The organism is Enterococcus thailandicus, assembly GCF_001886265.1.
Lineage (GTDB): Bacteria > Bacillota > Bacilli > Lactobacillales > Enterococcaceae > Enterococcus_B > Enterococcus_B thailandicus.
This window is the reverse complement of the sequence record NZ_JXLE01000013.1, coordinates 1-57,671: the sequence shown is the minus strand read 5'-3', so window position 1 is coordinate 57,671 and position 57,671 is coordinate 1. Positions and strand designations below refer to the sequence as shown.

58 protein-coding genes, 1 tRNA gene and 1 other annotated feature (1 of these 60 running past the window's edge) are annotated in these 57,671 nt (G+C 35.7%); of the genes, 38 read left to right on the top strand and 21 right to left on the bottom strand.

Translation table 11 applies throughout. The features are described 5' to 3' along the window. The 3 genes from RV17_RS09740 to RV17_RS09730 form a co-directional block, all read left to right on the top strand. Positions 1 to 81, top strand: partial view of an NAD(P)-dependent oxidoreductase gene (locus tag RV17_RS09740; protein ID WP_071869111.1) — the 3' end only. 1,077 nt of this gene lie to the left of the window's left edge; the window shows 81 of its 1,158 coding nt (coding positions 1,078-1,158); the start codon falls outside the window, past its left edge; its stop codon occupies positions 79 to 81. 133 nt (positions 82 to 214) lie between these two features. Next, positions 215 to 2,077 carry an LTA synthase family protein gene (locus tag RV17_RS09735; protein WP_071869110.1) on the top strand — a complete coding sequence of 621 codons (1,863 nt, stop codon included), beginning with the start codon at positions 215 to 217 and terminating at the stop codon, positions 2,075 to 2,077. 93 nt (positions 2,078 to 2,170) lie between these two features. Next, positions 2,171 to 2,605: a hypothetical protein gene (locus RV17_RS09730; protein WP_071869109.1), complete on the top strand. Its 435-nt coding sequence runs from the start codon at positions 2,171 to 2,173 to the stop codon at positions 2,603 to 2,605. Positions 2,606 to 3,282: 677 nt separating this feature from the next. On the opposite strand, the gene RV17_RS13470 is transcribed toward RV17_RS09730, so the two are convergent. The 3 genes from RV17_RS13470 to RV17_RS09720 are packed head-to-tail and all read right to left on the bottom strand — an operon-like array spanning position 3,283 to position 4,894. Continuing rightward, complete coding sequence (locus RV17_RS13470; protein WP_086270684.1) at positions 3,283 to 3,444, bottom strand: hypothetical protein; 162 nt, start codon at positions 3,442 to 3,444, stop codon at positions 3,283 to 3,285. A 50-nt stretch (positions 3,445 to 3,494) separates the two neighbouring features. Continuing rightward, positions 3,495 to 3,845, bottom strand: coding sequence for a hypothetical protein (locus RV17_RS09725; protein ID WP_067482853.1), 351 nt, complete (start codon positions 3,843 to 3,845; stop codon positions 3,495 to 3,497). Between the two features lie 32 nt (positions 3,846 to 3,877). Next, positions 3,878 to 4,894, bottom strand: coding sequence for a lactonase family protein (locus tag RV17_RS09720; protein WP_067482851.1), 1,017 nt, complete (start codon positions 4,892 to 4,894; stop codon positions 3,878 to 3,880). Between the two features lie 165 nt (positions 4,895 to 5,059). On the opposite strand from RV17_RS09720, the gene RV17_RS09715 reads away from it, so the two are divergent. Together RV17_RS09715 and RV17_RS09710 are read left to right on the top strand one after the other, a co-directional pair. After that, a complete protein-coding gene (locus RV17_RS09715) occupies positions 5,060 to 5,413 on the top strand; it encodes a PTS glucitol/sorbitol transporter subunit IIA (protein ID WP_067482850.1) in 354 nt (117 codons plus the stop codon). A gap of 9 nt (positions 5,414 to 5,422) precedes the next feature. Further along, complete coding sequence (locus tag RV17_RS09710; protein ID WP_067482849.1) at positions 5,423 to 6,592, top strand: AI-2E family transporter; 1,170 nt, start codon at positions 5,423 to 5,425, stop codon at positions 6,590 to 6,592. Between the two features lie 109 nt (positions 6,593 to 6,701). Here the strand turns inward: RV17_RS09710 and RV17_RS09705 are convergent, their stop codons facing one another. Then, positions 6,702 to 7,322 (bottom strand): FMN-dependent NADH-azoreductase, encoded by a 621-nt coding sequence (locus RV17_RS09705; protein WP_067482848.1) that lies wholly within the window; start codon positions 7,320 to 7,322, stop codon positions 6,702 to 6,704. Between the two features lie 721 nt (positions 7,323 to 8,043). Between RV17_RS09705 and RV17_RS09700 the strand changes: the two genes are divergently transcribed. The 6 genes from RV17_RS09700 (at position 8,044) to manA (ending at position 16,176) form a co-directional block, all read left to right on the top strand. After that, positions 8,044 to 8,697 (top strand): TetR/AcrR family transcriptional regulator, encoded by a 654-nt coding sequence (locus tag RV17_RS09700; RefSeq protein ID WP_071869108.1) that lies wholly within the window; start codon positions 8,044 to 8,046, stop codon positions 8,695 to 8,697. 15 nt (positions 8,698 to 8,712) lie between these two features. After that, positions 8,713 to 10,440, top strand: coding sequence for an ABC transporter ATP-binding protein (locus RV17_RS09695; protein ID WP_071869107.1), 1,728 nt, complete (start codon positions 8,713 to 8,715; stop codon positions 10,438 to 10,440). Continuing rightward, entirely contained in the window at positions 10,437 to 12,326 is a 1,890-nt protein-coding gene (locus tag RV17_RS09690; protein WP_071869106.1) for an ABC transporter ATP-binding protein, read from the top strand. Before RV17_RS09695 ends, RV17_RS09690 begins: the two co-directional genes overlap by 4 nt. 761 nt (positions 12,327 to 13,087) lie before the next feature. Next, complete coding sequence (locus RV17_RS09685; RefSeq protein ID WP_071869105.1) at positions 13,088 to 13,924, top strand: VOC family protein; 837 nt, start codon at positions 13,088 to 13,090, stop codon at positions 13,922 to 13,924. Positions 13,925 to 14,155: 231 nt separating this feature from the next. Then, positions 14,156 to 15,181 carry a serine hydrolase domain-containing protein gene (locus RV17_RS09680; RefSeq protein WP_071869104.1) on the top strand — a complete coding sequence of 342 codons (1,026 nt, stop codon included), beginning with the start codon at positions 14,156 to 14,158 and terminating at the stop codon, positions 15,179 to 15,181. 38 nt (positions 15,182 to 15,219) lie between these two features. After that, positions 15,220 to 16,176, top strand: coding sequence for a mannose-6-phosphate isomerase, class I (manA, locus tag RV17_RS09675; protein WP_067482833.1), 957 nt, complete (start codon positions 15,220 to 15,222; stop codon positions 16,174 to 16,176). Between the two features lie 92 nt (positions 16,177 to 16,268). Here the strand turns inward: manA and RV17_RS09670 are convergent, their stop codons facing one another. The 3 genes from RV17_RS09670 to RV17_RS09660 all read right to left on the bottom strand — a co-directional run bounded on the left by RV17_RS09670 (position 16,269) and on the right by RV17_RS09660 (position 19,898). Next, on the bottom strand, positions 16,269 to 16,964 hold the full coding sequence (locus RV17_RS09670) for a type 1 glutamine amidotransferase (RefSeq protein WP_067482831.1): 696 nt from the start codon (positions 16,962 to 16,964) through the stop codon (positions 16,269 to 16,271). Next, on the bottom strand, positions 16,957 to 18,309 hold the full coding sequence (locus tag RV17_RS09665; protein WP_067482829.1) for a Mur ligase family protein: 1,353 nt from the start codon (positions 18,307 to 18,309) through the stop codon (positions 16,957 to 16,959). Before RV17_RS09665 ends, RV17_RS09670 begins: the two co-directional genes overlap by 8 nt. A 188-nt stretch (positions 18,310 to 18,497) precedes the next feature. Further along, a complete protein-coding gene (locus RV17_RS09660; RefSeq protein WP_067482827.1) occupies positions 18,498 to 19,898 on the bottom strand; it encodes a TrkH family potassium uptake protein in 1,401 nt (466 codons plus the stop codon). Between the two features lie 195 nt (positions 19,899 to 20,093). Here RV17_RS09660 and RV17_RS09655 point away from each other — a divergent pair, with 195 nt between their 5' ends. From RV17_RS09655 to lepB, 4 genes are all read left to right on the top strand, one after another. Then, a complete protein-coding gene (locus RV17_RS09655) occupies positions 20,094 to 20,780 on the top strand; it encodes an epoxyqueuosine reductase QueH (protein WP_067483114.1) in 687 nt (228 codons plus the stop codon). Positions 20,781 to 20,875: 95 nt separating this feature from the next. Then, positions 20,876 to 21,337 (top strand): hypothetical protein, encoded by a 462-nt coding sequence (locus tag RV17_RS09650; protein WP_067482825.1) that lies wholly within the window; start codon positions 20,876 to 20,878, stop codon positions 21,335 to 21,337. Continuing rightward, a complete protein-coding gene (locus tag RV17_RS09645; protein ID WP_071869103.1) occupies positions 21,334 to 22,110 on the top strand; it encodes a DUF6681 family protein in 777 nt (258 codons plus the stop codon). The genes RV17_RS09650 and RV17_RS09645 overlap by 4 nt, the downstream gene beginning before the upstream one ends. 247 nt (positions 22,111 to 22,357) lie before the next feature. Then, positions 22,358 to 22,930, top strand: a complete 573-nt coding sequence (gene lepB, locus RV17_RS09640; RefSeq protein ID WP_067482821.1) for a signal peptidase I — start codon at positions 22,358 to 22,360, stop codon at positions 22,928 to 22,930. 618 nt (positions 22,931 to 23,548) lie between these two features. On the opposite strand, the gene RV17_RS09630 is transcribed toward lepB, so the two are convergent. Beyond that, positions 23,549 to 24,148 carry a class I SAM-dependent methyltransferase gene (locus tag RV17_RS09630; protein WP_067482817.1) on the bottom strand — a complete coding sequence of 200 codons (600 nt, stop codon included), beginning with the start codon at positions 24,146 to 24,148 and terminating at the stop codon, positions 23,549 to 23,551. Between the two features lie 247 nt (positions 24,149 to 24,395). On the opposite strand from RV17_RS09630, the gene RV17_RS09625 reads away from it, so the two are divergent. The 8 genes from RV17_RS09625 (at position 24,396) to RV17_RS09590 (ending at position 34,317) form a co-directional block, all read left to right on the top strand. After that, the gene (locus RV17_RS09625) at positions 24,396 to 24,986 is read left to right on the top strand and encodes a thymidine kinase (RefSeq protein WP_067482815.1); all 591 of its coding nucleotides are present in this window, start codon (positions 24,396 to 24,398) and stop codon (positions 24,984 to 24,986) included. Positions 24,987 to 24,988: 2 nt separating this feature from the next. Beyond that, positions 24,989 to 26,062, top strand: a complete 1,074-nt coding sequence (prfA, locus tag RV17_RS09620; RefSeq protein WP_067482813.1) for a peptide chain release factor 1 — start codon at positions 24,989 to 24,991, stop codon at positions 26,060 to 26,062. Continuing rightward, a complete protein-coding gene (gene prmC / locus RV17_RS09615; protein ID WP_071869102.1) occupies positions 26,055 to 26,891 on the top strand; it encodes a peptide chain release factor N(5)-glutamine methyltransferase in 837 nt (278 codons plus the stop codon). The genes prfA and prmC overlap by 8 nt, the downstream gene beginning before the upstream one ends. Before the next feature lie 196 nt (positions 26,892 to 27,087). After that, positions 27,088 to 28,110 (top strand): L-threonylcarbamoyladenylate synthase, encoded by a 1,023-nt coding sequence (locus tag RV17_RS09610; protein ID WP_071869101.1) that lies wholly within the window; start codon positions 27,088 to 27,090, stop codon positions 28,108 to 28,110. Positions 28,111 to 28,180: 70 nt separating this feature from the next. Beyond that, complete coding sequence (glyA, locus tag RV17_RS09605) at positions 28,181 to 29,425, top strand: serine hydroxymethyltransferase (RefSeq protein WP_071869100.1); 1,245 nt, start codon at positions 28,181 to 28,183, stop codon at positions 29,423 to 29,425. Between the two features lie 551 nt (positions 29,426 to 29,976). Then, a complete protein-coding gene (gene upp / locus RV17_RS09600; RefSeq protein ID WP_067482804.1) occupies positions 29,977 to 30,606 on the top strand; it encodes a uracil phosphoribosyltransferase in 630 nt (209 codons plus the stop codon). 243 nt (positions 30,607 to 30,849) lie between these two features. Beyond that, the gene (locus RV17_RS09595) at positions 30,850 to 32,754 is read left to right on the top strand and encodes a pectate lyase-like adhesive domain-containing protein (protein ID WP_249024361.1); all 1,905 of its coding nucleotides are present in this window, start codon (positions 30,850 to 30,852) and stop codon (positions 32,752 to 32,754) included. Between the two features lie 72 nt (positions 32,755 to 32,826). Beyond that, positions 32,827 to 34,317: a pectate lyase-like adhesive domain-containing protein gene (locus RV17_RS09590; RefSeq protein ID WP_071869098.1), complete on the top strand. Its 1,491-nt coding sequence runs from the start codon at positions 32,827 to 32,829 to the stop codon at positions 34,315 to 34,317. A gap of 89 nt (positions 34,318 to 34,406) precedes the next feature. Here the strand turns inward: RV17_RS09590 and RV17_RS09585 are convergent, their stop codons facing one another. Together RV17_RS09585 and RV17_RS09580 are read right to left on the bottom strand one after the other, a co-directional pair. Next, positions 34,407 to 34,688: a DUF1905 domain-containing protein gene (locus RV17_RS09585; protein WP_082294022.1), complete on the bottom strand. Its 282-nt coding sequence runs from the start codon at positions 34,686 to 34,688 to the stop codon at positions 34,407 to 34,409. 268 nt (positions 34,689 to 34,956) lie between these two features. Then, positions 34,957 to 35,029 (bottom strand) — tRNA-Thr (locus tag RV17_RS09580). A gap of 123 nt (positions 35,030 to 35,152) precedes the next feature. On the opposite strand from RV17_RS09580, the gene RV17_RS09575 reads away from it, so the two are divergent. Next, positions 35,153 to 35,389, top strand: a complete 237-nt coding sequence (locus RV17_RS09575; protein WP_067482796.1) for a hypothetical protein — start codon at positions 35,153 to 35,155, stop codon at positions 35,387 to 35,389. Positions 35,390 to 35,511: 122 nt separating this feature from the next. Here RV17_RS09575 and RV17_RS09570 read toward each other — a convergent pair whose 3' ends face one another. Next, complete coding sequence (locus RV17_RS09570) at positions 35,512 to 36,456, bottom strand: glycosyltransferase family 2 protein (protein WP_067482794.1); 945 nt, start codon at positions 36,454 to 36,456, stop codon at positions 35,512 to 35,514. Positions 36,457 to 36,742: 286 nt separating this feature from the next. Here RV17_RS09570 and RV17_RS09565 point away from each other — a divergent pair, with 286 nt between their 5' ends. Continuing rightward, complete coding sequence (locus tag RV17_RS09565; protein ID WP_071869097.1) at positions 36,743 to 37,207, top strand: methylated-DNA--[protein]-cysteine S-methyltransferase; 465 nt, start codon at positions 36,743 to 36,745, stop codon at positions 37,205 to 37,207. Positions 37,208 to 37,297: 90 nt separating this feature from the next. Here the strand turns inward: RV17_RS09565 and RV17_RS09560 are convergent, their stop codons facing one another. Beyond that, entirely contained in the window at positions 37,298 to 38,341 is a 1,044-nt protein-coding gene (locus tag RV17_RS09560) for a YeiH family protein (protein WP_071869096.1), read from the bottom strand. Positions 38,342 to 38,501: 160 nt separating this feature from the next. Between RV17_RS09560 and RV17_RS09555 the strand changes: the two genes are divergently transcribed. The 13 genes from RV17_RS09555 to sufB all read left to right on the top strand — a co-directional run bounded on the left by RV17_RS09555 (position 38,502) and on the right by sufB (position 50,558). After that, positions 38,502 to 39,377: a LysR family transcriptional regulator gene (locus tag RV17_RS09555; RefSeq protein WP_071869095.1), complete on the top strand. Its 876-nt coding sequence runs from the start codon at positions 38,502 to 38,504 to the stop codon at positions 39,375 to 39,377. After that, the gene (locus RV17_RS09550) at positions 39,361 to 39,888 is read left to right on the top strand and encodes a GNAT family N-acetyltransferase (RefSeq protein ID WP_071869094.1); all 528 of its coding nucleotides are present in this window, start codon (positions 39,361 to 39,363) and stop codon (positions 39,886 to 39,888) included. Before RV17_RS09555 ends, RV17_RS09550 begins: the two co-directional genes overlap by 17 nt. 106 nt (positions 39,889 to 39,994) lie before the next feature. Continuing rightward, positions 39,995 to 41,182 carry an FtsW/RodA/SpoVE family cell cycle protein gene (locus RV17_RS09545; protein WP_067482779.1) on the top strand — a complete coding sequence of 396 codons (1,188 nt, stop codon included), beginning with the start codon at positions 39,995 to 39,997 and terminating at the stop codon, positions 41,180 to 41,182. A 4-nt stretch (positions 41,183 to 41,186) separates the two neighbouring features. Next, positions 41,187 to 41,543 (top strand): arsenate reductase family protein, encoded by a 357-nt coding sequence (locus tag RV17_RS09540; protein WP_067482777.1) that lies wholly within the window; start codon positions 41,187 to 41,189, stop codon positions 41,541 to 41,543. Position 41,544: 1 nt separating this feature from the next. After that, positions 41,545 to 41,883: a glycine cleavage system protein H gene (locus RV17_RS09535; RefSeq protein ID WP_067482774.1), complete on the top strand. Its 339-nt coding sequence runs from the start codon at positions 41,545 to 41,547 to the stop codon at positions 41,881 to 41,883. Between the two features lie 78 nt (positions 41,884 to 41,961). Then, positions 41,962 to 42,214, top strand: a binding site (T-box leader). A gap of 71 nt (positions 42,215 to 42,285) precedes the next feature. Continuing rightward, a complete protein-coding gene (locus RV17_RS09530; protein WP_067482772.1) occupies positions 42,286 to 43,320 on the top strand; it encodes a methionine ABC transporter ATP-binding protein in 1,035 nt (344 codons plus the stop codon). Beyond that, complete coding sequence (locus tag RV17_RS09525) at positions 43,313 to 43,999, top strand: methionine ABC transporter permease (protein ID WP_067482770.1); 687 nt, start codon at positions 43,313 to 43,315, stop codon at positions 43,997 to 43,999. Before RV17_RS09530 ends, RV17_RS09525 begins: the two co-directional genes overlap by 8 nt. Before the next feature lie 24 nt (positions 44,000 to 44,023). After that, positions 44,024 to 44,869, top strand: coding sequence for a MetQ/NlpA family ABC transporter substrate-binding protein (locus tag RV17_RS09520; protein ID WP_067482768.1), 846 nt, complete (start codon positions 44,024 to 44,026; stop codon positions 44,867 to 44,869). 531 nt (positions 44,870 to 45,400) lie between these two features. After that, the gene (gene sufC / locus RV17_RS09515; protein WP_067482766.1) at positions 45,401 to 46,174 is read left to right on the top strand and encodes a Fe-S cluster assembly ATPase SufC; all 774 of its coding nucleotides are present in this window, start codon (positions 45,401 to 45,403) and stop codon (positions 46,172 to 46,174) included. 12 nt (positions 46,175 to 46,186) lie between these two features. Beyond that, positions 46,187 to 47,476 (top strand): Fe-S cluster assembly protein SufD, encoded by a 1,290-nt coding sequence (gene sufD / locus RV17_RS09510; protein WP_071869093.1) that lies wholly within the window; start codon positions 46,187 to 46,189, stop codon positions 47,474 to 47,476. Further along, on the top strand, positions 47,473 to 48,705 hold the full coding sequence (locus RV17_RS09505) for a cysteine desulfurase (protein WP_071869092.1): 1,233 nt from the start codon (positions 47,473 to 47,475) through the stop codon (positions 48,703 to 48,705). The genes sufD and RV17_RS09505 overlap by 4 nt, the downstream gene beginning before the upstream one ends. Beyond that, complete coding sequence (sufU, locus tag RV17_RS09500; protein WP_067482762.1) at positions 48,692 to 49,162, top strand: Fe-S cluster assembly sulfur transfer protein SufU; 471 nt, start codon at positions 48,692 to 48,694, stop codon at positions 49,160 to 49,162. The genes RV17_RS09505 and sufU overlap by 14 nt, the downstream gene beginning before the upstream one ends. Before the next feature lie 4 nt (positions 49,163 to 49,166). After that, positions 49,167 to 50,558 (top strand): Fe-S cluster assembly protein SufB, encoded by a 1,392-nt coding sequence (gene sufB, locus RV17_RS09495; protein ID WP_067482761.1) that lies wholly within the window; start codon positions 49,167 to 49,169, stop codon positions 50,556 to 50,558. A gap of 97 nt (positions 50,559 to 50,655) precedes the next feature. On the opposite strand, the gene RV17_RS09490 is transcribed toward sufB, so the two are convergent. The 9 genes from RV17_RS09490 to RV17_RS09455 form a co-directional block, all read right to left on the bottom strand. Beyond that, a complete protein-coding gene (locus tag RV17_RS09490; RefSeq protein WP_071869091.1) occupies positions 50,656 to 51,846 on the bottom strand; it encodes a site-specific integrase in 1,191 nt (396 codons plus the stop codon). A 73-nt stretch (positions 51,847 to 51,919) separates the two neighbouring features. Continuing rightward, positions 51,920 to 52,066, bottom strand: a complete 147-nt coding sequence (locus RV17_RS09485) for a hypothetical protein (protein ID WP_428839264.1) — start codon at positions 52,064 to 52,066, stop codon at positions 51,920 to 51,922. Between the two features lie 677 nt (positions 52,067 to 52,743). Beyond that, positions 52,744 to 52,932 carry a helix-turn-helix domain-containing protein gene (locus RV17_RS09480; RefSeq protein ID WP_071869089.1) on the bottom strand — a complete coding sequence of 63 codons (189 nt, stop codon included), beginning with the start codon at positions 52,930 to 52,932 and terminating at the stop codon, positions 52,744 to 52,746. Positions 52,933 to 53,002: 70 nt separating this feature from the next. After that, positions 53,003 to 53,404 (bottom strand): hypothetical protein, encoded by a 402-nt coding sequence (locus tag RV17_RS09475; RefSeq protein ID WP_071869088.1) that lies wholly within the window; start codon positions 53,402 to 53,404, stop codon positions 53,003 to 53,005. A gap of 18 nt (positions 53,405 to 53,422) precedes the next feature. Continuing rightward, positions 53,423 to 53,881 (bottom strand): hypothetical protein, encoded by a 459-nt coding sequence (locus tag RV17_RS09470; RefSeq protein ID WP_071869087.1) that lies wholly within the window; start codon positions 53,879 to 53,881, stop codon positions 53,423 to 53,425. 456 nt (positions 53,882 to 54,337) lie between these two features. Then, complete coding sequence (locus RV17_RS13825; protein WP_071869086.1) at positions 54,338 to 54,922, bottom strand: accessory gene regulator ArgB-like protein; 585 nt, start codon at positions 54,920 to 54,922, stop codon at positions 54,338 to 54,340. Between the two features lie 3 nt (positions 54,923 to 54,925). Continuing rightward, positions 54,926 to 55,060 carry an AgrD family cyclic lactone autoinducer peptide gene (locus RV17_RS13155; protein ID WP_083571978.1) on the bottom strand — a complete coding sequence of 45 codons (135 nt, stop codon included), beginning with the start codon at positions 55,058 to 55,060 and terminating at the stop codon, positions 54,926 to 54,928. A 101-nt stretch (positions 55,061 to 55,161) separates the two neighbouring features. Continuing rightward, positions 55,162 to 56,439 (bottom strand): sensor histidine kinase, encoded by a 1,278-nt coding sequence (locus tag RV17_RS09460; protein WP_071869085.1) that lies wholly within the window; start codon positions 56,437 to 56,439, stop codon positions 55,162 to 55,164. A 1-nt stretch (position 56,440) separates the two neighbouring features. Beyond that, the gene (locus RV17_RS09455) at positions 56,441 to 57,172 is read right to left on the bottom strand and encodes a LytR/AlgR family response regulator transcription factor (RefSeq protein ID WP_071869084.1); all 732 of its coding nucleotides are present in this window, start codon (positions 57,170 to 57,172) and stop codon (positions 56,441 to 56,443) included. Positions 57,173 to 57,671 lie beyond the last annotated feature (499 nt).

Below are 57,671 nucleotides of genomic sequence, written 5' to 3'. Positions count from 1 at the left end.
AATTTATTAGAAGCTAACCGTCAGTTAGAAACGATTGCGGATGTTAAACGTGTACGGTTATTAGTGCGTCCACAAGTTTAATCAAGTTATTTTTATTTCTTTAATTAGCCGATGACCGCTTTACTTTCAAATTTGATGCTACTAAAATAAGAGAGTGAGTCAAATTTAAAATAATCGTTTAAGTTCATAAAGTAGGCGATGAAGGAGCAATTAATTGAAGAAAAGAATAAATAATCTTTCACTTAAACAAAAGAGTATCATTCGAATTAGTTTGACTACGATTGGCGTGATCGCTTTAGTTGTATTGAGTAATTTATTTTTACAATGGTGCCAAAATGATTTGTCCTATGACTTAGCATTGAAATTTGCGTTTTCTTGGCATACAGAAAAGTTTATTTTAGCTTGCTTAGTTTTATTCGTTTTTCTGGCCTTCCTCAGCAGTGTTGCAGGATCGGTTCTGGTTGGATCTATTTTGTATACAACGATTATCGGCATTTTAGGTGTTGCTGACTATTTAAAAATGAGTTATCGACAAGAGCCTATTTATCCTGATGACATCAAAATGATTACGGAACTTAGTTTGTTGAAAGAGATGGCAGGGGGAACGACATTTTTTATTTTAATGGGAATTACTGGTTTAGTAATCATTTTATTTGCTTGGGGGCTATACCGGAGTTTCAAAAAAGGGCGTCGTTTTCAGGTCGTACGAGGAACTGTCTTCGTTTTATCTGCTATTCTATTGATGTACATTGGTAGTTTTAATAACCCGAATAATCTCTTACGAAAAGCGTACAACAAAACAGCTTTGTGGATTCCTTATAGTCAGAAAATGAACTACTATAATACAGGATTTATTGGCGGGTTTCTTTACAATCTACAAGTTGAAGCAATGGATGAACCAAAAGGCTATTCCAAAGCGAAAGTGGCAGAAATCACTAAGAATTATCAACAAATAGCTGATAAGAAAAATCAAACAGTTGAAGAAGAGCAACCAAACATCGTTTATGTGATGAGCGAAAGTTTTTCTGACCCTAGTCACTTAAACGGAATCGAAGTTTCAGGAAATCCACTGCAAGATTATTATGACATTGCGAATCAAACCTATAGTGGCAAAATGTTGTCCCAAAATTATGGGGGTGGAACTGCAAATATTGAGTTTGAAGCGTTAACTGGTTTTTCAATGGAACTATTTAATGCACAATTAACAACTCCGTACACGATGTTAGTTCCTAAAATGACAAAATTTCCATCATTGGTTTCCAATCTAGCAGCGCAAAATTATCAAACAACAGCGATTCATCCCTATAACACATCAATGTATAAGCGTGAAGATGTGTATGATGTTTTGGGATTTGATTCATTTATCAGTGAAAAAGAAATGAATTACACAGAAAAACTCCAAAACAATCCTTATATTTCAGATAAAGCCGCTTATCAAGAAGTTTTATCTATTTTAAAACAGCAAGATTCACCACAATTTGTTCATCTAGTAACGATGCAAACACATATGCCTTATGGTGGAAAGTATTCAGATATTGCTTACGATGCTCAGGCAAGTGACGGCAGTGACACCGATAATTTAACCAACTATTTGCAGGACGTTGCCTATAGCAGTGAGGCACTGAAGGAATTTGTTGATAGTTTACAAGATGTTTCGCGAAGAACCCTAGTTGTTTTCTGGGGAGATCATCTTCCTGGTATTTACTCAGAAGTAGTGCAAGGAGCAAACGATGAGCAGACTTTACATGAAACACAATTTTTAATGTTTGATAGCGAAGGAAAATTAACAAATCAAGCTACTCATGATGCAATCAGTAGTCCATTTTATTTTGCAGCTAACTTATTGGAACAAACGAATCAAGCAACAACAGGGTTCTATCAATTGCTATTGGAAATGGAGCAAGTTTTACCTGCGTTTGAAAGGGGCTTATATTATCAAAATGGGCAGTGGCGTAAAGAGGCACAACTGAATGAGCAACAAAAAAAATTATATGAAGACTATCAAATGATTCAATATGACATCGTTTCTGGTAAACAATATAGTTTACAGGCTAGTTTTTTTGAAAATAGTGATTGAAGTGAAAAGAAACAAGGCGAGAAATAAGCTTGTCATAAAATAGTAAAAACAGGTACAATAAAGGATAGATAAACGGAGAAAGTAGGGAATTTCATGTTACCAAATATTGGTTATTATGTTCAATCAGTCGATAACATTGTGAAACAAACGGAAGAAATTGGCGAGCAAATGCATCCCAAATACGAAATGATTCGTCAAGCAATTGATGAAAAGAAAGTGGCAGAATTAAATTCAGAACAATTAACAGAAGTTGTTCAATTGTTTGAAGCTGGAACTAAGCAATACCGAGCTATGCTGAAAAAAGTTAGTACGTTACGTCCTCCAGCAAAAGTGATGGGGATTCACAAAAAATTTGAACGTGCCTATCTTTCTTATGTAGCTGGTTGTGAAGAAATGATTCAAAGTATTAACGTAGAAAAGGGAATTGATACGGATTTATTTGAAGCTTCAGAAAAGAAACAAGACCAAGCAACAGATGATATTTCACTAGCAATCCAAAAAATGACCAATCTTTTGATGAAAAAATAATTTAAAGATAAAACTAGAGTTATTTAATCTAAATATAACGTTTTTTTTATGATAAGAGTTGTTCACTGCTATATGATAAAAGCATAACCAACAACAACCTTTATTTACTCTCATTGAGTAAGTAGCCTTTTCCACCGAGCCTAACCAACTCGGTGGTTTTTTGATGCTCAAAAATTCAATGTATAATAAAAAAGCTTGTGGTACAAAGCGTCCGACTCCGCCAGATAATTCACAACTAGCCCAAAATATGAAAAGCTATTTTGGGCAGTTGATTGTTATCTAGTCGGAGCTAGACGTTTTGTGCCACAAGCTCTACTCACGGTGTTCAAGAAGTAACTCCTGCTAAATAAGTCTAAATTTCGCAAAATTTGAAAAACAATTTCTGGAAATTTATTCTTATTTATTTAAGCTAGACACTTCTTTCACGACCTTTATTTACGGTGTTCCCCAAGCAACTCCTCCATATAACGTGCATTCACTTCAAAATATGAGAAGCTATTTTGAGTACCTGCTCATTATCTGTTTGGAGTTGAGTGCTTGGAACCACAACCTCTATTCACGGTGTTCTCAAAGTAGCTTCTTCGGTAATAAGTCCTCTTTTCTTAAAAATATGAGAAGCTATTTTTAGAAAAGATTCCTTATTACTTGAAGCTAACCACTTTGCGTCACAACCTTTTTCAGTTTTCAACATTCCTGACGTAGTTATCAAAATAATCTTCCAGATTTTTCTTTAGTTGTTGATAGTCTGCTTCAGTATACTCTTTATCTTCGATTTTCCCCTGAAAAAAAGGAATCTGCAAATCTTCTCGCAAACGATCTAACACTTCTTGTTGGTTCATGTTCTTCGCTTCTTTCTTCATCATTCATCTATAGTTATTACTAGGTTCATTTATAAGCTGTGAAAAATAGCAGTTAAATGTTCAAAGTTTTGTTTCATAATGGTCAATTTGCTATAAAGCAAAGCGGTATTAGAATCTTCATTGAAGAAGACTTGCTTGAGTTCAGCATAAAACTGATGAAAAGCATCAAAAAATTTGCTGACTTCTTTGATTTGCAATTCTGGATGTAGCTGAGTATATAATTTTGCTGTTTGAGCGAGGCTGTATAGCTCGTTCGTCACAACAATAACTCGATTTTTTTCATAGCGTGGGCTAGTAATCAATTCGTACAAGGGAAGACACTTATTATAAAGTTCAGAAAGGTTGTCTAATAGATACTCTTCAGCTGATTTTTGAATCATAAAAATTTCCTCCTTTGAAAAATAGGTTGATTTTAGTCGAAATAGACGCACACACACTCAGGTGCATAAATGTCTTTTTGTAGTAATGTTAACTTTCCGGTTTGAGCATCACGTGTGAATAAAGTTAAGTTATCACTATTTTGATTTGCACAAACTAAAAACTCATTTGTTGAATTTAAGGCAAAGTCACGAGGAAAATCACCTTCTGTTGAAATATTTTGAATAGCAGAAAGCTGTTCACCATTACTAGAAATCTCAAAGACTGCGATTGAGTTATGTCCACGATTAGAAGTATATAAGAAACGGCCGTCATTTGAAATTCGGATAGCAGCACCGCCATTTTCACCTGTGAAATCTTCTGGTAAAGTTGAAATTTTTTGTAACTTTTCAAATGAACCATTTTCTTGATAAGCGAGGACGCTTACGGTGCTGTCTAATTCACCAAATAAATAAGCAATTGGCTGTGTCGGATGGAAAACTAAATGACGGGGGCCAGTTCCAGGTTCAGCTACAAAAGTGGCTGCTAGAGTTAACTTTCCATTTTCTGCAACATCATAAGTGTACACTCGATCAGTTCCAAGATCACAAACAACTAAACGTTGGTCAGGTGTTAAATCAGTGTAGTGGACATGTGCGTGGTCTTGATTTTTATGTGGTCCAGTTTCCTCTTGATGATAAAGAGATTCGACAGCTTCAATACCACCATTATCTAAAATACGATAAACATTTACTTCACCTTTATGATAATTTGCACCATAAACCAGCTGACGAGTTTCATCTACTGCTACATAACAAAGAGGTGCTCCTTCTTCTGTTACCGCATTCAAAAATTGATACGTTGAATCGTATGCGCCTGCGCCACCTAATCCATCAACTGTTGTGACCGTGTATAGATTCTCTGCTTTACTCTTTGCTAAATAGGTGGGACTCACTTCTTTAGTTGCTAAAGTTAGTCCAGATAATTCTTTTTTTTCAGTATCAAGATCGATTGTATAAATTCCTTCACTTACTCGGCGTGTATAAGTACCCAAAATGATTTTTTCAATCATTTGATTCCCTCCTAAAAAAATGAAATTGTTTTCTTTTTTATTTTAGCATACAACTGTTCTTGGCGGATAATGAAAGAGAATATGCTATAATATTTTTGAGCGTAAAAATACGCTGTATGAAGAAAAACACTGTTCATTGTGATAGTAATCAAAGGAGAGATCAAGATGATTCAAGCCAATGTAGTAGAAATTGGACCAGAAGCAATTAATGAAAAAGAACCAATGCTGATTTTATTCAACAACACAGCAACAACTACTTTACGAAACTACTCGATTATCCAAGAATTTTTAAATAAAGAACCCTTTAAGCTAGAATCTGGAAAAACAATTCGATTTGATGAACAAGAATATACGATTGAACATGTCGGAACGACTGCTAATCAAAATCTGGAAACAGTTGGTCATGTAACGTTAGTGTTTGACGAGCATCAACCAGAAAATACGATTGTTAATGGTGTGTATTTGAATCCTTATCAACTTCCAGAAATTCATTTGGGAACACAAATTTATTATCAGTAGGAGGGACATATGGAGGAGAAAAATAAAAAAGGAAAACCAATTTCCTGGTTTTGGAAATGGTTTTTAAATAATCAAGTAGTAACGGCCTTATTAGTTGTTCTGCTTTTATTAGTAATCGTCTTTCTTTTTACGAAAGTGTCATACCTATTTGAACCTGTGTGGCAATTCTTAGCTATCGTTGGCCTACCAATTATTTTAGCGGGTATTTTATATTATTTGATGAATCCTGTGGTGGACTATTTAGAGAAGAAAAAGATTCCCAGAATTTACAGTATTATTGGTTTATTTGTCGTTGTGGTGGCGCTAATCGTTTGGGGAATCGTAGTGATTGTGCCAAAAATTCAAGAGCAATCAGTTAGCTTTGCTAGTAATTTCCCACAATATGTCGACACGATAGATGATAAATTAACAGAAATCTTACGCGATCCTTTGTTTAATCAATTTCGTGAACAACTTGAGACTGCGGGGGATAAAATTATTAATTCTGCCGGCGATTTGATTAAGAACCTTTCAAAAACGACCGTTCAAAGTGTTGGAAGTATCGTAGGAGCGGTAGCGACAGTCATTGTGGCAATTATGACGATGCCATTTATCTTGTTTTATTTATTGAAAGATGGACGTCAATTAGCACCTTACTTTGTTAAATTCTTACCAACACGTATGAGAAAACCAACTTTGAAAGTATTAAGTGAAATGAACGATCAAGTATCTTCTTATATAAGAGGTCAATTGACTGTGGCTTTTGCTGTGGCAATCATGTTTATCATTGGTTTTTCGATTATTGGATTGGAATATTCAGTGACGTTAGGTATTGTTGCAGGATTCTTGAATCTAATTCCGTACCTTGGCTCATTTTTAGCCATGATTCCAGCAGTCTTTCTTGGGATTGTAGCAGGGCCTTTGATGTTGGTGAAAGTGATTATCGTCTTTATTGCCGAGCAAACGATCGAAGGACGATTGATTTCACCATTAGTTTTAGGGAATCAATTAGCGATTCATCCAGTAACGATTTTATTGGTTTTATTGACTTCTGGAAAACTGTTTGGAATTGTGGGAGTTATTTTGGGAATACCTGTTTATGCGGCAGCCAAAGTAATCATCACGCATATTTTTGAATGGTACACAACGATTTCTTCCTTATATGAAGACGATCCAGTTGAAACGCCGAAAAAAGAATAGGCAACTATCTTAAAAATCAAAAAAAGAAACATAAATAAAAACAGCAAACGACAATCGAAAACTAGATTGTTGTTTGCTGTTTTTTTGTTGTAAAAGAGATCTGTTTTGCTTAGAAATCTTTTCCTAATTGAGTAGCTTTGTCTAGTGCTTCTTGCATCAATTCTTCTGCACGGTCAGGTGTGTAGTCGATTCCTTCGATAAATAATTGATCGATTTCGTCAATTCCAATAAAGTTCAAGATTCCTTTAACATATTGTGAAGCAAAATCTTGGCCTTGATAAATACCACCATTTGATTGGATGTGTAAAGCTTTCTTTCCTTGAACTAAACCTTGAGGACCATTTTCTGTATATTTGAATGTTTTACCAGCTACGTTGACCGTGTCAAACCAAGCTTTTAAACGTGTTGGAATATTTAGGTTCCAAAGTGCGTTGGCAATGACGATTTTATCAGCAGCTAGAAATTGTTCAGTTAATTCGTTAAACCGCGCGATTTTATGTTGTTGCTTTTCAGTTAATTCTGAGAAGTCGGCTCCAGTACGAAGAACTTCCCAACCAGATAATAATTCTTCGTCAATTTCAGGAATATCATCACGGTAAAGATCAAGAATAGTGATTTCATCTTCTGGATGACTTTCTTTATAGCTAGTTAGAAATGTAGAAAGAGCTTTAACTGAGCGTGATTCTTCAGCAGTTAAAGGATGACCTTTGACAATTAATACTGATGACATAATGATTCAATCTCCTTTTTTGTAAACATACTTGTTATGTTCAAGACTAACAAAGCTAGTTTAATCGAAAAAGAAAAGGCTATCAAGGTTTAAAAACAAAGAATAGTTCATTTAGCTGCTTTTCTTTTTTACTACTCATTCTTTTTTTACTGATCCATTTGGTGGAGCCAAAACAAAAGCATACTGAAATCAAGTGTAAAAAAATAAAAAAACTTCAACTAAAGGCCAGTTTGTTTAGATTTATTTACCTCGACATCGGTAAAAGTATATTGGAAATGATTGATTTGCATGGCTATAATTTAGTTATTCCACCATGTTGATTTGGGATGAACATCTCAAATAACCCCACAAGTGGAAGAGCTGATTTTTTTACATAGTCGTAGCAAATCATCACTCTTTCATTAGAGTTGCTGTTAGTTCATTGTTTTTACAAAAAGATAGCCGAAGAGACTTCTCATATTCTAAGTTCGTCTGGCTGGCAAACGGGTTTTCTTTTAGGCAAATAATGAACGAACTCAAACGTAAAAGGTGGGAAACCCTTACTCACTTATTTTTAAAAGAAGCAGTGCATTCGTTTAACGGATGTACTGTTTCTTTTTTGCAGTTGAAATAAAGGAAAAAAATAATGTAAAAAACTTGCAAAACAGTCTGCTGGTGTTATAATGACATAGCGTCATATGACAACGCGTCATTTGGGCGAAGAAACGAAAGGAGGAGGACTATGCCAACACAAACATTTTTTCATTTGCCAAAGGAAAAGCAACAACGATTATTAGCCGCTGCGAATGCTGAGTTTTCACGTGTGCCGTTAAAGGATGCGTCAATTGCTAATATCGTGAAACTAGCTGAGATACCACGTGGTAGTTTTTATCAATATTTTGAAAATAAAGAGGATCTGTACTTCTATTATTTTGAGACACTGCGACGTGATAGTTCGCGAGATATGCGAAACTTGATGAAAGAAGTTCATGGAGATCTTTTTGAAGGCTTCGAGCTTTATTTTGAAAAGATGATTCGCGAAATCTTAGCAGGAGAAAATTCTGCATTTTATCGACACTTATTCATGAACATGGATTATCGCGCTTCACGTAAAGTGACTCCTCATCTTTCTGAAGAGGAAAAGGCAAAAAAAATGCCACATAAAAGACATAAGCAGGATACTCAAGCTTTAATAGAAGTGATTGATCAAACAAAACTAAAAGTAAGAGATTCACACGAATTAGAGCTGCTGATATCACTGTTGATGAATGCTGTTTTTTCAACGATTACACATTCATACAAATCACTTTCAGTGACGAAAGACTACTCAGTTGAACAAGCAATCGAAGAATTTAAGTTAAAGCTTTCTTGGTTGAAAGAGGGAGCCTATAAGTAGAAAGAAGGGGAATAGATGCTGAAAATTATTAAACGAATTTCCATTACTTCTGCCATTGCCGCAGTTGGTTTTATGGTTGTTCAAGTTTTGGCAGACTTATATTTACCAACATTGACATCCAACATTATTGATAAAGGGGTAGCTAAAGGAGACATTGACTATATTTGGCAGACTGGCTTTGTCATGATTGGCTTTTCATTGATTAGTATTTTAGCTGCTATTGGAAATACTTTTTTTGCGACGCGTGAGTCACAAAAATTAGGGAAAAAATTACGCTCAGATGTTTATCAAAAGGCAGAAAATCTAACAAATGATGGCTTTGATAAATTTGGAACAGCCTCGTTGATTACGAGAACAACAAATGATGTGACACAAATTCAAATGGTTGTTCAAATGTTTTTACGGATGATGATCAACGCACCTATTACATTGATAGGGGCAAGTTTTCTTGCTTATCAAAAAGATCAAGAGTTAACAAAAATCTTTTTGGTAGTTATCCCAATCATGTTAGTTTTAGTTGGCGGTATTATGTATTTTGCGGTTCCGTTGTTTAAGAGTATGCAAAAGAAAACGGACCGCTTGAACTTAGTTTTCCGTGAAGGCTTAACGGGTGTCCGCGTGATTCGTGCGTTTGATAAAACAAAGTTTGAAGAGAACCGTTTTGATTTAGCAAATAAAGATTACACAAACACGGCGATTCGCGTGAACTCAATTGTTGCATTGATGATGCCGTTGATGACGCTAATCATGAGTGGAACAAACGTAGCAATTACTTGGTTTGGTGGACACTACATAGCTGAAATGAATTTAGAAGTTGGGAATTTAATTGCTTTTATGACTTATGCGATGCAAATCCTAATTAGTTTCATGATGCTATCAATGATCTTTATCATGGTTCCTCGTGCGCAAGCTTCTGCTGATCGGATCAATGAAGTATTAGACGAAGATATCGATATTACGGACCCAAAAAATCCAAAAGAAGTAACGCTTGCCGGAAAGTCTGCAACGTTGAATTTTGACCATGTGGATTATCGTTATCGTGGTGCAGAAAAATTAGCGCTTGAAGATATTGATTTTCGTGCAAAATCAGGGGAAATCGTTGCGATTATCGGTGGAACTGGTTCTGGTAAAACAACGTTAGTGAATTTGATTCCTCGACTATATGAAATTGAATCAGGCGAAATTCGTTTAAATCAAACGGATATTCGCGAAATGACTCAAGAAAACTTGCGTGATTTGATTGGTTTCGTTCCACAAAAAGCGATTTTATTTTCTGGAACGATTCGGGAAAACATGCAATATGGCTTACCTGACGCAACGGATGAAATGATCTGGAAAGCATTAGAAATTGCTCAAGCAAAAGAGTTTGTTTCTGAGTTGGAAGACGGGCTAGATAGTCATGTTGAACAAGGTGGAGGAAATTTTTCTGGTGGACAAAGACAGCGGTTAGCGATTGCTCGCGCATTAGTCAAACCAGCAGATGTTTATGTATTTGATGATTCATTTTCTGCGCTTGATTTCAAAACAGATGCAAAACTTCGTCAAGCATTGAAACAGGACATGACCGACAGTATAACTGTTTTAGTAGCGCAACGCGTAAGTACCGTCATGGATGCTGATACGATTTTAGTTTTAGATGAAGGCAAGTTAGTTGGTAAAGGAACACATAAAGAACTGCTAGAAACAAATGAAACTTATGCGGAAATTGTTCGTTCGCAATTAAGAGAGGAGGACTTAGCATGAGTAAAGAAAAAACACAATCCTCTCATGGATCAATGCGTGGCGGAGGTGGTCATGGACCTGGGCGTAACATTGGTGCAAAAGGAGAAAAAGCAAAAAACTTCTGGGGGACAGTTAGCCGCCTCTTTAGCTATATGTCAAAACGACTAATTGCGATTGTTTTAGTATTTGTCTTGGCAATTGCGGCAGTGATTTTCCAAATCCAAACGCCGAAAGTTCTAGGTCGTGCAACAACTGAAATTTTTAAAGGCGTCATGATTGGCGCGAAACAGATGCAGCAAGGTCAAAAAGTGACTGAATTTCCAATTGACTTTGATAAAATCGGCCAAATTATTGCGACCGTCATTGTCATGTATGTTATTGCTGCCGTGTTTAGTTTCTTACAACAATTTATTATGACGCGTGTCTCACAACGAACAGTTTATGATTTGCGTAAGGACTTAGAAGCTAAAATGAACCGAGTACCCATTTCTTATTATGATACACATACGAATGGGGATATTATGTCTCGGGCAATCAACGATATGGACAACATTGCAAGTACCCTTCAACAAAATTTGACGCAATTTGTAACGAGTACAGTTACACTGATTGGGGTCATCGTGATGATGTTATCAATTAGTTGGCAATTGACACTAGTCGCTTTACTAATGATTCCGTTAAGTTTAATCGTTGTGATGATCGTCGCACCAAAATCACAAGTATATTTTTCAGATCAACAAAAGAGTTTAGGTTTGTTGAATAACCAAGTAGAAGAAACCTATGCTGGTCACACGATTGTTAAAACCTTTAATCATACTGGAAAAGATCAGGAAGTTTTTGAAGTTGAAAATGAAAAACTTTATGCGTCTGGTTGGAAAGCCCAATTTATTTCGGCAATCATTATGCCATTGATGAACTTTGTTAAGAATTTAGGCTATGTGTTTGTCGCTGTCCTTGGTGGGATTAAAGTAGCAAATGGGAATGTTTCTTTAGGGGATGTTCAAGCATTCTTGCAATATACAAGCCAATTCTCACAACCAATTACTCAAATCGCTAGCTTAATGAATACCATTCAATCAACTGTCGCTTCTGCAGAACGTGTATTTGAAGTCTTAGACGAAGCTGAAATGACAGATGAACCTTCAGGACTCCCAGTAGAAGAAGATTCTCCCTATAAAGTTCGCTTTGAAAATGTACAGTTTGGTTATACTGAGGATAACTTATTGATGACCGATTTTAACTTAAATGTCAAACCGGGAGAAATGGTCGCAATCGTTGGCCCAACTGGTGCAGGTAAAACTACGTTGATCAATTTGTTGGAACGTTTTTATGATGTGTCTGGCGGAAGCATTCGCTATGAAGGTGTTGATACTCGAGACTTATCCCGTGATGAGTTGCGTGCCAAATTCTCGATGGTCTTACAAGATACGTGGTTATTCACAGGTACAATCTATGACAATATCCATTATGGAAATGAACAAGCCACAAAAGACCAAGTAATTGCCGCTGCCAAAGCTGCTCATGTGGATGATTTTGTTCGTAAATTACCAGAAGGATATGACACGATTTTAAATGAAGATGCAAGTAACATCTCTCAAGGACAACGCCAATTGATCACGATTGCTCGCGCATTCTTGGCTAATCCAGATGTCTTGATTCTGGATGAGGCAACTTCAAGTGTTGATACTCGAACAGAGATTTTGATCCAACGAGCAATGAACCGTCTCTTAGAAAATCGGACAAGTTTTGTGGTTGCGCATCGCTTGTCAACGATTCGCGATGCAGACAATATTATTGTGATGAATCATGGATCAATTGTAGAAACAGGTAACCATGAAGAACTAATGGCTAAAGATGGTTTTTATGCTGATCTTTATAATAGTCAATTTTCTGAAGAAGTTGCTTAATAACAAGAGGTTGTGGCGCCAAGCGATTAGCTTCAAGCAATAAGGATGCTTTTCTAAAAATAGTTTTCCATATTTTTATGAAAAGAGGACTTATTGCCGAAGAAGCTGCTTGGAGAACACCGTGAATAGAGGTTGTGGTGTCAAGCGATTAGCTTCAAGCAATAAGGATGCTTTTCTAAAAATAGTTTTCCATATTTTTATGAAAAGAGGACTTATTGCCGAAGAAGCTGCTTGGAGAACACCGTGAATAGAGGTTGTGGTGTCAAGCGATTAGCTTCAAGCAATAAGGATGCTTTTCCAAAAATAGTTTTCCATATTTTTATGAAAAGAGGACTTATTGCCGAAGAAGCTGCTTGGAGAACACCATGAATAGAGGTTGTGGTACCAAGCGATTAGCTTCGAAAAAATAATGAGCAACTGACAAAAATAGCTTTTCATATCTTTGTACAGTTGTGAATTATTTCGAGGAGTTGCTTTGGGAACACCGTTTATTCTAAAAAGGGATGTGACAGAAGGATTGTCACATCCCTTTTTCATATTTATTTGAAATAACCAACTGATTGGCAACGAAAAATAATTAAAAAAGCTGTATTCAGGAAAAGTTATTTGTTAGATTCCGCCAATTTTTTTGATTTTCTTGAAGAAAATGGAGATTGATGTTACTCTCGGACTAAATAAATTTCACAAATTCTTAGTTATTGCTTGAAAGAAGTGACATCCATCGTTAAAATATAATTTGACGCAGAAGGGGAGTAGAATAAATGAAAGATTTTAAATTGGGGGCTACTACCTATTTAAAAAGTGTGGCTATCCGAGTCAAAGATCGCGATAAAATGATTGCTTTTTATAAGGATACAGTTGGTTTTGATTTGAAGCGTGAAGAAAATGAGTTGGCTATTTTTGGTACACAAGATAGTGACAGTGAAATGCTTTTACTAGAAGAAAGCCCACGTGCGAACAATCACACAGGTGAAATCAAAAAGTTGAGTCGCTTTTCTTTGGTCATTCCAAGTGTGGAAGAAATGGCAGATATGTTATGCCGTATCCGTAAAACAAATTATCCAATTAAAGATGCACTGGAAGATCAAGCACGTATGGGAATCTTATTAGTTGACCCAGAAAGTAACGAACTTGAAATTTATTACGAAGAAAAAAATGCTGAAAAAGCAGAACCTGAAGTAATGGATCAAGAAGCTTTACTGCGAAAATCTGAAGAAAAATTCACAAAGTTAACATCAGGTGCCTATTTTGAAAAAATTCATTTGAATGTTAGCGACCTAGCGAAAGAGCGCCAATTTTTGAGTCATGTACTCGGACTAAAAGTACATAACGAAGAAAATGGTCTGCATGTACTGAACGAAGGCGATTTTCATGTTGGTTTGAACCAAGCAGTAGGTGGAACAATCGACTTACCAACAGATGAGGTTTTAGGATTAGACTTCTTGAAATTTGTCGTGACACCAGAAAACATGGAAACATTGATTGAACATTTACAAGCTGAAAATCTTGATTTCTTCGTAGATAAGAAAAAATCAGTCATCACTGTGTATGATGCAATTGGTATCGAGTGGTGGTTTGTCAGCAATCCTAAAAAATAGCTAAATAGATTGGAGTCAGCCAAAAAATAATTTCTTAACGATAGTGCTGACTGCAATCATTTTGATAAAGGACAAGAGTAGCTGGATGGCTTCTCTTATTTTTTTTAAACAAAGTAATCGAAAGAAATCAACTGAAACAGCTTGCTTCACTACCCAGAAAAATATATGCTTGTGCTGTATGAATGATCAAATCCTTCAAAGAGATTCTTTGAGTAGAAATGAGGAAAGAACATGTATCCAGAAACAAAACAAATGATTTTGACTAAACTTGCGGAAGGTTTTTACCCCGGTGTTGTAGCTGCTTTTATCAAACAAGAAAAAGTCGAATCATTTGCAGCAGGACAAGCCCAAATTGTTCCTGATACACAACCGATGTCAGAAGACTTACTTTTTGATGCAGCATCGTTAACGAAAGTCATCGCTACCACAACACTTGTTTTACGATTGTGGGAAGACGGTAAACTTGACTTGGATCAACCGCTCCAGCGCTATTTACCAGCATTTGAAAACCAGACAATTACCATTCGTCATTTATTGACGCACACTTCAGATATTCAAACTTGGATACCTGACCGAGATTCATTAACACAAGAAGAGTTGATTGCTGCTTATTTAACATTGCAACCTGGAGCTGAGTTAGGCAAAACGGTAAAATATACTGATGCAGGGACGATCTTGCTTGGTTTGATGTTGGAAGAAATTTATCAAGAGCCAGCGGTTGAATTATTTCAAGAACAAGTTCTTGAACCTTTAGGAATGATGAATAGTTTATTTTTACCTTTTCCATCTAAAAAAATCGTTCCTACTGAACAATTACCCTCTGGAGAAGTTTTAAGAGGAATCACTCATGACCCTAAAGCAAGAATTTTAGCTGAACATGCTGGAAATGCAGGGTTATTTTTGGATTTAGAAGATAGCATTTCTTTTGTTCAAATGTATTTGGCTAAAGGAAAAGTCAATGGGGGACAATTTTTGACTACCCAAACGATTGAGTCATTACTTCAAGATCATACACCTGAAAAAAATGGACAGCGATCATTAGGATGGGCTCTTAAATTAGATCAAAAGGATCAACATCCGATACTTTTCCACACGGGATATACAGGAACGTTCCTGTTAATTGATGTTATTAGTCAAGAAGGCTTTATCTTTTTATCCAACCGTATTCATCCAAATGATGCGCGTGAAGCCTATCTTGAATGTCGTGATGAAATTGTTGAAACTTATCTGAAAGAGAAAGCGTTCTTACAAAAATAGTGCTATAATAGCTATGAAAGTTGAGAGGAGTTTGAATTATGCAAGAACCTATGTTTTTAAAACCAGTTTTCCAAGAAAAAATTTGGGGAGGAAGTCGCCTACGTTCTGTATTTGGATTTGACATTCCTAGTGACAAAATTGGAGAGGACTGGGCAATCAGTGCGCATCCTCATGGTGTAAGTATCGTTGAAAATGGCGAATTTAAAGGTCAAAAATTAGATGACCTTTGGGCAAATCATAAAGAGTTATTCGGTCACCCCACAGAACCAGTTTTTCCATTACTAATTAAAATTTTAGATGCAGAAGATGAATTATCTGTTCAAGTCCATCCAGATGATACATATGGAATGGAACATGAAGGTGAACTAGGTAAAACAGAGTGCTGGTACATCATTGATGCAGAGCCAGGCGCAGAAATCATTTATGGTCATCACGCAAAAACACGTGAAGAACTTGCGAAAATGATTGAAGAAGGTCGTTGGGATGATTTATTGAAACGTGTTCCTGTGAAAAAAGGTGATTTCTTCTATGTACCAAGTGGAACAATCCACGCAATTGGTAAAGGAATCATGATTTTAGAAACACAACAAAGTTCAGATACGACTTACCGTGTTTATGATTACGATCGCAAAGACGATCAAGGAAATACCCGTGAATTACACATCCAACAATCAATTGATGTAACAACTGTTCCAGCGAAAACGCCAGAATTACACGTAAAAGAAATTCGTGAAGGCAATTCTTCCGTAGTTACGTATCTAGAAACAGAATTCTTTAACGTTTATGAATGGGACGTTAAAGGCATCATGTCATTTAAAAAACAAGCACCTTATACGCTGATGACAGTAATTGCTGGCGCTGGCGAGTTAGTGGTTGATGGAAAAACTTATTCATTGGAAAAAGGGACAAGCTGCATCATTCCTGATGGCGTCAAAGAATGGACGATCCAAGGTGAGTTAGCAATTATTGCTTCTGTTCCCGGTGAAAAGAAATAATTGATTGAAAGAATGCAAAAAAGAATGAGCCAACGCGAATTTCGCTTTGGTTCATTCTTTTTGTTTGAGTTTTTTGTATGAAATGCTAGGTGCTACATTTTTGTTGTCACAGTTGGCAAATCTAACTCTTTTCCATAACGCTTTTCTAAAGCTAGGCGAATCAAGCGTTCAGCTAAGTGTTCATTACGTGCTAAGATAGGACCATGGAAGTAAGAACCATAAACATTACGGTAAATAACTCCTTCAGACTGATCTTCGCCATTGTTTCCTTCTCCTTGAACGACTTTCCCAAGAGGACGTTCACCTTCACCTAAGAAAGTTCGTCCATTATGATTTTCAAATCCATAATAAGTTTCGTCAAATTCTTCATTGTGAATAACAATATCTCCGATAAAACGATTGTTGTCTTGGCTAAGTGTGTAGTGATCTAAAGCACTGATTCCTTGGATTTTTTCACCATTAGCGCCCATGTAATAGTGACCAAGTAATTGATAGCCACCACAAATCGCAAGCATGACACCATCATTTTCAATATAGTTTGTCAAAGATTCTTTCTTGTCTTGAATGTCTTCTGAAATAATCAGCTGTTCAAAGTCTTGCCCACCACCGAAAAAGACTAAGTCATATTTTTTTTCATCAAAAGGTTCATGGATGCTGACGATTTCAGAATTGAAAGTCACGCCCATTTTTTCGGCAACGTATTTGAGCATCAATAAATTTCCGTTATCCCCGTAAGTATTCATTAAATTACCATACAGGTGCGCAATAGTTAATTCATAATTAGCCATTATTCATGCCTCCCTTAATATATCCCTGATTTGCCAATTCTTTACGCAACTGCAAAACAGCGGTGTAAGTCGCTAGAATATAAACATGTTCGGTTGGAAGTGTTTTGATTTTTTCAATTACTTCAGGAATTTCTTTTGTTTCCGTTAATTTTTCTTCTGGAATACCCGCAACTTTTAAGCGCAAAGTCATGTCTGTATGGCGATCTCCACCAGAGATAACTGCTGGAATAGCCATAGTTGCGAAGTTTTCATAGTTGCCATCCCAAATCCAACTGACATCAATTCCATCAGCATAATTCGCATTTAGTAGGGAAACTAATGAAAACGGGTAAGGCGCAAGACCAATCATATCAATTACTTGATTGATTCCAACCGGATTTTTAACAAGGATCAATGTGCATTTCTTGTCATTGATTGTTATCGTTTCTTGCCGGCCGAAGACTTTTTCATCATAACCCAGACCTTGTTTGATTTTTTCTGGTGCGACACCATAATATTCAGCCACAGCTGTAGCAGCTAACGCATTATACACGTTATACATTCCACCAACTTCGATACCATACTCATGTCCATCAATGACAAAATCAGCAGAAACATTATCCATACGAATCATCTCAGTTAAACGATAATCAAGTTCAGGACGTTTAAAGTCACAATTTGGACAATAATACTTCCCTAAGTTCGCATAAGTGATCATTTTATAATGTAAGATATGATGACATTTTGGACACAGAACGCCATCTGTGTTGTAGTGAGCCATTTGTTCATGATCTTCTTCGTGATCAAATCCATAATATTTGTTTGGATTGACTGTTTGTACCGAATTGAAAATTGGTGAGTCACCATTTGAAATAATCGTTGCATTTGGTGCTTTTGCAGCACCGTCAACAATCATTTTGTACGTTGTATAAATTTCACCGTAACGATCCATTTGGTCACGGAAAATATTTGTGAATAAAAATAGTTCAGGTTTCATATATTCTGTCACTTTACTCAAGCTAGCTTCGTCAATTTCGAGAACAGCAAATTTTTTCTGTCCTTTTTTTGGTTTGGCTTGTAAGAATGTTGAAACGATTCCTTGAACCATGTTTGCACCAGTTGGATTTGTCAAAACTTCATCAAATTGTTGACGCAAAATATTAACAGTTAAAGCAGTGGTCAATGTTTTTCCATTTGTTCCAGTTACGACAACTACTTCATAATCTTTGGCTAAACTATCTAAAATATGCGGATCTATTTTAAGAGCAAGCTTACCAGGTAAGCTTGAGCCACCCTTAAAAAATGTTTTCAATGCCCATTGTGATGATTTCCCAACTGCAATCGCAAATTGACTGCGTATTCCCATTATGTAACCTCCAAAAAACGTCGTGTTGACGAGTAAATTCAACTTATCATACCACATGTTGAAAAAAAGGTTAAATTGCTTTTCTTTTTCTTAAGAAATGGGGGATTTTACAGAGGAAGTTAATTAAAAAAAGAAAAACGCTCTTGATTGATAGAATCAAGAACGTTCTTTTTTTCATATAGAAGAGATTACCCAATAATAATTTTTTCTGAAGGATATTCATAACCCAAATCTCGTGTCTCTTTTGGCACGAACAACATCAAGGTGTAAAGCATACCGATTCGTCCGATAAACATCAGCCCAGCAATCGTGATTTTTCCAATGACAGAAAGATCTGGGGTGATACCTAATGAAAGACCAGTTGTCCCAAAAGCAGATGTGACCTCTACAATAATAGCTATTAGAGATTGTTCTTCTGTTGCAGATAGAAATAGGATACAAAAGAAACACATACCTAGGGATAACATAAACACAACGACTGATTTACGAACATCATCATCATCGATTCTTCGCCCAAAAATATTGATATTATCTTCACTTTTTAAGAAAGAGTACAGATAAAGCCCAATGATTGCAACAGTCGTCGTTCGAATTCCACCACCGACAGAGCTTGGACTACATCCGATAAACATGAGCAATGAAAAGACAATTAATGTGGTGATTTGAAAATTACCTAAATCATGGATTTGAAGTCCCGCATTCCGGGTAGTCATTGAATAAAACATGGAATTAATCCACTGGACACCTTGACTGGAAGAATGAAAGAGGTGATCTTTTTCCAGTAAATAAATCAACAGTGTGCCACTAATAAATAAAATGATAAATGCCAGAACTGCTAATTTGGTAAATAAAGAGAAGCGAAAAGGCAAGCGTTCTTTTCGTTTTCGATACAAAAACCACTCGCGAACTTCCATTAGAACCGGAAAACCAATCCCACCAATGAAGATCAAAAACATGATAGCAATCAGAAATGGATAGTCATGAGCAAAAGGCTTGATGGAGTCACCAGTCACGTCAAAGCCAGAGTTGGTTACGGCTGAGATTGCTTGATAAAAACCGTAAAAGATAGCATCACGCCAGCGCTCAAAGTACCCTTGATAGTAGAAATAAATTGAAAATAATGTACCAAAGATTACTTGAAACCAAATCAAAATGGAAAAAGTTGTCCGAATCAAGCGCACAATTCCCGAAAGTCGTGGCTGGTTCATATCGGTCATGATTAATTGCCGTTGACGCAACGTAATGCGCCTTTTGGATAAAATAATGAAAGCAGTCGAAATCATCATGATTCCTAACCCGCCGATTTGAAATAGAACTTCCAATAAAATAATGCCCGAATCATTGAATACCGAATTGATATCAAAAGTAGAAAGACCGGTTACGCTAACCGTGCTGATTGCCATAAATAGCATATCGACAAATGGAACGTGGCTACCTTTTTCTCGGAAAACAGGTAAATAAAACAATCCTAATGAAAGGATAGTCATCAAAATATAATAAGACACAATAATTTGAATCGAAGTAAAGTGATTCGTGATAAATCGTTGCGTGTGTCGTTGCGTCTTACGCAAAAAAAGCTCAATCTTCAAAAAAAGTAAGCCTCCTTCTTTGGGTTGTTGCTAACAGTATAACAGGTGCAAATGCAAAAGCTCAAAAAAATCGCTAAAATAAGTGTGAGATTCGTCTTTTTGTTTATGAAAAAATAGCATATAATGAAGCAATATTTTAAAAAGAGGTGAGCTGGCGTGACGGAAGTAGTTGATGCCACAGAAATAGTTGAAAAAATGAAGAATCAAAAAATAAATTATGATTCTGTTCTAAAAAAAATGATCAAACAATGGGAACTGGCACAAAAAAAGCCAACCATTTTAATCCACACCTGTTGTGCTCCTTGCAGCACGCACACATTAGAATTTATGTCAGAGCATGCAGAAGTCACTTTATTTTTCTCGAATTCAAATATCCATCCTAAAAGTGAATATTTACGTCGGTTAGCAGAGCAACAACGGTTTGTTGATGAATTTAACGAAAATACGAATCATCAAGTGAAACTAATTGTCGATGAGTATCGTCCTAGCGTTTTTAACAAAATGGTGTTGGAAAATCAGTTAGAAAATGAAAAAGAAGGTGGTGCACGTTGCACAGCTTGCTTTAATATGCGATTAGATTTAGTAGCACAAAAGGCACAAGAATTAGGCTATGATTACTTTGGGAGTGCCCTAACAATCTCGCCCAAAAAAAATGCGGCATTGATCAATCAAATTGGAATGGATATCCAAAAAATATATGGCACCCATTATTTGCCTAGTGATTTCAAGAAAAATAAGGGCTATGAACGCTCGATTCAGATGTGTAAGGAATATGATATCTATCGTCAATGTTATTGTGGTTGTGTATTTTCTGCCAAACAACAAGGGATTGACTTGAAAAAAGTGAATCGTGAAGCGAAAGAATATCTAGCGAATCAATAAAAACTTCATAAAAACGTAAGAAAAAAATAAAAGAATTATGATAAATATCAAGTAACATAGAAAGATCAGATGATACTAGAAAAGGAAGAGATATGATGCGAAAAGTAGCACCGATTTTAAAACCAATCGCAGTGTTAACCATTTCCACAATCGTGGCAACTGCAACCGGCGTAGTTAATAGCTCAAGTTATCGGGCTCCTAGCTCAAACTCCACGCCGCCAACTACAGAAGAAACGACACCAACTAGTTCGTCATTACCAAACACCCAGTCAACAGAGACAGGGGCTGAAACAACGGATTCAACAACTTATGAAACACCTACAAGTAGTTCAAAAGATAATTTTGGTGTAATTGATTCTGGTTCAGAGAATAACGATACGAATAACCAAACACCAACCACGAATTCCTCTGCAACGGAAGATGATGCCACTACAACTAGTGATGCGACTGGAAATGATACCACGCCGGAAGCAGAGACAGCGAATTCGCAGGACGACGTTGCAACACAAAAAGCGGGAACGCAAATGAGTAATCAGCAAGCAGGTGAGAATCAATGACATTTTTATTAGATTTGATTAATGGTGTGCACAAATTTTTAGGCTATTTGGATATTAGTCCAAAATATTTGAATCGAGGATACACGATTTTAAGCGTGATTCCAACGATGTATTTATTGCGAATCATTTTTGGTTTGTGGCAAAATCAGAATTATTTACAGTTTTTCCTTTATGGAATTGTTTTTTTAGTTTTAGTTTATTTTATCGTTTTAAACATCTTCTATTACTTTTTTGACAAAAACTCGAAAGCAGATGTCACACAAGTGTTCGTTAAGTACTTGCCAGATGAAGCTTTCAATATTCAAACGGAAGGTGGCATTCAAACTGGAAACACACTTCAATCAGTAGATACAGAAGAAGTGACTGTTGACTATAATGAAGATTATCAACTGCAATTGGCTGAAAATATGAGTTATTTGATTGCAGAGGGTCAAATCAAGGTTAATGATCTTGGTCGAATGGATGGCTTTTTAGTTGATCGTAATACGTTATATCCATATTATTACGTCAAAAAAGTAAGTGAACAAGAATATGTCTTGAAGATTGGAAAAAACTATTCAGAGTTAGTTGAGGTCGGCAAAATTCATGCAAAAGCTGGTCAGGAAACAATTAATCCGGTAGGGCTTTTTATTGTTGGTGGTGATTTCGTGAAAGATGGTCTGCGCTACCATGAGCCATATCGTCTAAAATTGATAGCGAAAAAAGAGCAACTGCAAGCAGCTACAGGAGAGCCTGTTGTTTACAGTCGAAGCCAGCGTCGAAAACATTCATAAAAGAAGTGAGACTTGCTAGTAAAGAATTTCCAAAAGAAAGCAGATTGTTTCTTTTGGAAAGTGGCAAGTTTTTCTTTTTTTATGCCTAAAATCGAAAACACAGAGGTCACTAAAAATGACACTTTTTCTTTTCTTTATTCTGTAAAAAATGTAGAATAAAAGGTAAGCATAATCTTATGTTATCAGTTTTATTTTTAAATGAACAAAGAGAATAAAAAACGAATGCAAAGAAAAAAGGAGGGATAGTGTGAAAAATTTTTTGAAAAACTGGGGCGTATTAATTCTCGTTTTGGCAGCTATTTTGCTAGCTAGAGTTTTTGTTTTTACACCAGTAACTGTCAATGGTCATTCGATGGATCCAACATTGAGTGATGGACAACGATTGATTTCATCTAAAATTTCAAAATATGAACGTTTTGATATTATTACCACGAAAGAACCGGAAGACGAAGAACGGATGATCGTGAAACGAATAATTGGGATGCCTGGTGACACAGTGAAGATGGTCAATGACCAGCTGACAATCAATGGGAAAAAATATGATGAATCTTATTTGGATGAATACAAAGAAAAGTTTGCCGATGACAAATTGCAAAACGAGTATTCTTATAATGAGTCATTCCAAATTCAAGCAGAAAATTCGACAAATTTCACTAGTGATTTTGAGTACACGGTGCCGGAAGGAAATTATTTGGTTTTAGGCGATAATCGCTTGATTTCAAAAGATAGCCGAATTTTTGGTTTAGTTGATGAAAAATTGGTTCAGGGAAAAGTAGTTTTCCGTTATTGGCCGTTGACAGAAATTTCGTTGATTAGTTAAGGTTGTGGCGCAAAGTGATTAGCTTCAAGTGATAAGGAATCTTTTCTAAAAATAACTTTTCATATTTTATGAAAAGAGAACTTATTACCGAAGAAGCTGCTTTGGGAACACCGAGAAAGAAGTTGTGAAAGAAGTGTTCAACTCCAATAAATAGGAATGAATTTTCAGAAATTANCTTATTACCGAAGAAGCTGCTTTGGGAACACCGAGAAAGAAGTTGTGAAAGAAGTGTTCAACTCCAATAAATAGGAATGAATTTTCAGAAATTACTTCTCAAATTTTTGTGAAATTTAGGCTTATTTGGAAGGAGTTACTTCTTGAGCACCGAGGAGAAGGTTGTGGCTTCAAGCACTCAGCTTCGAAAAAATAAAGCGTTTAGCTTCAAGCAATACGAAGTTCTTTCAAAAAATAGCTATTCATTTTACGGAAAAATAATGATTGTAGAAAAGAGTGCAACCCGAAGGACGAAAGGTAAAACACAGCTAACGAAAAAGAGACTGAGACAAAACTAAAAATCCAGTCGTTCTTAACAGATAAAAAAAGCCTAAATCAACGTTTTCAAAAACGGGTTTTAGGCTTTTTTTCTATCCATTAGGCTACTTTTGCCCCAGCCCCTTTTTATTTCTGGCTAATAGCTAAGAACAAAGAAGCTGGTTGCCTCATAAAAAGGTTTTCTCCTTCATGGAAAGTTTCTAGCTTGAGGGGTGTTAGTCCAGCTTCTGCCAACAATTGCTCCAAAGGTTCTTGCTCAAATCCATTATGGACTTTTGGATGGTTGACTGCTTCATTTTTATTGAAGTCGACAATGAATAATTGACCGCCAGGGTTTAATAGTTCTGCTAGTTTTTTCAGAATCAATTTAGTATCGGGGATATGTAAAAGTACTAAAGATACCAGCAAAAGATCTGCTTTTTGACTCGGTAAATCCTTCGTCAAGTCTGCTAACTGAGTATGCACATTATTTAAGTGACTGTGAGTTATTTTTTGGTCAGCAACAGTTAACATTGCTTTAGAAGCATCCATGATCCAAGTTTCTTTGAATAACTTTGCCAAAGGTAAACTAACAAGTCCAGTACCGCCACCATAGTCAATAAAAACTTTTTGGTTTGTTTCTTTGGGTAAATTTTGACGAATTTCTGCACGAATAATTTCTGCGAGCGCCAATCTGTCAGGTGTGTCATAATGATTGGCCATTTGATTAAAAATATTTTCAGACATAGAAAGTCTCCTTTAACATCGTTGATAAGAAATTGATTGTAACATAAATTTTTTAGGTTAGCTGAAACAACGTTTATCGAGCTGTTTCAAATAAAAACAAGGAGAATCACTTCTTTGTTGAGATGGAATTAAGACAAATAAAAATGACTTTTCAAACTTATTTCAGTATGGTTAAAAATTGTCACTGTAAAAAATGATGAAAATCAAGTATAATACCTTAGGAACAAACTGGAAGGTGAACGGATAAATGGCACAACTTTTTTTTAAATATGGCGCAATGAATAGCGGCAAAACAATTGAGATTCTAAAAGTAGCGCATAACTACGAAGAACAAGGGAAAAATGTCGTATTAATGACCAGTGGTGTTGATACACGTGATGGGATTGGTGTAGTTTCAAGCCGAATTGGTTTGAAGCGAGAAGCCATACCAGTTTTTGAAGAAACAGATGTATTTGAATTGATTAGCCAAATGATTGATGAAGAAAGACCTTATTGTGTCTTGATTGATGAAGCGCAATTTTTGAAGAAGAAACATGTCATTGCGTTCACAAGAATTGTTGACGAACTAAATATTCCAGTTATGGCATTTGGTTTGAAAAATGATTTTCGAAATGAGTTATTTGAAGGATCAAAATACTTATTGCTTTATGCAGACAAGATTGAAGAAATGAAAACAATCTGTTGGTTCTGTCACAAAAAAGCAATCATGAATTTACATTATATCGACGATCAGCCTGTTTATGAAGGGGATCAAGTCCAAATTGGTGGAAATGAAGCTTACTATCCAGTATGTAGACATCATTATTTTCACCCACCAGTTATCAAAGAAGGAGAATAAGCATGTACGATCAATTACAATCAATTGAAGACCGTTATGAAGAACTGGGTGAGTTACTGAGTGACCCAGAAGTAATTACGGATACAAAACGCTTCATGGAATTATCAAAAGAAGAAGCAAACACACGCGAAACAGTTGAAGTTTATCGTCGTTATAAAGAAGTTGTCCAAGGAATTTCTGATACGGAAGAACTTTTAGGCGAAAAGCTTGATGATGAAATGGCTGAAATGGCAAAAGAAGAGTTATCAGATCTAAAAAAAGAAAAAGAAGTTTTAGAAGACCGCATTAAAATCTTACTTTTACCAAAAGATCCTAATGATGATAAAAATATCATCATGGAAATTCGCGGCGCTGCTGGCGGGGACGAAGCAGCCTTGTTCGCAGGTGATTTATTCAATATGTACCAAAAATATGCAGAAGCACAAGGTTGGAAAACCGAAGTGATGGAAGCGAATATTACTGGTATTGGCGGATACAAAGAAGTGATCATGATGATTACGGGCGAAAACGTGTATTCAAAACTAAAATATGAAAGTGGCGCACACCGCGTACAACGTGTGCCATCAACTGAATCACAAGGGCGCATCCATACATCAACAGCTACAGTTGTTGTTATGCCAGAAGCAGAAGAAGTTGAAATTGATATTGAAGACAAAGACATTCGTACAGATATTTATCATGCATCTGGTGCCGGTGGACAGCACGTCAATAAAACGGCATCTGCTGTTCGTTTGACTCACTTACCAACAGGAATCGTGGTCGCAATGCAGGACGAACGTTCACAGTTGAAGAACCGAGAAAAAGCAATGAAAATTCTACGTGCGCGCGTGTATGATAAAATTCAACAAGAAGCACAAAGTGAGTATGATGCAACTAGAAAATCAGCTGTTGGTACAGGTGATCGTTCAGAGCGTATTCGTACGTATAACTTCCCACAAAATCGAGTAACCGATCATCGAATCGGTTTAACGATCCAAAAATTAGATCAAATTTTAGCTGGAAAATTAGATGAAATCGTAGACGCCTTGATTATGTATGATCAAACTTCTAAACTGGAAGCTATGCAAAATGGATAAGAAAACATATCGAGAAGCCTTGTTAGGGGCTTCTTCTTTTTTAGAGGCGCAAGGCAAAGAAGGTTATAGTATCCAATTCTTATTTCTGGAAAGAAAACAATGGCAAAAATTAGATTGGTTATTGCATATGAATGAGGTGATTTCAGAAGCTGACCAGCTCTTGATCCAAACGGATATGAAATTATTGCTGGAAAATCATCCCCCCCAATATTTACTGGGCTATGCAGATTTTTATGGTCATCGACTAAAAGTAACGGAGGCAACTCTTATTCCACGCCCAGAAACAGAAGAACTGGTGGACTGGTGTTTGGCGGAAGTAGCTGGTTCTGAACAAGCCGTTATTGACATTGGAACGGGAACAGGTGCAATTGCCATTAGTTTAAAGGCTGAAAGACCAGAATGGCAAGTTTCGGCAGTAGACTTATCTGCGTCTGCCCTGGATGTCGCAAAAGAAAATGCTGAAAAAGAACAAGCTGAAATCGATTTTTATCTCGGTGATACATTGGAGCCGGTCTTAGATCAACATTTTGACATAATTATTTCTAATCCACCATATATTAGTCACAAAGAATGGGATTTAATGGATGAAAGTGTTCGAACGTTTGAGCCTAAAATGGCATTATTTGCAGAAGCTGATGGCTTAGCGATTTATCGGAAAATTGCGAGGGAAGCACCAGACGTCTTGACTGAAGAAGGAAAGATTTTTCTTGAAATTGGTTTTCGTCAAGGAGAGGCAGTCCAAAACATCTTTCAACAGGCATTTCCGCATAAAACGGTCATAGTAAAAAAAGATCTATCTGGAAATGAACGAATGATTCAAGTTTATTAACAGGTCTGTGGATGAAAAAATTTTTTAGTGTTTTTTTATGATAAAAAAACACTGATATAACAGTTAAAAAAGCGATTTTAAAACTTATCAACATACTTATCCACTATTGACAAATAACTTATCAACAATTTGGGGATAACCTGAGGATAAATCGTTAAAAATCAAGGATTTTCAAAAAAAAGGATGTGGATAAACTGTGGAAACAAAACGATATAATGAATCAGAATTGAAAGAAGCGGCCCAAGCATTACGCGATGGCTCACTGGTGGCTTTTCCTACAGAAACGGTCTACGGATTAGGTGCTAATGCACTTTTACCCGATTCAGTTGCGAAAGTATTTACAGTGAAAGGACGACCACAAGATAATCCATTGATCATTCATGTTGCTTCGTTTGACCAAGTAAAAGAATATGTGGATAACTTTCATCCTGCAACAGCTAAAATTGTTGAAAATTTCTGGCCTGGACCGTTGACGATGATTTTTGAAATCAAAAAGAACAAGTTACCAAGTGTCGTAACAGGTGGCTTATCCACAGCTGCTTTTCGAATGCCAGATAACAAAAAAACACTTGAAGTTATTCGCCAAGCGGGTGTGCCTTTAGTAGGACCAAGTGCAAACACGTCAGGTAAGCCAAGTCCAACAACGGCAGATCATGTGTACCACGATTTACATGGGAAAATTACTGGAATCCTCGAGGATGGAGCAACTCGAATTGGGGTAGAATCAACCGTAATTGATTTAAGTAATCCTGATGCAGTGCCAATGATTTTACGACCAGGTGCAGTGACCAAAGAGCAATTGGAAGAAGTTGTAGGAGAAGTTTCTGTTGACAAGCATTTAGTGAAAGAATCGGAGACACCGAAAGCACCAGGAATGAAATATAAACATTATTCACCTGACACAAAAGTCCTGATGGTTCATGATAATGATTGGGCAGATGCTATCCAATGGGCAAAAAATAAAGGGTTCAGAACAGGCGTGATTGCTGGACCAAAAATTGCAGAAGAGACACGATTTGATACAGCAGCTGTATATATGTTTCATGATGATTCTATTGAAGCGGCGGCAAAAGGTTTGTTTGCAGGTCTACGTGGTTTAGATGAACCACTGCTTGGATTGGACTTGATTTTTGTTCAAGTTTTCCCTAACGAAGGGTTAGGTGTCGCTTACATGAACCGTTTGAAAAAAGCGGCGGCTCAAAATTATTTTGAAAAATAGTCTAATACTTTTTACGATGAATTTTTAGTATGATACAATGCAGTATACTAGTTAAAAGGAGCTGTTGTTTGTGGTGGACTACAAAACGTTTGACCCTGATCTATGGAATGCAATTGCACGTGAGGAAGAGCGACAAGAAAATAATTTGGAGCTGATTGCTTCTGAAAATGTTGTTTCTGAAGCGGTGATGGCAGCACAAGGAAGTATTTTAACAAACAAATACGCTGAGGGATATCCTGGACATCGTTACTATGGCGGTTGTGAATTTGTTGATATCGTGGAAAATTTAGCAATTGACCGTGCCAAAGAATTATTTGGTGCCAAATTTGCAAATGTTCAACCACATTCTGGTTCGCAAGCAAATACTGCGGCATACCTTGCCTTGGTAGAACCTGGTGATACGATTTTAGGTATGGATCTTTCTGCAGGTGGACATTTAACACATGGATCACCAGTAAATTTCAGTGGGAAAACGTATCATTTTGTGGCTTACGGCGTTGATCCAACAACAGAAGTCATTGACTACAATGTTGTACGAATTTTAGCACGAAAACATCATCCAAAATTAATTGTTGCGGGTGCTAGTGCTTATGGAAGAGAAATTGATTTTGCGAAATTCAGAGAAATTGCTGATGAAGTCGGCGCAAATTTAATGGTTGATATGGCACATATTGCTGGTTTAGTAGCTGCTGGTGTTCATCCTAGCCCAGTACCATATGCTGATATTACAACAACAACAACGCATAAAACACTTCGCGGTCCACGTGGTGGAATGATTTTAACAAACAGTGAAGAATTAGCGAAAAAAATCAATAGTGCTGTCTTCCCAGGAATCCAAGGTGGTCCATTGGAGCATGTGATTGCTGGAAAAGCGGCTGCCTTTAAAGAAGCTTTGGCCCCAGAGTTCAAAGAGTATAGCGAACAAGTTGTTGCCAATGCTAAAGCGATGGTTAAAGTGTTCAATCAAGCAACGGGTACGCGTGTTATTTCAGGTGCCACTGATAATCATTTGATGCTAATCGATGTTCGTGAGATGGATCTTAATGGGAAAGAAGCAGAAGCAATTTTAGATAGTGTAAATATCACAGTAAATAAAAACTCAATTCCATTTGAAACATTAAGCCCGTTCAAGACAAGCGGTATCCGGATTGGGACACCTGCAATCACTACACGTGGCTTCAAAGAAGAAGACGCAGCTCAAGTAGCTGAACTTGTTGTGAAAGCTTTACAATCAAAAGGTGACGATGCCCAGTTAGACGAAGTAAAACAAGGCGTTCGTGAGTTGACTCAAAAATATCCTTTGTATTCAAAATAAATTTTAAGGTAAAACTATTTGGTAGATTGTGACACAAAATGCTTAGCTCCGACAAGATAGTGAGCAAACACACAACTTTTCATATTTTGAGGAGTAGGCAAACTATATCGAGGAGTTGTTTTGGGAACACCGTGGATAAGGTTGTGAAAGAAGTGTTCAACTCCAATAAATAAGAATAAATTTTCAGAAATTGCTTCTCAAATTTTTGTGAAATTTAGGCTTATTTGGAAGGAGTTACTTCTTGAACACCGTTTATTCGTAAAAAGGAGTTATGACAAGAGTTTTGTCATAACTCCTTTTTTGCGAAAAACTTTTTTAATACGTTGGTTGAACAGATGACAGTTGAGTGTATTCTCATAGAGAAAAAAGCAATTGGAAGAGAATGAGGATTTGATAAAGTTGAAGCGACTTCCTCAAAAATTTGACTGATTATTTTTAAACAAATTAAACTAGACTATGATTTTCTTCCGGAAAAAGGCAACTCGGACTAGCTAAACTGATAATTTTGTTTTAAAATAAAAAAGAAACGACAGAACAAAGGAGAGCTAAAAATGGGCAAATTTCAAGTGATCGACCATCCATTAATTCAACACAAACTGACTATTATTCGAGACAAAAACTGCGGAACAAAGGTTTTTCGTGAAGTTGTCGATGAAATCGCTATGTTAATGGCGTATGAAGTATCACGTGATATGCCACTAGAAGATATCGTCATTGAAACACCAATTACAGAATCAACACAAAAAACATTGTCTGGAAAAAAAGTAGCAATCGTACCAATCTTGCGTGCAGGTATTGGAATGGTTGATGGAATTTTAGAACTGATTCCTGCTGCTAAAGTTGGCCATATTGGTTTATATCGTGATGAAGAAACATTAGAACCACACGAATATTTCGTTAAATTACCTGAAGACATCGACGTACGTCAATTATTTGTTGTTGATCCAATGTTAGCAACTGGTGGCTCAGCAATCATGGCTATTGATGCTTTGAAAGCACGTGGCGCATCAAACATTAAATTTGTTTGTCTTGTTGCTGCACCAGAAGGCGTGAAAGCTTTACAAGAAGCACACCCTGATATTGATATCTACACAGCAGCTCTTGATGAAAAATTAAATGAACAAGGGTACATCGTTCCTGGTTTAGGGGATGCTGGTGACCGTTTATTTGGAACAAAATAGTTAAAGGCTATAAGTTCAAATTTAGTTAAGAAATAAAAGATACCATTCTCTTTCTAATACGGAGAGAATGGTATCTTTTATTTTATCTAATGAATCAAAATGGTTTTAAATAACTTTTTTTGAAATTAAAAAAACATGTATTCTTTATTTTATCTATATTGACTGTCTTGTTTTTCTGTTGGTATAATTATTTTAGAATTAAAATTCTATATAAAAATAACGGGAGGTATAGTTTTGGAAAACGTGGTGTTTCGTAATGGCTTGTTAGTAGGAGTATTGTTATCGACGTTATTGTTAACAAGTACGGTAAGTGGACAAGTAATACAAGGGAATGAAAGCGCAATCTCTGACAGTGTTCTGTTGGAAGATAAGGGTTGGAAAGTCGAAGTTGCTAACTGGCAAGAGCTAAAAGATGCTTTAAGTGATGAGTACGTTTCAGATATCACATTAGCGAATGATTTGACATTAGAGTCAACTGTAGCGATTCAGGGAGGAGAAAAACATATTCATGGAAACGGTCATACATTAGATGCGAATTCTTATCAAATATATTTTAATGAAGATTCGTCAATCGGGTCCATTGATAGTGCAACGATTATCAACACAGATATTTATGGCTTATTGTGGAGTGACAATCAAAATGTGCAAATTACATATGAAAATATTACCCATAGTGGGAAGCAAATGATTTACTTACCAAACGGGAAATTGATTCTAGCTGGAAAAGTTAGTAGTCATTCGGATACAGAGGAAGTTTTTCAAGGAAAAGAAATAGAATTAACGACGGGTGCAGAAGTTTTATTTGAAAACGACTCTACTCTTTGGGCGCCAGTGTCAATGGATTATGACCAAGCGAAATTAACGATTGGAACAGGTGCAAGCTTTACATTAAATTCTAGTTCAATTGGCATTTATGGCGGAACTAATTTTATATTGACAAATCAAGGAGATTTGGAAGTTACCTCAAAGCTACATCAAGCAATTCATTTAGCTTCAAAGAGTAAAATGAATTTTGAAGCAGGAAGTAGTACGAAGGCAAATGGCGGAGACACAATTGAAGAAGCAGTTGAAGCCACTTCAGGAAGTATATTTGTACGAACAGGTGCAGATTTTGTTGCAGAAAGTAAAGGGACACAAGGAACTTTGATCGCAGGTGAAAAGATTGTGTTTGAAGATGGCGCAAATTTCTCAATTACAAATCATAATAAAAATGGAGTTGTCATGGGTTCTTACACGACTCCAACAGATGTCAGCATTGCTTCAACCAGAGGAATCAATACTTGGAATTTGGGAAATAGTGAAGCAAGCCAGCCAGATAAAGTGTACCAGAAAACAACAGCTACTTTTACGTTGTCAGGCTATCTATCGAGTGTGAAACAAACGAACATGCAATCAAGTAATGCAGATTTTTCGAGTACATATGTCACAGGACAAACAAGTAAAATTCAAGGTGGAACTTACGTCGGAGAAAAAATTGATGCACCTGTTTTTAACGTTGTGAATGACAAAGATAAGCAGTTAACTGGTCTTGGTACACCAGGAGCAACAATTAATGCTTACGTAGACGGCGTGCTGCTTGGAACTGGAGTAGTAGGGGCAGATGGTCGCTGGACAATCTCGATTGAGCCACAAGCAGAAGGAACAAAAATTGATGTGAATCAAGTTGTTGACGGAAACGAAAGTGAGTTTGTTTCACAAGTCGTTAGTCATTTGGATCAAACAGTTAACTTTTTTAAATTAGGTTACTGGCAAGGATATGGTCTGATTTTAGAAGGTTCAATTGATAACGGAAGCTTAGACTTAACAAATAAAGATGCTGTGAAGAAAACGCTTCATCTAACAGCAACGGATGGAACAGAGGTCGGAACGTTTGCTTGTGCAAACCATGATTGGTACAACACTGGCGTTTTCAATGGCTATCAAGCAATTGTTGAAGATACAGTGCTAGCTGGGCTAGAACCAGGCGAATATAAATTAAGTATCACACTTGAAGTAGGCGACTTTAAAGAAACACAAGACTTAAATGTCGCAAGTGCTGTCCGTGATAACTATGCGCACATCTTTACTGAAATTCCAGAAACAACCGTTGGTAGTCACACCATTGCGCCATTAGATAAAGATGGCATTGGCTATTTAGTCGTAAAATAAATGATAACGTACAATAACTTGCAGAGTTAACAAAATACTTAGCAAATCAACTATTTCTTGGAGGAAAGAATAATGATAAAAAAAGCAATTTATTTTTCCGTGACATTATTCACTTGCGCAGTGATGATGAACGGAAGTGTTGGCTTAGCACAAACAATTTCGAATGCTGAGAGACAAAATGAAATTGAAGTGTATAAAGGATTAGCAGAAGTGTCTACTCCTGAACAGTTAAAGGCTGCTCTGATTGACAGTTCGATTACAGAAATTAGTTTGCAAAATGATCTGGACTTAAAAGCAACGATTTTAGCTAATGCTAAAAATAAAACGATTTATGGCAATAACCATAAAATCAATGCCAATCTATTTCAAATAAAGGTCACTGTTGAAGATGCCCAGATAGCATTAAAAGATATAAAAATTGAAAATACCGATAACTATGGGGTATTTTGGAGCGATCAACCTAACGTTGTATTGAATGTTGAGAATGTTGATTTTGAAAATGGGCATCAATTTACTTACTTGCCTTCTGGTGAATTACAAGTTGCAGGAAACTTTAAATGTGTTTCCAATTTAGAAGAGGCATTTCAAGGAAATAAACTAACAATTTTACCGAATGCAATTGCAGATATGCGTGCAAGAGTGGGCTATCCTAATCCCGCAACAAATGGAATTGATATGATCGGTACGAATCCAAATGTTACGATTGGGGAAAATGCTTCTTTAAACGTTCAAGGTACACTTCACGGAATACACAACAATTCAAATCTGACATTGACTAATGAAGGAGCGTTAGAAGTTCATGGATTTGGTGGTTCTGCCATTAGTGTTGATAATAATAGTTCTGCATATTTTGCATCTGGAAGTACCTCAAAAATAAGTGGCAGTACAGGAATTGTTGGAAAGAACACCGATATTACAGTAAAAGATGGCGCTACTTTTGAAGCGGTTGGTACAAAAGCACAGGGAACAATTATGAGTAATGGAAAAATTATTTTTGAAGAAGGAGCCAACTTTAAAATTGTAAATAATAATAGTCAAAAATTAGGAACTATTTTTGGGAGCAATATTGGTGGAAAAGCAACTATCCAACTGAATTCTAAGGAAGGGGTAAAAACTTGGGTGCGTGGTCGGGCGCTTCTTCAAACACCAGATCAAATTTATGCTGAACCAGTTGAAGCAGAATTTTCACTTACTGGAATTGGCAGTACTGCTGTTCAGGAAATGATTTCCTCTTCAAACGAAGATTTTTCGGCTGATTTTATGGCGAATCAAGTAGGAAAAATAATTGGCGGTTCATTCGTTAATGATGATACACCGTGGCTTTTATTGCCACCTACTATTCAAAGCGAAGTAACATCTGTTGATGACGAGTTACAAGGAACAGGTTTCAAAGGAGCAACAGTTATTGCAGAAGTAAACAATGTTGAAATTGGAAGGACAACTGTTGACGAAGATAAACAATGGGTAATGGACATTCCTGCACAGCTAACGGGCACTATTATTGAAGTTCATCAAGAATATAATGATAAGGTCAGCCTAAATATAACTGTTAACGTTAAATAAAAAAACGTTGAGAAAAAGTACTAAATAAAAACTGGGCTCTCACTGTCAAGAGAGTCCATTTTTTTATGCGATAGGTTATTGTTAACGATTTAAATGGGGTGAACGGTAACGAGTACAGTATCACCAATCTCCTTTTTGATTTTCTTTCGAATTTCTTTTTTTATACCGAGAATATAGCAAATGCTGCCGTCTTCATTCTTCACTCCCATGTTTACAATACTTCCTTGATAATCTTCACCATCAAAAGTAGCATGGACTTTTATACGCCCTTGATGAAATTCTTTTCGGAGGTCGTAAGGAAAGATAACGTAGGCCCCACCTTTGCCAGCTTCAGAACAATAAATTTTTGATTCAAACTGATAACTTTTCATCATAGTAAACTTCCTTTTGCTGTGAGGTATTTTTCAATATAAAATAAATAAGTAATTTTTGCTATAAAAAAGAGCCTAAGACAAGTGAATGCCCAAGACTCTTGCATTTGTTTAGTTGCAGCCAAGTACTTTGTGCCACAACTTCATTCACGGTGTTCAAGAAGTAACTCCTTCCAAATAAGCCTAAATTTTACAAAAATTTGGGAAGCAATTTCCGAAAATTTATTCTTATTTGTTGGAGCAGGTCACTTCTTTCACAACCTTTTTATGCCAGCTGCAGGAATCGAACCTGTGACCTACGCGTTACGAGTGCGTTGCTCTACCGACTGAGCTAAGCTGGCAAATGCCAAAGAAATTATAAACCCAATCTTAATGAATGTAAAGAGATATTCGTAGATTTTATCAATTTCATGATTTTTTTCATAAAATGTGCTATAATTGTAATGAAAGGCAGGTTTTATGAAATGGCAACTTTTGGAAAATTTGATACACATGTCGTCCCGTCAGAATTGGGTGAAAAATTTACAATTGACACTCACGTCACTTTTACAGTACATGGAAAACCACAAACTGGCACGATTTCAAAGCAGCTTAAGAATTCTGCAGTGGTTGAAATTGATGAAACTGCTGAAAATGCCAACCTGATGACCCAAAGCAAAGGCGTAGTTATTATTAATTACAAACAATTACAAAAAATTTAGTCATGAACCATCTCGTACCAGTGAGATGGTTTTTTCTATGTCTTTTTATAAAATAAAAAAGAGACTAGGATTTATTTTTATCCCAGCCTCGTTAAAAAAATTTGTATTGATTGACGTATGTTTTAGTGAGAATCAATTTGATGAGGTTTCATTTTCTCTGTTTCACGAATGATATAAATAGGACGACGCTTGGTTTCATGGAAAATTTTCCCAATATATTTGCCAATAATACCAAGGCACAACAACTGGATTCCACCGATGAATAAGGTAATTGAAACCATAGAAGGCCAACCAGATGTGGGATCGCCGAATAAAAGAGCGCGAACAATGATAAATAAAATTGCAATCCCTGAACCGATACAAGAAAGTGCGCCAATTAATGCAGCTAAGGTAAGCGGTGCATCAGAAAAGTTGATGATGCCATCAATCGAATAACTTAACAGCTTCCAAAAAGACCATGAAGTTTCTCCAGCTACACGTTCACGATTTTCATAAGAAATATATTCTGTTTTAAAACCAACCCAGCTGAATAAACCTTTAGAAAAACGATTGTATTCTGTTAATTCTAAAACAGCATTGACCATTTGACGCGTCATCAAACGAAAATCGCGGGCGCCATCCACCATTTCAGTATCACTGATTCGGTTAATCAATTGATAGAATTTTTTGGCAAAAAAACTACGGATTACTGGTTCGCCTTCCCGAGTAGATCGTCTTGTTCCGATGCAATCAACATCAGAGGTCAAGATACGCTCAATCATTTTTGGTAACAATTCAGGCGGGTCTTGCAAATCAACATCCATGACGGTGACTAAATCACCTGTTGCAGCTTGCAAGCCAGCATATAATGCAGCTTCTTTTCCAAAATTTCTGGAAAATGAGACGAACCGCACGGAATCATAGGCATTAGCTAATTCTTTGATGACAGGTAAGGTCTGATCTTTGGACCCGTCATCAATAAACAAGTATTCAAAAGTATAAGTTCCACGATATTTTTCAACTTCTTGGAAAAAGAGTGGAATTGCTGCTTCTTCATTAAAGCAGGGTACGACGATAGAGACTTTCATTCGTTTGTTCCTTTCTGTTGCTCAACAACTAGTACTTGGTTAGTTGATAAGTTGAGTATTATGCTTTTTAGTGATATGTCTAGTGTAGCATTTCATTCAAAATTAAAAAAATTTTTCTTTAAAGAAATTGCTAAAAAACAGGAAGAAAGCTCCTTCCAGTTGCAATTTTACCTGAGATAGTAGATGATGAAGCAAACTTTTGAAATAGTTTTAAAGATTATTTTTTACATACAATTCTAAGGAGGAAAGTCTACCACACATCTGTTGAGTAGGCACAAAGAAAATCATGAAGATGAACACAATTGCTGGGGATCTTTGGTTTGACGCAGACGAAAAAGGAGTAACAAAAGTTAGCTTTACTTTGATTGAAGAGAGCGAAAATGCTAATCAGGAAATTTTGAACTTGACCAAAGAACAATTTACAGAATATTTTGCTGAAAAGCGAGAAGCGTTTACAGTTCCATTATCGATTAAAACAGGTACGGCATTTCAGCAAGATGTTTGGCAAGCATTAATCAATATTCCTTATGGCGAAACTCGTAGTTACAAAGAAGTTGCTCAGGCAATTGACAACCCGAAAGCAGTGCGCGCAATTGGGCAAGCGAATCGAGTAAATCCTCTGCCAATTATTGTCCCTTGCCATCGAGTAATCGGCCATAATGGTCAGTTAACGGGCTACATGGGCAATGGAGAAGAAGGGTTAGCCAAGAAACGTAAATTGCTTTTATTAGAAAAAATTCTTTCAGAATAAAGATGAATAGAAAAAGTTAGAGGCACAAAAAAAGTATGTCAGAAAGATTCTGACATACTTTTTCTCCTGTTTTATTGTAAGCGAGGATTTTTATAGGCGAATGAGCCAAATCAAACCTACCGCTAAAATCGTTTGACAAAGACCTACGGCAAGACCATAAGATAAAAATCGTGGACCTTCTTTCATAAATTTGACAAAGTCTAAACGAAGACCAATGGCAGCTAGCGCAGTGATTTCAAACCAAGTGCTGATAAAATGTGCAGTGTGATCAATCACAGTCGGTAGCGTGAACACGCTATTGACTAGGCAAAATGCTAGAAACCCTAAGACATACCATGGTAGTGGTAATTTTCTTTTATTCACATCTTGAAGATTTTGAACAAAGTTTTCGGGGTGTTTACGAACCATTACTTTTTCAAAAATATATACTACAACTACGAGTAATACAATACGTAAGATTTTGAAGAGCATTGAAAATTGAACAACAGAAGCATCTAAAAAGCTAGCTCCGGCAACAACTTGACCGACAGATTGAAGTGTTCCACCTAAAAGTGCACTTTTTTCGATGAGATTAGCACCGAAAAGCTGAAGACCTAAAAATGGTAAAGTCAACATCATTACGGTTCCTAATAAGTTAACTAACGTAATGATTTGTCCTTTTTCTTCTTCGTCAGCGCGAATGCTTGGCCCAATCGCTGCGATGGCAGACGAACCACAGACTGCGTTACCACCTGCCATCATCAATGAAGCAGTATCAGAAAATAATAATTTTTTCCCGATAAAGTATGCTGCCAAGATTGTCCCTGTCATTTGTAAAAGAATAAAAAAGATTCCTTTGACGCCAATTTGCGCAATCGTTTGAACAGTTACTGTTGCGCCTAATAAGAAAACAGAACATTCAAGCAAGAAACTTTCTGCAAACTTTGTCCCAGTAGCTAATACTGGCTGTTTGAACAACGTGTTTCCTAAAAGAATCCCTAATAAGATAGCAATTGTTGCCCCTCCTAATGTAGGTAAAAAAATAGCTAAAACACGACTAATGGCTGCGACAATGATTGACAATCCTAGACCAGGTGCAATCTGTTTGAAGCGAGCCATCGCTGTTTTATTTTGGTGTATTGATAAATTATTCATGAATCAGAATCCTTCCTAGTAATATTTTAACTGATAGCTGTATTATAGAGAGAAAATAACTATTTGTAAAATTGATAATTACTATATTTATGATTATGTTTTGTAATGTTAAGGCTAACAAGTTACAATAGTAAAAAAGAAATAGAAAGAAGTGAACGTAATGTTTGAATGGATTCAGACATTTTTAGTTGTTTATGAAACACAGAATTTTAGTATTGCGGCAGAGCGATTGTTCATCTCACAGCCGACAGTATCTTCACAAATCAAAAAGTTAGAAGATCGGTTAGAGATTCAATTGTTTTTGAGAAATGGCAAGCAGAAAATTACAGCAACTAAAGAAGCTGATTTTTTATATCCTAAATTTTTAGCAGTCATGAATGAATTATTTACTTCGGTTGCCCAAGCTGCCAAAAAAGATAACTTTAAAGAAAATTGTGTCATTGCTTGTTCTCATACGACCGCAATTTATTTGTTACCCAAAGTAATGAAATCTTTAGTTGAAACTTTTCCGTTAATTGATTTCAGTATTAACATGATGAATTCAAACGAGGTTGCTTTGGCTGTTCAAGCTGGGCACGCGGACATTGGTTTGTTGGAGAAGCCGTTAGCAACAAATGATATTCGTAAAGAAATCATCTTAGAAGACCAATTGGTTTTGGCTGGTGATGCTGAAGCAGCGCATTGGTTAATTCGTGAAGAAGATTCTGGTATACGTTTCTTTAATGAATTATACTTGAATGAGTTTGATTTACATCCACAAATCATCTATGTGAACAATAATGAACTGTTATTACAACTGATTCGTGAAGGTGTTGGAAAATCAATCGTGTCATCATTATCGATTACAGAGGATATGAAGTGGCAACCGCTAGGTAATTTTTTACAAAAGAGGGATATTTTTATTGTAGCTGGTCATAGTAGTACAAACTCCCTAATTCCAGACGTCTACGATTGGCTGAAGCAGAAGCTAAAAACATTCTTTCATGAAAAAGAAATCAAGCAGAGAAAAGGTGAGAACAATGAAATTTTTGATTGAAACGATTAAACCAGAGGATTATTCAGCGACTAAGAGAATGGTTTATGAGGCATTTTTAACGGCAGAGCATCGAGATGGCGATGAGCATGAATTGATTGAGCGATTAAGAGGAACTGAGGCGTATGTTCCAGAGTTAGAAGTAGTGGCGAAAAAAGAAAATCAAATAGTTGGCTATGGACTACTGACAAAAATCAATATCTTATCTGAAGATTCAGCATACCAAGCATTAGTACTTGCGCCATTAGCAGTTAGTTCAACTTGTCAGCGTCAAGGAGTGGGTGCTGCAATTCTTCGAGAACTCGAAATACGAGCGAAACGATTAGGCTATGTGGCAATCAGTATTTTAGGTGAACCTGCGTATTATCAAAAATTTGGGTACTTCCCAGCAAGTCAAGCCCAAATTCGTTTGCCTTTCGATGTGCCCGACGCGTACTCTTTGATAAAATTTATTGGAGAAAAACCAGTGAAAACTGCTGGTGTCATTCAATATTCATCGGCTTTTGGAATTTAGTGATGGAAAGTTAATTTTTTCCCAAATCTCATTTGCTGAGACTTTCAATTATAGAATCAGACCGCTATAATAAATAGCAGTATGGTTTTAGGAAAAGGGATGAAACATGGAAAAGAAAAAAAGAGCGTCAAACGATAATCGGATTGACTACGGTGTCATTTTACCAGTGTTCCTTTTATGTTTAATTGGATTACTTTCTTTATACGTAGCACTTAGTCACGATCCGAATAATCCATCTGTCTTTCGAGGTGTAATGATGCAAACCGTGTGGTACATGGTTGGAGCTGTAGCAATTATTGTTATTATGCACCTGAATTCCAAATGGATTTGGAAGTTAACACCCTATTTATATGGTCTGGGTTTAGTAGTCATGGGATTGCTACTCAAATTTTATGACAAACAGCTCGCATTGGTAACTGGGTCAAAAAACTGGTTTAGTTTTGGCTCCTTCACTTTTCAGCCAGCGGAATTAATGAAAATTGCGTACATTTTGATGATGGCGTTAATCGTGACCAAGCACAACAGTCAGTTGAAAGAACGAACGACGAAAAATGATTTGTGGCTGATTGCTAAGATGTTGCTTGTAACGTTACCTGTTTTAGCTTTAGTTATGGCACAAGATGATTTTGGAACGATGCTAGTTTTCTTGGCTATCTTTGGTGGGATTTTCTTGATGTCAGGGATTTCTTGGAAAATTGTCATTCCTGTCGTAGTGATCGCTTTAGTTGTTGGGGCAGGGCTGATCTATTTAGTTACGACAGAAGGCGGAAGAGATTTATTATATAAAGTTGGTTTTAAGTCTTATCAATTTGCTCGGATCGATTCGTGGCTAGATCCTTTCCACGATACTTCTGGTATGAGTTATCAACCTGCCCAAGGCTTATTGGCAATTGGTTCTGGTGGATTATTAGGTAAAGGGTTCAATACCAGTGATGTATATGTACCTGTTCGTGAATCAGATATGATTTTTACAGTGATTGGCGAGAATTTTGGGTTTATTGGCGGCGCGTTCGTGATCTTTTTATATTTTATTTTGATTTATCGAATGATTCGCGTTTGTTTTGACACAAATAATGAATTTTATGCGTATATCGCTAGTGGATTAATCATGATGTTATTGTTCCATGTTTTTGAAAATATTGGCGCAAATATTGGTTTACTACCACTAACGGGGATTCCCCTACCATTTATTAGTCAAGGTGGTTCATCTATTTTGGGAAATATGATTGGGATTGGTTTAATTCTATCCATGCGTTTCCAAAACGAGACACCTGACAAAACATCTAGGAGGTAAGACGTTGTACACATTTTATTGGTATCCGAAATGTTCGACCTGCAAAAAAGCAAAAGCATGGCTAGATACACATCAGATTGCTTATCAAACAGTCGATATGGTTCAAGAAACACCAACCGCTCAAACAATTGAGACTTGGTTAACGAATACAGATTTACCGATGCGTCGTTTGTTCAATACGAGCGGGATGAAATATCGTGAATTAGGTTTGAAATCACAAATCGATGGTTTTTCAATCGAAGAAGCTAGTGAGCTACTTTCAACTGACGGAATGTTGATTAAACGTCCACTTTTAGTGAAAGAAGATCAGGTAGTAACAGTTGGTTATAATGAAAAAACTTATGAAGGAGCGTTAGTTTAACATGGCAGGCAAACATTTGAAGAAAACTGAAAATCTTTGGGTTTTATTTAACGGAAAAGAATACTGCATTGGTTTAACGAATGAAGCACAAGAAGAATTAGGACAAGTTACTTTTATCAATTTACCAAAAGTTGGCAAGACGTATCAAAAAGGGGAACCGTTGCTTGAAGTTGAAGCAGAAAAAGCGGTCAGCGAAATTGCCAGCCCAGTTACAGGAACGATTTCTTCCGTAAATGAAAAAATCGATGCGGATATCAACATTTTAAATGATGAAGACGAAATGAATGCTTGGATTTTAAGTTTTAAAGAGGTTGATCCACAGGATTTTGAAAACCTATAATCATTTTTTGATTAAGTATTCTAGTTTTAAAAATTGTTGACACTGGAATTTCTACTTGCTATAATCAAAGGCAATTACATGAAAGCTTTGAAAAGAAGAGTACATTTCACAGACGTTTGAAGAGAGCCCTGTTCGCTGAAAATGGGTAACGAACATGAGATGGAAGATGGTCTTAGAGCAGAGTGAGTGAGCATAAGCGAACTTACTACGGGAGTGCCCGTTATAGCACGACAGTATACGAGTGATTATTCAAGTACTGTAAAGAGGTTATTGCTGTAAAGCATTAACGAATCAAGGTGGTAACACGGAAGTTTATGCTTTCGTCCTTTTGCTTAATGGAGCAAATGGGCGGAAGCTTTTTTGTTTATCCAAGAAAATTTTTAGAAGAAAGATGGGGAAAATATGGCACTAATCCAATTGACCAATGTCGAAAAGACTTTTGGTGGGAAAAACGGAGCAATCCACGCTGTCAACGATGTGTCTTTAAGTATCGACAAAGGAGATATTTATGGAATCGTTGGGTACTCGGGCGCCGGAAAAAGTACATTAGTCCGCTTGTTAAATGGACTTGAGTTACCTAGCAGTGGCGAGGTCATTGTAAATAATCAAGATATCACAAAGTTGAAAAATAAAGAGTTACGAACTTTTCGTAAAAAAATCGGAATGATTTTTCAACATTTCAACCTTTTGTGGTCACGTACAGTGTTAGAAAATATCCAGTTGCCACTTGAGCTTGCTGGTATACCAAAAGCGCAACGTCAACAACGAGCAGAAGAACTATTGGGACTTGTTGGATTGGAAGGTAGAGGTGATGCGTATCCTTCGCAACTATCTGGTGGACAAAAGCAAAGAGTTGGGATTGCGCGCGCATTGGCAAATGATCCAGAAATTTTATTATGTGATGAAGCTACTAGTGCACTTGATCCGCAAACAACGGAAGAAGTGCTGGACCTGTTATTGGCAATCAACAAAAAATTAAATTTAACGATTGTTTTGATTACACATGAAATGAATGTTATTCGTAAAATTTGTAATAAGGTTGCTGTAATGGAACTTGGGAAAGTAGTTGAAGAAGGCGAGGTTCTAAATGTCTTCCGTCATCCAAAACAAGAAGTAACCAAACGTTTTGTTCAACAAGATATTGAACCAGAAGCTGATTCTACTGAACTATTAGCTGAATTGATCAAGGAAAATCCAAACGGCCGCCTAGTTACGCTAACGTTTGACGAAAATAACGCAAATGAACCAGTGATTTCTCAAGCAGTTCGTCGTTATAACGTGGATATCAATGTTGTTTATGGCAAAATCAAACAAGCAAAGGAAGGTTCGTTTGGTTCACTAACGATTTTGATGACAGGTGAAGAAAAAGAATTAGATCAAGCAGAAGTATTCTTTACCGAACAAGGCGTAGAAGTAGAGGTGATTCACCATGGATAAAAGCTTTTCAGCAACCTATTTAGATTTTAGCCAAATCAATGCAGAGACGATGAAACAAGCAATTGTTGATACTTTATACATGACATTGATTTCAATGGTTTTAGTTACAGTTATCGGATTAGTTTTAGGTTTAGTTCTTTATTCGATTGGTAGGAAAAATAAACCTTATGCACGTATCGTGTACGGGATTGTTTCGATTATCAGTAATATTTTCCGTTCAACACCATTTATGATCTTGATGGTATTGATCATTCCATTTACAAAAGCAATCGTTGGGACGATGCTTGGCGCGCAAGCAGCGATTCCAGCATTGGTATTATCTGCAGCACCATTTTACGCACGATTAGTTGAAATTGCTTTTCGTGAAGTAAGTCCGGGTGTTCTTGAAGCCGCAGATGCAATGGGCGCAAGTTATTGGGAAGTCATTTGGAAAGTGTTGATTCCTGAAAGTGTACCTGCTTTGATTTCAGGTTTAACGGTAACGACGATTTCAATGATTGGTTTCACTGCAATGGCAGGAGCAATCGGCGCTGGCGGACTAGGTGGTTTGGCTTGGCAAGAAGGCTACCAACGTGGTAATTTGACAGTGACATTTGTTGCAACATTAATTATTTTAGCTATTGTATTCGTTGTTCAGGGAATTGGAGATTTCTTAACGAAGAAAACAGATAGAAGATAAGAAAAATACTAGGGGGATATCAGGATGAAAAAGAAAATTTTTGGATTAGCAGCAGCACTTTTATTAACAGTCGGTTTAGCAGCTTGTGGGAACAGCGGAAAAGACAGCGCAAAGGATAGTTCGGATGAAACAACATTAAAAGTTGGTGCATCACCAACACCACATGCAGAAATTTTGGAACACGTCCAACCATTATTGAAAGAGGAAGGCATCAATCTTGAAATTGTTAAGTTTGATGATTATGTGTTACCGAACCAAGCTCTTGAAGAAGGCGATATTGATGCCAACTATTTCCAACATATTCCTTATTTGAACAAAGAAATCAAAGAAAAAGGGTATGACTTTGCGAATGCTGGTGCCATCCATATTGAACCAATGGGCTTGTATTCTCAATCAATCAAAGATATTTCTGAATTAAAAGATGGTGCTACAATCATTACTTCAAACTCAGAATCTGACTGGGGTCGAATCATCACAATTTTACAAGATGCTGATTTAGTGAAAGTCAAAGATGGTGTGGATCTTGAAACAGCGACATTTGATGATATTGCAGAAAATCCTAAGAATTTAAAATTCAATCATACAATTGATCCTTCTTTACTTGCGTCGACTTATCAAAATAATGAAGGTGACTTAGTTGCAATCAATGCAAACTTTGCTTATGGTGCTGGTTTGAATCCATTGGAAGATGCGGTGCTATTAGAACAAGACAATTCACCTTATGTAAATATCATTGCAACACGTTCAAAAGATAAGGACAGCAAGAAAATCAAAGCTTTGATTGAAGTGTTACACCGTGATGATGTTCAAAAATGGATCACTGAAAAATGGGGCGGTTCTGTGAAGCCAGTCTCAGCAGATGCAAAATAAAGGTGTGGCGCAAAGCGACTAGCTCCAAAAAATAAAAAGTAACTGATAAAAATAGCTTTTCATATTTTTGACAGTTACGAATTATTTCGAGGAGTTGCTTTGGGAACACCGTGGAAAAGGTTGTGGCACAAAACGTTTAGCTCCGAATAGATAGTGAGTAAGCATGCAAAATAGCTTCTAAATTTTGAATAAAATCAGAATAAATCTCACGAGAAACGTCACTACGCACAACTATAAATGTTTCATAAAAGAGAGACCGAGACAAAACTAAAAATCAGTCGTTCATAATACATTTTTTAATTTAAAAAACGCCTAAAATCAACGTTTAAAAAAACGAATTTTAGGCGTTTTTTTCTATTTCGGCTACTTTTATCCTAGCTCCTTTCTTTTTATACAAATTACAATGTAAAAATAAAGCTTTTTTGAGAATAAATGAAAGTTATTCTAATTTCGACTGGTTAGATCATTGCGCTTCATTCTCAATTAGTCTAAAATGGGTGAGAACGAAAGAGAATTTGGAGGGAAACTGGCATGTCTGTCTTAGAAGTAAAAAATTTACATGTATCTATCGAGGAGAAAGAAATCCTTAAAGGTGTTAATTTAGTAATGAAAACGGGCGAAATCCACGCAATCATGGGACCAAATGGAACAGGTAAATCAACTTTATCTGCTGCAATCATGGGGAACCCTAATTATGAAGTAACAGAAGGCGAAGTTTTATTCGATGGGAAAAATATTTTAGACTTAGAAGTGGATGAACGTGCACGACTAGGGTTATTTTTAGCGATGCAATACCCAAGTGAGATTCCAGGAATCACTAATGCAGAATTTATGCGTGCAGCAATCAATGCAAAACGTGATGAAGATAACAAGATGTCTGTCATGACTTTCTTGAAAAAATTAGATGCAAAAATGGATCTATTAAACATGCCTGAAGAAATGGCTGAACGTTATCTGAACGAAGGTTTTTCTGGTGGTGAAAAGAAACGTAATGAAATTTTACAATTGTTGATGCTTGAGCCAACATTTGCTATTTTAGATGAAATCGATTCAGGACTAGACATTGATGCATTAAAAGTAGTAGCAAAAGGTGTGAATGAAATGCGTGGCGAAAACTTTGGTGCATTAATCATCACTCACTATCAACGTTTGTTGAACTATATCACTCCTGACGTGGTCCATATCATGATGGAAGGTCGCGTTGTAATGACTGGAAACGCTGATTTAGCAAAACGTTTAGAAGCAGAAGGCTATGCTGGAATCAGTAAAGAATTAGGAATCGACTACAAAGAAGAAGAAGCGTAAGGAGGAGCAGGAATGAAAGAGAAAAACTGGCTCGACCATCTTGACGCGGTCAACGACTTTTCTTTGAGTAAAGGAGAGCCTGCTTGGATGACAGAGCTTCGTCAACAAGCATTGGCAAAAGCAAATGAATTGGTTTTACCAAAAATTGAACGAGTAAAATTTGCTCGCTGGCCGTTATTTGATATCAAAGAAATGACAGATGTTGTGACAGATGCTGGGAATGTTGCTGCGTTTGATACAATGAAAGACAATCCAGTGCTGGTACAACAGGGAACTTGGACTGTTTTTGAACAATTATCGACAGAATTAGCAGAACAAGGTGTGATTTTCACCGACATCTTTACTGCAATGCAAGAGTATCCTGAATTAGTACAAGAATACTATATGACAAAAGCTGTCAATATGGATGAAGATCAGTTAACTGCCTTGCACGCAGCATTTATGAATAGTGGTTTATTTCTTTATGTACCTAAAAATGTCGTGATTGAAGAACCAATTGAATCTTTATTTATTCAAGATGGCACAATCGATCAACATTTCTTTAAACATGTCTTGATTGTCGCAGATGAACATAGTGAATTTTCTTACCTTGAACGTTTTCAAACAACGGGTGAGCAACTAGCAAAAGTTTCTGGAAATATCGTGGTAGAAGTCATTGCGAAAGCTGGATCAAAAGTGAAATTTTCCGCAGTTGATCAACTAGGTGAGAATGTGACGGCTTATATGAATCGCCGTGGTCATATTTTACGTGATGCTTCTGTAGACTGGGCAATTGGTGTGATGAATGATGGCAATATTGTTGCTGACTTTGATTCTGATTTAGTTGGCGAAGGCGGTCATTCTGAAGTTAAGATCGTTGCTATTAGTGGCGGCAAACAAACACAAGGAATTGATACACGTGTGACGAATAAAGCACCACATACGATTGGTCATATTTTACAACATGGCGTGATTCGTGAGCGAGGTGTGTTAACATTTAACGGAATTGGGCACATCTTAAAAGGCGCAAAAGGTGCGGATGCACAGCAAGAAAGTCGTGTCTTGATGCTTTCAGATAAAGCTCGTGGTGATGCTAATCCAATTCTTTTGATTGACGAAAACGAAGTAACTGCTGGCCATGCTGCTAGTGTTGGTCGTGTAGATCCAGAGGAAATGTATTATTTGATGAGCCGTGGTTTGCATAAAGAAGAAGCTGAACGCTTAGTTATTCGCGGATTCCTTGGTTCCGTATTAACGGCTATCCCTGTTGAAGAAGTGCAAAAAGAATTGATTGAGGTCATTGAAGGGAAGTTGAATGCATGATTCATGCAGAAAAATTACGTGCTGATTTTCCTATCTTATTTCAAGAAGTGAACGATGAAGCCTTGGTGTATTTGGATAATGCTGCAACGACCCAAAAACCAAAGCAAGTGTTGGCTGCACTAACTAACTATTATGAAAAAGATAATGCGAATGTGCATCGTGGGGTTCATACTTTAGCAGAACGCGCAACGCATGAATACGAAGCTGCTCGAGAAAAAGTTCGCCGGTTTATCCATGCGAATGAAACAGCAGAGGTTCTATTCACGCGCGGGACGACGACAAGTTTAAACTGGGTTGCAAGAAGCTTTGGGGAGTTCATTCATGAAGGAGACGAAATCGTTCTTTCTTATATGGAACATCACTCTAATATCATTCCATGGCAACAACTGGCTAAACAAAAAGGTGCAACCTTAAAGTATATCGAATTAACACCAGAAAGATTACTCGATATGGCTGATGCAAAAGAAAAAATTACAGCAAAAACAAAGATTCTTGCAATCGCCCACGTTTCTAATGTTTTAGGTGTCAAAAATCCAGTGAAAGATTTAGCAGAACTCGTTCACGAAAAAGGTGGCGTAATCGTGGTTGATGGGGCGCAAGCTGCACCACATATGCCAATCAATGTTCAAGAACTTGATTGCGATTTTTATGCTTTTAGTGGTCATAAAATGTGTGGGCCAACTGGAATTGGTGTTTTATATGGTAAAAGAACTTGGCTAGAACAAATGGAACCAGTTGAGTTTGGTGGAGAAATGATTGACTTCGTTGAACTTTACGATAGCACATGGAAAGAACTTCCTTGGAAATTTGAAGCTGGAACGCCGAACATCGCTGGCGCGATTGCGCTTGGTCATGCGATTGATTATTTAGAAACGATTGGATTAGCAGAAATCCATCGTTATGAAGAAGAAATTGTAGCTTATGTATTGCCTAAACTTCAAGCAATCAAAGGATTAACGATTTATGGTCCACAAGAGCCAGAAAAGCGTACCGGAGTGATTGCATTTAATTTAGAAAATTTACATCCACATGATGTGGCAACAGCACTTGACATGGAAGGTGTAGCAGTTCGAGCAGGCCATCATTGCGCACAACCATTATTGAATTATTTACAGGTACCTGCAACAGCTCGAGCAAGTTTTTATTTCTATAATACTAAGCAAGACGCGGATCGGTTAGTTGAAGCAATTCTCGCAACAAAGGAGTTTTTCCAACATGGGACTATCTAAATTAGACAATCTTTATCGTCAAGTGATTCTAGATCATTCTTCCCATCCACACCATCGTGGAAGTTTGACCGAGTCAACGAATAAAATCGAACTAAACAATCCAACTTGTGGTGATGTGATCGAATTACAAGTAGATGTTAAAAATGGCGTGATTGAAAATATCGCATTTGATGGTAGTGGCTGTTCAATCAGTACAGCCAGTGCCTCGATGATGACGGATGCTGTAATCGGTAAAACCGTTGCCGAAGCACAACACTTAACAGTTGAATTTTTACAACTCGTACAAGGAAATGAAGTCGCCGATGAAGAAAAATTAGGTGATGCAGCCATGTTAAGTGGCGTTGCGAAGTTTCCAGCCAGAATCAAGTGTGCCACACTTGCTTGGAAAGCATTGAGTCAAGCAGTGACTGAAAATGGCACAGCAACAGCCCACCATTACCATAAAGAAGAGGAGTGAGAATATGGGCGTACCAGAATTAGAAGAATATAAATTTGGGTTTCACGATGATGTGCAACCTGTTTTCAGTACCGGAGAAGGATTAACTGAAGAAGTAATTCGTGAAATGTCACGAATTAAAGAAGAACCAGAATGGATGCTCGAGTTTCGCTTGAAGTCGTTAGAGACGTTTAATAAAATGCCGATGCAAACTTGGGGACCTGACTTGTCTGATATTGACTTTGAGGCCATTAAATATTATCAAAAACCAAGTGATAAGCCTGCTCGTGATTGGGAAGATGTACCAGAAAAAATCAAAGAAACCTTTGAAAAAATCGGTATTCCTGAAGCCGAACGTGCTTATTTAGCAGGAGCCTCAGCTCAATATGAATCAGAAGTGGTTTACCACAACATGAAAGAGGAATTCGAAAAATTAGGAATTATTTTTACTGACACTGACTCTGCATTGAAAGAATATCCAGAATTATTCAAGGAATATTTTGCTAAATTAGTTCCACCAACCGACAACAAATTAGCTGCACTTAACTCTGCGGTTTGGTCAGGTGGCACATTCATTTATGTACCAAAAGGTGTCCGAGTAGATGTTCCTTTACAAACCTACTTCCGAATCAATGCAGAAAATACTGGACAATTTGAACGAACATTAATTATTGTTGATGAAGGCGCTAGTGTTCACTATGTGGAAGGCTGTACGGCACCCACTTATTCAAGTAATAGTTTACATGCAGCGATTGTTGAAATCTATACCAGAAAAGATGCTTATTGCCGCTATACAACCATCCAAAACTGGTCTGACAACGTCTATAATTTAGTAACGAAACGTGCAAAAGCTTACGAAGGCGCAACAGTTGAATGGATTGATGGGAACCTTGGTGCGAAAACAACGATGAAATACCCAAGTGTTTACTTGGACGGAAAAGGTGCTCGAGGTACCATGTTGTCAATCGCTTTTGCAGGTGCAAATCAAATCCAAGATACAGGTGCTAAAATGATTCACAATGCACCAAACACTTCAAGCTCTATCGTCTCAAAATCAATTTCAAAAGACGGTGGCGAAGTCAACTATCGTGGACAAGTAACCTTTGCTAAAGACAGCGCAGGATCTATTTCTCACATTGAATGCGACACGATTATTATGGATGAACTATCAAAATCAGATACGATTCCATTCAATGAAATCCACAACAGTCAAGTTTCTTTAGAACATGAAGCGAAAGTTTCAAAAATTTCCGAAGAGCAGCTCTACTATTTGATGAGCCGTGGCTTGACTGAATCAGAAGCGACAGAAATGATCGTGATGGGCTTTGTTGAGCCATTCACTAAAGAACTTCCAATGGAATATGCGGTTGAACTCAATCGTTTGATCAGTTATGAGATGGAAGGCAGTGTAGGTTAATTTTAATTTAAGCGCTAGAAATGTTGATTTATCAATGTTTCTGGTGCTTCTTTTTTTCGAAAAAGTAAACTAACTACAAAACTAACTACAACGGAGGTTAAAAGAGATATTTCTCTTTTTCAATAAATTTAGCAAATTGATCCGCACTGCGTTCCTCGCGTTCAGGATAGAAGTAGTTATAAACCTGACGAGTCATCTTAGAATCTTTATGGCCAACTCGATACATAATATCCTCTAGATTCATATCTGCCATTGCACAAAGAGAAACGTGCGTCTTCCTGAATTCATGAAGAGTAATCCGTTTTAGGTTGTACTTGGTTGCAATGACATCATACCAATCGTTTGCTTGACCAGGACGACAAAACATATTTTCTCTATTTGGAAACACAAGCTGGTGCTTACTTGTAGATTTAAATCCTAAAATAGTTAACTCTAACTGCTGTCTAGTTTTCCATTCCTGTAACATAGTCATAGTTTCTGAATCAATTGAAATGGTTCTTTTTCCAGCATTTGTTTTAGCACTTTGGCTAGCTACTTTAGTTATTTTAGTAGTAGGATCACTTTCGACTTCAGCTAGTGTTTTACTGATGATTAATTTATTCGTTTCAAAATTAATATCATTCCATTCAAGAGCAAGTATTTCTGATTTTCTAGCGCCTGTATAGGACAGGACACGAAAATAGGTTTCGATTTTCTTATTTCCATGTTTTTTGCATGAATCTAGAAAAAGCGCTAATTCTTTTGGTGTATAAACTGTCATTGTTTCAGTAGCGACTAAATGTTCATCAATTTCTTGACGTTTAATTGGCTCAGTTTTCCGCATAGGATTTTCAGTAATGAGTTCTTGTTGGATACCATATTGAAAAATTTGAGCAACCGCTCTCCGAAAATAGTAAGCCTGTTTATATCCATCTCTTATCCAGCGACGATTAACTTGAGTACAAAATCGAACAGAAATATCATTTATTTTTTTGTCTCCAAAATATTCAAGTGCATGATCTTCAATTGCTCTTCTAGTGATCATGATAGTAGACGGCTTTACTTTCAATCGATATTGCTCGATGAATTCTTCATACAACTCTTTAAAAGTGATATTGCCATTCATTTTAATTAGATTTCTGTCAAAATCTAATTGTAGTTGTCTGTAGACTTGTTGGGCATCTTTTTTTGTTTGAAAGCCACTTCTTGTAGTGCGGACTTCTTCACCAAACTCAGCCTTTCCAAGATAGCATTGGAATTTCCAGAGTTTTTTATTGTATTTTGTGTATTGCTTAAAAGAAACAGACATTAAAATCTTCCTTCCTAATTCATTATTTGGATTAGGATATTTTGTTTTTAGTAAGATTTTAATAATTGAGGCTTTAATCAGATGAATCATTTTTTAATTGATTGAAAATATTTTTAACATCTTCAAGATCATACAAATGTTGCCGACCAATCATAATTACTTCTAATCCATTTAGATGAAGTGTTTTTAAGGTGTCATAACCAATATGCAATTCCGTCATCAAAGTTTGTTGATTAATATATCTTCCAAGAATTAGTGATGTCCTATCAAGCTTAGTCATATGATCTTACCTTTCTTTACACAATAGACTGGTTACGATATTTATTTGCATATTTTCGTTGAAAAAAATAGCAATCATCCTTTCTTCATTAAGAGTGTATTTGCCTCAAGATGCTGCGAGCTAGAATTAAATACTATACTTTAATTATAATACGCTTAGCATCTTTTTCCTATACTAAGTGGGAAAAGGATAATTGTTTTAAGGAATGTTATCACTTATTCAAACGACTTAGGAAAGTCCACAGGAATTTCACCTCAACTCAAACTTGGAGAAGCTACCCAATGCCGTGAAGCGTTCAAGGTAGGAGTATCATTATAGTGAATACAAATCATGGCTTCTTCAAGTTCCTAAATGAAGAGTGTAAATCAAATAATAATCGCTCGTTTTTTCAAAGTCATTGCGGATTTGTTTACCTAGCTTATTGTAATCAAAATGTATTTGAATAAGTTATTCAATTTTCAAAGAGCAGTTTTGGTTATATACTAATAAGAGGTTTATTGGATAAGAAAACACAACATTTAATTTGTTAAATATGGAAAAATGGCCGAGGTTGTACTCTCAGCCATTTTTTTGGTTTAATTCAAATTTGGGTTGTAAATAAATATTTGATATTCTTATTATTGAACTTCAAAATCCATTATCAACCTGATAAAGCGCTCTGATAACTCTTGATAGCAGTCTAAATCAATCCTGCCATCACGTGTAGCCTCTTTTAGTAATAAAGGTTGAAACTGTTGGTACAAATTTACCATTGATTCATGATCACCTTTCTGAGCTTTAATAGCTAAAGAAGTAAGAGTTTCCATATTCTATTCCTCCCTTAAAAAGTTTTATAAATTTTTTAAAGGAGGAGCTCGTATATAAATAAATCTGAGATTATCTTTTCATTAACTTCTTTAACTTTTCTAGCAACCTTTTCTTGTAAATAGAAATTGCCTGCTGTGATATTTCCTTTTCTTGTGCAAGTTCAGTATCACTTTTTTTTACAACATATTTTTCTAAGAGAAATCTCTTTTCTTTAGTATTAAGCTGTTTGATTGCTTTTATAAGCATTTCATCTTCAAAATACGTTTCAATGTTTATCAAGTCAAGTAATGGCATATTGATAATATTAAAATAGTTATCTGTGTAAGAAGAATCGAGTGTGATATCTTGAAAATCGGTAAGGAGTAATTTAGCAGAGTAGTTTCTCTTTTTTCTATAATAGTTGTTTGCATGATAGTGTATTCCTATATGAATGTATTTTTTTAGTTTGTTATCACTTGGAGTATTTGCCATGTGAACTACCTCCTATATCTATGTGACTTTTTCCGTATGTCGATACTGCCAAAAACCTCTATAAACTTTTTCAACAGGCAAGTTATTATCTTCTACCATTCTTGGTAAAATATTACTTACTAGATTTTTATAACCTAAATTGAAATGTAGATTTTTTGTGACTACAGAATAAATTTGTGAAGCATTCATTGGTATGCCAGAAGATTTCAAAATGTAGCAGATATCTTTAGAAATAATGTCATAGGGAATAGAAGAAAGCTTTATTTTTTGATCCTTAAATTTTGTGTAATCAATCTCTTTCTTTGGGATAATAGTAGTTTGAGAAAGTGCATGTCCTTCAGAAATAGTATTTTCTATTTCTTCTATTCGATTTAATCGTTTTTCAACGGCTTCATATAGACTGGCTACGGCTTTTCTTTCATGCATTAATTCAATCAGCAGCTTCATCAGGGTTCTTTTTTCTTCTAACAGATTCAAAATAATCACCTCTTTATTAATAAGAAGTTTTAAAGTTACAAAATTACAACAAAAACCGACCATCAATCTAATAAATTGATAGTCGGTTTTTGTTGCTTTATTAAATTAAAAGTGGGTAATAAAGATTATTTATGCCAACAGACTGTTTTCTGAATACAAAAAAGTAATTTATGAGGGAAAATAGAAAAAATTAGCCCAAATTGGTGAATCTACAAAATTTTTATTCGAAATTATTTCTCTATTGATAGATATTTTTGTGCAGGTAAAAGTGGCAGTTATTACGATAATAACTGCCGTTTTAGCAATTACTATCACTGGCTTATCAATTTTTATTTAATAAGGTAAGGAATGTAAATTTACTTATTGAATAACAATTTAAAAGCAGAGAAGAGACGCCAGTTCGAAAATACTTATTAGCAGCATGGCCCACTATGATCTCTATCTCATATTTTTAGTTCACAAAAATAGTTTAGATTTTCTATTTCGAAAAAATTTGCCAAGAGAAAGTGAGAGTGCATTAATAACAATGCTCCAGCTTAGCATAATAATTAACAATTTGAATTGAAAAATCACACAAAAAAGAAAAACAAATAAGTATTTGTAAAGTGATAATTTCAGTTTGTTTTTAAAGTAAACTAACTCTTCATTATCAAGTGGTTTATTTTTATTATCAATAGGATTGGATAAATAAATATAGATGTAAGATACACAAGCTAAAAATTCTAAAATATTAATTGATACAGTATCTGATTTGACTAATATTATCATCAATTGAATTAGCAATAGAGAGAAGAGAATACAAAAGTGATCATTTTTTAAATGTAGTCCTCCAGCATATCGTCTCAGGGTAAGGAAACAGATAGTAAAAAATATTGTTTCTAAAAGGAAATGATTAATTGTACCTAAAGTTAAAATAAGAAATGCGATAAAGAGATATTGAAAAAGCGTTTCTAATCCATAAATGTATATATCTACTTCATCCAAGTCTATAATTTTTTCTTTGACTAAAGTGTTCGCTATGATTCTAGTAAATTTTTGCATATTCTAAAATTTTCTTAATTTTTTTACATTTTTAGGAATTTTTTTTTGCCCAAAGATAAATGCACAAGTAAAGTTTACAGACAGTCCTGCACTAGCAAAACTTATTTTTTTTGTTAAATTGAGAATTTGTTTCTTCATAATTCCATATCTCCTTTATTTTTATTTTATTTATAAGTAGTTAGAAATATAGAGTTACTTTCTTACTACTGTATAATTTGTTTGAAAAAAGTTAAGAACTTTCAATTAAAGTCCCATAAAATTATTTTTACGCAATAATAATCATTTTCGATAAATTGCTCGTAAATACCACTATTTTCACGGACAGTTTTTTTTATGTTTTTTATTCCTATTCCTTCATTGGGAATTTCACTGTGATTAGTATCAATGGTATTTTTTATGTTAATAAACAAACTTTGATCAAAATATTTAATCTTTAGATCAATTTTTTTGAAACAAGATTTATCAATTTCTAAACAAGCATTAATAGCATTATCAAGTAAATTACCAAAAAGTACAATAATGATGTCATTTTCTAAATTTAATTCTTCAGGAATGAGACAATTTACTTGAGTAACTATACCATGATTTTTTGCAAAATATATTTTATGAGAAAGTAAATAATTCAATTCTTTATTTGGAGTGTAGACTTCAAGCGAGTTATTATCTAATTCTGAAATTTGCGATTGAATAGTTAATATGAAATTCATCGCATCTGTATATTTTTTATTTTCAATGTGACTTGATAAGATAAGTACCGTGTTTTTGAAATCGTGCCTCATAGATTGAAGTTGCTCCTGTGAAGCAATAGCATTAGTAAGTTCCTTTTTCTGCTTAATTAAGTTAAATTCTAGTTTTTGATACTCTAAATCAGTTCTGTTTTCTTTCTTCATACGATTATACAGAATAAAAAAACCTAAATTGAGAAAAGAAATCTCAAATATCAGCAATAAAGTAAGAATCGTATTTTCGATAGGTATTTCTATTATAAAATATAAAAACATATAACAAGACAATACAAATAATGAGGTTAATGGAACAAGACAAACAATTAACTTTGAAGCTTTTCTTGTTCTAAAAAAATCTTTTTTTAATAGAATTATTGCACAGATAATTAAAACTGTCTTAGTAGCAAATGTTGGAATTGTTCCATCTATAACTAAGGGAATTTTATCTAAATCATAATTAAGTAATTGAGTTAGTTCCAGAGCTGTAATGCTCTCACTTAATAAAGTAATTAAGACATAAATACCCCCAAAATAGAATTTATCAATCATTGGTAATTTAATGTTATGAGTTAAAAAAGCTATAAAAAGTATATATGATATTAAATTAAGTAGTGTTAAAGTTGATTCACTCAAGGGAATGAAATGACTTATATTTATTCCTAAATTTGGTATGAAAACTCCGAAGAAGCCTATTATTAATTTATTCTTTTTACATTCTGCAAATCTTTTCATAAAAAAATAAAATAAGAATATATCAATGAGTGTCGAAGTCATTAACAAGAATATCGTCATATTAAAATTTCCTTTCCATATATCTAAGTATTTCAGTTCTTGCATACGATCTGAATTTTCTACTTATTGGAAGAATTTGATGATTTTGTAATTCGTGATTACTAAATTTCAATATAACATTTTCACCAGATAAACGTATTAAAGATTTCAGATTAATGATAAATGACGTATGAATTTGAACAAAAGAGTCATTCAGTTTTTTTAATAAATCGTTTGTTGACATGATAAATTCATCTGCACCATTTTCAGTATGAATTAAAACGTATCTCCCCTTTTTTTCAAAATAAATAATGTTTTTAAAAGGCACCAAAACTACTTCATTTCTTTTTTTATAATAAAATTCTTCTTCTTCTGAATCAAGTAAATCTGTTATTCTATCAATTGTTTTAAATAGCTTTTCTTTGGTTACAGGTTTTATTAAATAATCAAAAGTATTTACCTCAAAAACATCTTTCATATATTGTGTGTAATAAGTACAAAAAATAATAAAAGCATGTACATCAGTTGATCTTATAAGCTTTGCTAATTGTAAACCATTAATAGTTGGTATCTCGACGTCTAAAATGTAAATATCATAGTAACTATTGTTAAGATTGTTAATGAGTCGCTCTGATTGATTAAAAATATCACAATCTATTGTAAAACTATCGCTTGTATATTCTAATAGATAATTTTCAATAGAGCTAGTAACTATTGGAATGTCATCACATATTGCAATTTTTAAGGTCTTCATATTTGAGGCTCCAATCTTTAATTAGTTATGAACGGCATAAAGAAATCAAATATTGTACAATCAATTTTAACTCCTTCAATAGTAAAATCGTCTGATTTGTCATGATCAGCAAAGTAAATGTAACGATAAACAAAATTTGAAAATACCGTTGATCACTTTAAATAATTTTAACATGCTAGTTTTCATTTTGGAAATATAGATTACAATGCGAACAGGTTCTATGTATTAATTGTTTTAAAATTTTCTTATGTTATTTAAGACAGCTTGATTGTCGATTGTTACATGTCAATTTTTTTTTTGAAGAATTTGTTACATTTGTAACAAGTAGTAATGTATTTTACTAGCTCTTAAGAATTACCTGTTTAATGACTTTTCTTGAAGTTAAATTTATGTTTTATCCACAAAAAGTTATTTTATGGGTATCAAATTATATAGTATAGGAGGGGAGAATAATGGAAAAAGCAATGGTTGTAAATAACAAAAGCTGTTCAGTATGTGC

Coding starts and splice junctions, on each gene's coding strand:
- RV17_RS09730 (WP_071869109.1), top strand. CDS start 2,171: ATGTTACCAAATATTGGTTATTATGTTCAATCAGTCGATAACATTGTG.
- RV17_RS13470 (WP_086270684.1), bottom strand. CDS start 3,444: ATGAACCAACAAGAAGTGTTAGATCGTTTGCGAGAAGATTTGCAGATT.
- RV17_RS09725 (WP_067482853.1), bottom strand. CDS start 3,845: ATGATTCAAAAATCAGCTGAAGAGTATCTATTAGACAACCTTTCTGAA.
- RV17_RS09720 (WP_067482851.1), bottom strand. CDS start 4,894: ATGATTGAAAAAATCATTTTGGGTACTTATACACGCCGAGTAAGTGAA.
- RV17_RS09715 (WP_067482850.1), top strand. CDS start 5,060: ATGATTCAAGCCAATGTAGTAGAAATTGGACCAGAAGCAATTAATGAA.
- RV17_RS09710 (WP_067482849.1), top strand. CDS start 5,423: ATGGAGGAGAAAAATAAAAAAGGAAAACCAATTTCCTGGTTTTGGAAA.
- RV17_RS09705 (WP_067482848.1), bottom strand. CDS start 7,322: ATGTCATCAGTATTAATTGTCAAAGGTCATCCTTTAACTGCTGAAGAA.
- RV17_RS09700 (WP_071869108.1), top strand. CDS start 8,044: ATGCCAACACAAACATTTTTTCATTTGCCAAAGGAAAAGCAACAACGA.
- RV17_RS09695 (WP_071869107.1), top strand. CDS start 8,713: ATGCTGAAAATTATTAAACGAATTTCCATTACTTCTGCCATTGCCGCA.
- RV17_RS09690 (WP_071869106.1), top strand. CDS start 10,437: ATGAGTAAAGAAAAAACACAATCCTCTCATGGATCAATGCGTGGCGGA.
- RV17_RS09685 (WP_071869105.1), top strand. CDS start 13,088: ATGAAAGATTTTAAATTGGGGGCTACTACCTATTTAAAAAGTGTGGCT.
- RV17_RS09680 (WP_071869104.1), top strand. CDS start 14,156: ATGTATCCAGAAACAAAACAAATGATTTTGACTAAACTTGCGGAAGGT.
- manA (WP_067482833.1), top strand. CDS start 15,220: ATGCAAGAACCTATGTTTTTAAAACCAGTTTTCCAAGAAAAAATTTGG.
- RV17_RS09670 (WP_067482831.1), bottom strand. CDS start 16,964: ATGGCTAATTATGAATTAACTATTGCGCACCTGTATGGTAATTTAATG.
- RV17_RS09665 (WP_067482829.1), bottom strand. CDS start 18,309: ATGGGAATACGCAGTCAATTTGCGATTGCAGTTGGGAAATCATCACAA.
- RV17_RS09655 (WP_067483114.1), top strand. CDS start 20,094: ATGAAGAATCAAAAAATAAATTATGATTCTGTTCTAAAAAAAATGATC.
- RV17_RS09650 (WP_067482825.1), top strand. CDS start 20,876: ATGCGAAAAGTAGCACCGATTTTAAAACCAATCGCAGTGTTAACCATT.
- RV17_RS09645 (WP_071869103.1), top strand. CDS start 21,334: ATGACATTTTTATTAGATTTGATTAATGGTGTGCACAAATTTTTAGGC.
- RV17_RS09630 (WP_067482817.1), bottom strand. CDS start 24,148: ATGTCTGAAAATATTTTTAATCAAATGGCCAATCATTATGACACACCT.
- RV17_RS09625 (WP_067482815.1), top strand. CDS start 24,396: ATGGCACAACTTTTTTTTAAATATGGCGCAATGAATAGCGGCAAAACA.
- prfA (WP_067482813.1), top strand. CDS start 24,989: ATGTACGATCAATTACAATCAATTGAAGACCGTTATGAAGAACTGGGT.
- prmC (WP_071869102.1), top strand. CDS start 26,055: ATGGATAAGAAAACATATCGAGAAGCCTTGTTAGGGGCTTCTTCTTTT.
- upp (WP_067482804.1), top strand. CDS start 29,977: ATGGGCAAATTTCAAGTGATCGACCATCCATTAATTCAACACAAACTG.
- RV17_RS09590 (WP_071869098.1), top strand. CDS start 32,827: ATGATAAAAAAAGCAATTTATTTTTCCGTGACATTATTCACTTGCGCA.
- RV17_RS09585 (WP_082294022.1), bottom strand. CDS start 34,688: ATGAAAAGTTATCAGTTTGAATCAAAAATTTATTGTTCTGAAGCTGGC.
- RV17_RS09575 (WP_067482796.1), top strand. CDS start 35,153: ATGGCAACTTTTGGAAAATTTGATACACATGTCGTCCCGTCAGAATTG.
- RV17_RS09570 (WP_067482794.1), bottom strand. CDS start 36,456: ATGAAAGTCTCTATCGTCGTACCCTGCTTTAATGAAGAAGCAGCAATT.
- RV17_RS09565 (WP_071869097.1), top strand. CDS start 36,743: ATGAAGATGAACACAATTGCTGGGGATCTTTGGTTTGACGCAGACGAA.
- RV17_RS09560 (WP_071869096.1), bottom strand. CDS start 38,341: ATGAATAATTTATCAATACACCAAAATAAAACAGCGATGGCTCGCTTC.
- RV17_RS09555 (WP_071869095.1), top strand. CDS start 38,502: ATGTTTGAATGGATTCAGACATTTTTAGTTGTTTATGAAACACAGAAT.
- RV17_RS09550 (WP_071869094.1), top strand. CDS start 39,361: ATGAAATTTTTGATTGAAACGATTAAACCAGAGGATTATTCAGCGACT.
- RV17_RS09545 (WP_067482779.1), top strand. CDS start 39,995: ATGGAAAAGAAAAAAAGAGCGTCAAACGATAATCGGATTGACTACGGT.
- RV17_RS09535 (WP_067482774.1), top strand. CDS start 41,545: ATGGCAGGCAAACATTTGAAGAAAACTGAAAATCTTTGGGTTTTATTT.
- RV17_RS09530 (WP_067482772.1), top strand. CDS start 42,286: ATGGCACTAATCCAATTGACCAATGTCGAAAAGACTTTTGGTGGGAAA.
- RV17_RS09525 (WP_067482770.1), top strand. CDS start 43,313: ATGGATAAAAGCTTTTCAGCAACCTATTTAGATTTTAGCCAAATCAAT.
- RV17_RS09520 (WP_067482768.1), top strand. CDS start 44,024: ATGAAAAAGAAAATTTTTGGATTAGCAGCAGCACTTTTATTAACAGTC.
- sufC (WP_067482766.1), top strand. CDS start 45,401: ATGTCTGTCTTAGAAGTAAAAAATTTACATGTATCTATCGAGGAGAAA.
- sufD (WP_071869093.1), top strand. CDS start 46,187: ATGAAAGAGAAAAACTGGCTCGACCATCTTGACGCGGTCAACGACTTT.
- RV17_RS09505 (WP_071869092.1), top strand. CDS start 47,473: ATGATTCATGCAGAAAAATTACGTGCTGATTTTCCTATCTTATTTCAA.
- sufU (WP_067482762.1), top strand. CDS start 48,692: ATGGGACTATCTAAATTAGACAATCTTTATCGTCAAGTGATTCTAGAT.
- sufB (WP_067482761.1), top strand. CDS start 49,167: ATGGGCGTACCAGAATTAGAAGAATATAAATTTGGGTTTCACGATGAT.
- RV17_RS09490 (WP_071869091.1), bottom strand. CDS start 51,846: ATGTCTGTTTCTTTTAAGCAATACACAAAATACAATAAAAAACTCTGG.
- RV17_RS09485 (WP_428839264.1), bottom strand. CDS start 52,066: ATGACGGAATTGCATATTGGTTATGACACCTTAAAAACACTTCATCTA.
- RV17_RS09480 (WP_071869089.1), bottom strand. CDS start 52,932: ATGGAAACTCTTACTTCTTTAGCTATTAAAGCTCAGAAAGGTGATCAT.
- RV17_RS09475 (WP_071869088.1), bottom strand. CDS start 53,404: ATGGCAAATACTCCAAGTGATAACAAACTAAAAAAATACATTCATATA.
- RV17_RS13825 (WP_071869086.1), bottom strand. CDS start 54,922: ATGCAAAAATTTACTAGAATCATAGCGAACACTTTAGTCAAAGAAAAA.
- RV17_RS13155 (WP_083571978.1), bottom strand. CDS start 55,060: ATGAAGAAACAAATTCTCAATTTAACAAAAAAAATAAGTTTTGCTAGT.
- RV17_RS09460 (WP_071869085.1), bottom strand. CDS start 56,439: ATGACGATATTCTTGTTAATGACTTCGACACTCATTGATATATTCTTA.
- RV17_RS09455 (WP_071869084.1), bottom strand. CDS start 57,172: ATGAAGACCTTAAAAATTGCAATATGTGATGACATTCCAATAGTTACT.